Annotated in this window: 51 protein-coding genes and 2 pseudogenes (1 of these 53 running past the window's edge); 24 read left to right on the top strand and 29 right to left on the bottom strand. The window is 71.6% G+C overall.

Annotation, left to right across the window (positions count from 1 at the left end; translation table 11 throughout):
* Positions 1-415 precede the first annotated feature (415 nt).
* Positions 416-2,743, bottom strand: coding sequence for a DNA helicase PcrA (gene pcrA / locus ACFHWE_RS08465; RefSeq protein ID WP_416600082.1), 2,328 nt, complete (start codon positions 2,741-2,743; stop codon positions 416-418).
* A 158-nt stretch (positions 2,744-2,901) separates the two neighbouring features.
* Here pcrA and ACFHWE_RS08470 point away from each other — a divergent pair, with 158 nt between their 5' ends.
* Positions 2,902-3,837 carry a nucleoside hydrolase gene (locus ACFHWE_RS08470; RefSeq protein ID WP_416600084.1) on the top strand — a complete coding sequence of 312 codons (936 nt, stop codon included), beginning with the start codon at positions 2,902-2,904 and terminating at the stop codon, positions 3,835-3,837.
* Between the two features lie 14 nt (positions 3,838-3,851).
* Here the strand turns inward: ACFHWE_RS08470 and ACFHWE_RS08475 are convergent, their stop codons facing one another.
* Both ACFHWE_RS08475 and ACFHWE_RS08480 read right to left on the bottom strand, forming a co-directional pair.
* Positions 3,852-4,523 (bottom strand): response regulator, encoded by a 672-nt coding sequence (locus tag ACFHWE_RS08475; RefSeq protein WP_028648918.1) that lies wholly within the window; start codon positions 4,521-4,523, stop codon positions 3,852-3,854.
* A gap of 69 nt (positions 4,524-4,592) precedes the next feature.
* A complete protein-coding gene (locus ACFHWE_RS08480; protein ID WP_416600087.1) occupies positions 4,593-5,795 on the bottom strand; it encodes a PspC domain-containing protein in 1,203 nt (400 codons plus the stop codon).
* 222 nt (positions 5,796-6,017) lie between these two features.
* Between ACFHWE_RS08480 and ACFHWE_RS08485 the strand changes: the two genes are divergently transcribed.
* Both ACFHWE_RS08485 and ACFHWE_RS08490 read left to right on the top strand, forming a co-directional pair.
* A complete protein-coding gene (locus ACFHWE_RS08485; RefSeq protein WP_416600089.1) occupies positions 6,018-7,358 on the top strand; it encodes a PspC domain-containing protein in 1,341 nt (446 codons plus the stop codon).
* A complete protein-coding gene (locus ACFHWE_RS08490) occupies positions 7,345-7,557 on the top strand; it encodes a hypothetical protein (protein ID WP_416600091.1) in 213 nt (70 codons plus the stop codon). Before ACFHWE_RS08485 ends, ACFHWE_RS08490 begins: the two co-directional genes overlap by 14 nt.
* Here the strand turns inward: ACFHWE_RS08490 and rsmA are convergent.
* On the bottom strand, positions 7,511-8,437 hold the full coding sequence (gene rsmA, locus ACFHWE_RS08495) for a 16S rRNA (adenine(1518)-N(6)/adenine(1519)-N(6))-dimethyltransferase RsmA (RefSeq protein WP_416600093.1): 927 nt from the start codon (positions 8,435-8,437) through the stop codon (positions 7,511-7,513). The two genes, ACFHWE_RS08490 and rsmA, sit on opposite strands and share 47 nt — an antisense overlap.
* Before the next feature lie 241 nt (positions 8,438-8,678).
* On the opposite strand from rsmA, the gene ACFHWE_RS08500 reads away from it, so the two are divergent.
* The 3 genes from ACFHWE_RS08500 (at position 8,679) to ACFHWE_RS08510 (ending at position 13,018) form a co-directional block, all read left to right on the top strand.
* Positions 8,679-9,773 (top strand): CaiB/BaiF CoA transferase family protein, encoded by a 1,095-nt coding sequence (locus ACFHWE_RS08500; protein ID WP_416600094.1) that lies wholly within the window; start codon positions 8,679-8,681, stop codon positions 9,771-9,773.
* Positions 9,774-9,864: 91 nt separating this feature from the next.
* A complete protein-coding gene (locus tag ACFHWE_RS08505; protein ID WP_416600096.1) occupies positions 9,865-12,192 on the top strand; it encodes a hypothetical protein in 2,328 nt (775 codons plus the stop codon).
* 472 nt (positions 12,193-12,664) lie between these two features.
* Complete coding sequence (locus ACFHWE_RS08510; protein ID WP_416600250.1) at positions 12,665-13,018, top strand: STAS domain-containing protein; 354 nt, start codon at positions 12,665-12,667, stop codon at positions 13,016-13,018.
* A gap of 183 nt (positions 13,019-13,201) precedes the next feature.
* Here the strand turns inward: ACFHWE_RS08510 and ACFHWE_RS08515 are convergent, their stop codons facing one another.
* Positions 13,202-13,909 (bottom strand): M50 family metallopeptidase, encoded by a 708-nt coding sequence (locus ACFHWE_RS08515; protein ID WP_416600098.1) that lies wholly within the window; start codon positions 13,907-13,909, stop codon positions 13,202-13,204.
* A gap of 288 nt (positions 13,910-14,197) precedes the next feature.
* Here ACFHWE_RS08515 and ACFHWE_RS08520 point away from each other — a divergent pair, with 288 nt between their 5' ends.
* Complete coding sequence (locus tag ACFHWE_RS08520; protein ID WP_416600100.1) at positions 14,198-14,452, top strand: hypothetical protein; 255 nt, start codon at positions 14,198-14,200, stop codon at positions 14,450-14,452.
* Positions 14,453-14,496: 44 nt separating this feature from the next.
* On the opposite strand, the gene ACFHWE_RS08525 is transcribed toward ACFHWE_RS08520, so the two are convergent.
* From ACFHWE_RS08525 to ectA, 11 genes are all read right to left on the bottom strand, one after another.
* The gene (locus ACFHWE_RS08525) at positions 14,497-14,934 is read right to left on the bottom strand and encodes an SRPBCC family protein (RefSeq protein ID WP_416600102.1); all 438 of its coding nucleotides are present in this window, start codon (positions 14,932-14,934) and stop codon (positions 14,497-14,499) included.
* A gap of 12 nt (positions 14,935-14,946) precedes the next feature.
* Entirely contained in the window at positions 14,947-15,903 is a 957-nt protein-coding gene (locus ACFHWE_RS08530) for an NUDIX hydrolase (RefSeq protein ID WP_416600104.1), read from the bottom strand.
* A gap of 65 nt (positions 15,904-15,968) precedes the next feature.
* Positions 15,969-18,044 (bottom strand): RNA degradosome polyphosphate kinase, encoded by a 2,076-nt coding sequence (locus ACFHWE_RS08535; protein ID WP_416600252.1) that lies wholly within the window; start codon positions 18,042-18,044, stop codon positions 15,969-15,971.
* Positions 18,045-18,253: 209 nt separating this feature from the next.
* A complete protein-coding gene (locus ACFHWE_RS08540) occupies positions 18,254-19,189 on the bottom strand; it encodes a type II CAAX prenyl endopeptidase Rce1 family protein (protein WP_416600106.1) in 936 nt (311 codons plus the stop codon).
* 158 nt (positions 19,190-19,347) lie between these two features.
* Entirely contained in the window at positions 19,348-20,172 is an 825-nt protein-coding gene (gene ehuA, locus ACFHWE_RS08545) for an ectoine/hydroxyectoine ABC transporter ATP-binding protein EhuA (protein ID WP_416600108.1), read from the bottom strand.
* Complete coding sequence (ehuD, locus tag ACFHWE_RS08550; RefSeq protein ID WP_416600110.1) at positions 20,159-20,797, bottom strand: ectoine/hydroxyectoine ABC transporter permease subunit EhuD; 639 nt, start codon at positions 20,795-20,797, stop codon at positions 20,159-20,161. The genes ehuA and ehuD overlap by 14 nt, the downstream gene beginning before the upstream one ends.
* On the bottom strand, positions 20,794-21,534 hold the full coding sequence (ehuC, locus tag ACFHWE_RS08555; RefSeq protein WP_416600112.1) for an ectoine/hydroxyectoine ABC transporter permease subunit EhuC: 741 nt from the start codon (positions 21,532-21,534) through the stop codon (positions 20,794-20,796). The genes ehuD and ehuC overlap by 4 nt, the downstream gene beginning before the upstream one ends.
* 6 nt (positions 21,535-21,540) lie before the next feature.
* Complete coding sequence (ehuB, locus tag ACFHWE_RS08560; RefSeq protein WP_416600253.1) at positions 21,541-22,437, bottom strand: ectoine/hydroxyectoine ABC transporter substrate-binding protein EhuB; 897 nt, start codon at positions 22,435-22,437, stop codon at positions 21,541-21,543.
* A 425-nt stretch (positions 22,438-22,862) separates the two neighbouring features.
* Positions 22,863-23,279 carry an ectoine synthase gene (locus ACFHWE_RS08565; protein ID WP_416600114.1) on the bottom strand — a complete coding sequence of 139 codons (417 nt, stop codon included), beginning with the start codon at positions 23,277-23,279 and terminating at the stop codon, positions 22,863-22,865.
* Between the two features lie 162 nt (positions 23,280-23,441).
* Positions 23,442-24,707, bottom strand: coding sequence for a diaminobutyrate--2-oxoglutarate transaminase (ectB, locus tag ACFHWE_RS08570; RefSeq protein WP_028648901.1), 1,266 nt, complete (start codon positions 24,705-24,707; stop codon positions 23,442-23,444).
* Positions 24,708-24,796: 89 nt separating this feature from the next.
* Complete coding sequence (ectA, locus tag ACFHWE_RS08575; RefSeq protein WP_416600254.1) at positions 24,797-25,306, bottom strand: diaminobutyrate acetyltransferase; 510 nt, start codon at positions 25,304-25,306, stop codon at positions 24,797-24,799.
* Positions 25,307-26,089: 783 nt separating this feature from the next.
* Here ectA and ACFHWE_RS08580 point away from each other — a divergent pair.
* From ACFHWE_RS08580 to ACFHWE_RS08590, 3 genes are all read left to right on the top strand, one after another.
* Positions 26,090-26,356, top strand: coding sequence for a WhiB family transcriptional regulator (locus tag ACFHWE_RS08580; protein ID WP_416600115.1), 267 nt, complete (start codon positions 26,090-26,092; stop codon positions 26,354-26,356).
* Positions 26,357-26,492: 136 nt separating this feature from the next.
* Positions 26,493-27,071, top strand: coding sequence for a copper resistance protein (locus ACFHWE_RS08585; protein WP_416600117.1), 579 nt, complete (start codon positions 26,493-26,495; stop codon positions 27,069-27,071).
* A 28-nt stretch (positions 27,072-27,099) separates the two neighbouring features.
* Positions 27,100-27,762 carry a copper resistance CopC family protein gene (locus tag ACFHWE_RS08590; protein ID WP_416600119.1) on the top strand — a complete coding sequence of 221 codons (663 nt, stop codon included), beginning with the start codon at positions 27,100-27,102 and terminating at the stop codon, positions 27,760-27,762.
* 41 nt (positions 27,763-27,803) lie between these two features.
* Here the strand turns inward: ACFHWE_RS08590 and ACFHWE_RS08595 are convergent, their stop codons facing one another.
* Entirely contained in the window at positions 27,804-28,565 is a 762-nt protein-coding gene (locus ACFHWE_RS08595) for a PP2C family protein-serine/threonine phosphatase (protein ID WP_416600121.1), read from the bottom strand.
* A gap of 707 nt (positions 28,566-29,272) precedes the next feature.
* Here ACFHWE_RS08595 and ACFHWE_RS08600 point away from each other — a divergent pair.
* Both ACFHWE_RS08600 and ACFHWE_RS08605 read left to right on the top strand, forming a co-directional pair.
* Entirely contained in the window at positions 29,273-30,559 is a 1,287-nt protein-coding gene (locus ACFHWE_RS08600) for a glycosyltransferase (RefSeq protein ID WP_416600255.1), read from the top strand.
* Positions 30,556-31,527 (top strand): anti-sigma factor RsbA family regulatory protein, encoded by a 972-nt coding sequence (locus tag ACFHWE_RS08605; protein ID WP_416600123.1) that lies wholly within the window; start codon positions 30,556-30,558, stop codon positions 31,525-31,527. The genes ACFHWE_RS08600 and ACFHWE_RS08605 overlap by 4 nt, the downstream gene beginning before the upstream one ends.
* On the opposite strand, the gene ACFHWE_RS08610 is transcribed toward ACFHWE_RS08605, so the two are convergent.
* Positions 31,475-31,822 carry an STAS domain-containing protein gene (locus ACFHWE_RS08610; protein WP_416600125.1) on the bottom strand — a complete coding sequence of 116 codons (348 nt, stop codon included), beginning with the start codon at positions 31,820-31,822 and terminating at the stop codon, positions 31,475-31,477. The two genes, ACFHWE_RS08605 and ACFHWE_RS08610, sit on opposite strands and share 53 nt — an antisense overlap.
* Before the next feature lie 132 nt (positions 31,823-31,954).
* Entirely contained in the window at positions 31,955-32,782 is an 828-nt protein-coding gene (locus tag ACFHWE_RS08615; protein ID WP_416600127.1) for an ANTAR domain-containing response regulator, read from the bottom strand.
* A 149-nt stretch (positions 32,783-32,931) separates the two neighbouring features.
* Here ACFHWE_RS08615 and ACFHWE_RS08620 point away from each other — a divergent pair, with 149 nt between their 5' ends.
* Positions 32,932-34,095, top strand: coding sequence for a PAS domain-containing protein (locus ACFHWE_RS08620; protein ID WP_416600129.1), 1,164 nt, complete (start codon positions 32,932-32,934; stop codon positions 34,093-34,095).
* On the opposite strand, the gene ACFHWE_RS08625 is transcribed toward ACFHWE_RS08620, so the two are convergent.
* The gene (locus ACFHWE_RS08625; RefSeq protein WP_416600131.1) at positions 34,092-34,730 is read right to left on the bottom strand and encodes a response regulator; all 639 of its coding nucleotides are present in this window, start codon (positions 34,728-34,730) and stop codon (positions 34,092-34,094) included. The genes ACFHWE_RS08620 and ACFHWE_RS08625 overlap by 4 nt on opposite strands.
* 6 nt (positions 34,731-34,736) lie before the next feature.
* Positions 34,737-39,092, bottom strand: coding sequence for a HAMP domain-containing protein (locus ACFHWE_RS08630; protein WP_416600134.1), 4,356 nt, complete (start codon positions 39,090-39,092; stop codon positions 34,737-34,739).
* A gap of 240 nt (positions 39,093-39,332) precedes the next feature.
* Here ACFHWE_RS08630 and ACFHWE_RS08635 point away from each other — a divergent pair, with 240 nt between their 5' ends.
* A complete protein-coding gene (locus ACFHWE_RS08635; protein ID WP_416600136.1) occupies positions 39,333-41,531 on the top strand; it encodes a SpoIIE family protein phosphatase in 2,199 nt (732 codons plus the stop codon).
* 19 nt (positions 41,532-41,550) lie between these two features.
* On the opposite strand, the gene ACFHWE_RS08640 is transcribed toward ACFHWE_RS08635, so the two are convergent.
* The gene (locus ACFHWE_RS08640) at positions 41,551-42,156 is read right to left on the bottom strand and encodes a response regulator (protein WP_416600137.1); all 606 of its coding nucleotides are present in this window, start codon (positions 42,154-42,156) and stop codon (positions 41,551-41,553) included.
* 220 nt (positions 42,157-42,376) lie between these two features.
* On the opposite strand from ACFHWE_RS08640, the gene ACFHWE_RS08645 reads away from it, so the two are divergent.
* Positions 42,377-44,038 (top strand): trypsin-like peptidase domain-containing protein, encoded by a 1,662-nt coding sequence (locus ACFHWE_RS08645; RefSeq protein ID WP_416600139.1) that lies wholly within the window; start codon positions 42,377-42,379, stop codon positions 44,036-44,038.
* Between the two features lie 88 nt (positions 44,039-44,126).
* On the opposite strand, the gene ACFHWE_RS08650 is transcribed toward ACFHWE_RS08645, so the two are convergent.
* The 3 genes from ACFHWE_RS08650 to ACFHWE_RS08660 all read right to left on the bottom strand — a co-directional run bounded on the left by ACFHWE_RS08650 (position 44,127) and on the right by ACFHWE_RS08660 (position 47,243).
* Positions 44,127-45,569, bottom strand: a complete 1,443-nt coding sequence (locus ACFHWE_RS08650) for a sensor histidine kinase (protein WP_416600141.1) — start codon at positions 45,567-45,569, stop codon at positions 44,127-44,129.
* Entirely contained in the window at positions 45,566-46,252 is a 687-nt protein-coding gene (locus ACFHWE_RS08655; protein WP_416600143.1) for a response regulator transcription factor, read from the bottom strand. Before ACFHWE_RS08655 ends, ACFHWE_RS08650 begins: the two co-directional genes overlap by 4 nt.
* Positions 46,253-46,313: 61 nt before the next feature.
* Positions 46,314-47,243: an HpcH/HpaI aldolase/citrate lyase family protein gene (locus tag ACFHWE_RS08660; protein ID WP_416600256.1), complete on the bottom strand. Its 930-nt coding sequence runs from the start codon at positions 47,241-47,243 to the stop codon at positions 46,314-46,316.
* A gap of 127 nt (positions 47,244-47,370) precedes the next feature.
* On the opposite strand from ACFHWE_RS08660, the gene ACFHWE_RS08665 reads away from it, so the two are divergent.
* The 3 genes from ACFHWE_RS08665 to ACFHWE_RS08675 all read left to right on the top strand — a co-directional run bounded on the left by ACFHWE_RS08665 (position 47,371) and on the right by ACFHWE_RS08675 (position 50,430).
* On the top strand, positions 47,371-49,695 hold the full coding sequence (locus tag ACFHWE_RS08665; RefSeq protein ID WP_416600145.1) for a molybdopterin-dependent oxidoreductase: 2,325 nt from the start codon (positions 47,371-47,373) through the stop codon (positions 49,693-49,695).
* A gap of 196 nt (positions 49,696-49,891) precedes the next feature.
* Entirely contained in the window at positions 49,892-50,173 is a 282-nt protein-coding gene (locus tag ACFHWE_RS08670; RefSeq protein ID WP_416600146.1) for a type II toxin-antitoxin system Phd/YefM family antitoxin, read from the top strand.
* A 32-nt stretch (positions 50,174-50,205) separates the two neighbouring features.
* A complete protein-coding gene (locus ACFHWE_RS08675) occupies positions 50,206-50,430 on the top strand; it encodes a type II toxin-antitoxin system RelE family toxin (protein WP_416600147.1) in 225 nt (74 codons plus the stop codon).
* A gap of 4 nt (positions 50,431-50,434) precedes the next feature.
* On the opposite strand, the gene ACFHWE_RS08680 is transcribed toward ACFHWE_RS08675, so the two are convergent.
* The 3 genes and pseudogenes from ACFHWE_RS08680 to ACFHWE_RS08690 form a co-directional block, all read right to left on the bottom strand.
* Positions 50,435-52,636 carry a PrsW family intramembrane metalloprotease gene (locus ACFHWE_RS08680; protein ID WP_416600148.1) on the bottom strand — a complete coding sequence of 734 codons (2,202 nt, stop codon included), beginning with the start codon at positions 52,634-52,636 and terminating at the stop codon, positions 50,435-50,437.
* A 119-nt stretch (positions 52,637-52,755) separates the two neighbouring features.
* Positions 52,756-52,899, bottom strand: coding sequence for a hypothetical protein (locus ACFHWE_RS08685; protein ID WP_416600150.1), 144 nt, complete (start codon positions 52,897-52,899; stop codon positions 52,756-52,758).
* 188 nt (positions 52,900-53,087) lie between these two features.
* Positions 53,088-53,364 (bottom strand): annotated as a pseudogene (locus tag ACFHWE_RS08690) (hypothetical protein); the annotation flags it as partial.
* Here ACFHWE_RS08690 and ACFHWE_RS08695 point away from each other — a divergent pair.
* Positions 53,357-53,638 (top strand): annotated as a pseudogene (locus ACFHWE_RS08695) (TetR/AcrR family transcriptional regulator); the annotation flags it as partial. The pseudogenes ACFHWE_RS08690 and ACFHWE_RS08695 sit on opposite strands and share 8 nt — an antisense overlap.
* Positions 53,635-54,120: an NUDIX domain-containing protein gene (locus tag ACFHWE_RS08700; RefSeq protein ID WP_416600151.1), complete on the top strand. Its 486-nt coding sequence runs from the start codon at positions 53,635-53,637 to the stop codon at positions 54,118-54,120. The pseudogene ACFHWE_RS08695 and the gene ACFHWE_RS08700, both read left to right, overlap by 4 nt.
* A 12-nt stretch (positions 54,121-54,132) precedes the next feature.
* Here the strand turns inward: ACFHWE_RS08700 and ACFHWE_RS08705 are convergent, their stop codons facing one another.
* The gene (locus ACFHWE_RS08705) at positions 54,133-55,629 is read right to left on the bottom strand and encodes an NAD(P)H-hydrate dehydratase (protein ID WP_416600152.1); all 1,497 of its coding nucleotides are present in this window, start codon (positions 55,627-55,629) and stop codon (positions 54,133-54,135) included.
* Positions 55,630-55,789: 160 nt separating this feature from the next.
* Between ACFHWE_RS08705 and ACFHWE_RS08710 the strand changes: the two genes are divergently transcribed.
* The 4 genes from ACFHWE_RS08710 to ACFHWE_RS08725 all read left to right on the top strand — a co-directional run.
* Positions 55,790-56,569 (top strand): N-acetylmuramoyl-L-alanine amidase, encoded by a 780-nt coding sequence (locus tag ACFHWE_RS08710; protein ID WP_416600153.1) that lies wholly within the window; start codon positions 55,790-55,792, stop codon positions 56,567-56,569.
* Between the two features lie 106 nt (positions 56,570-56,675).
* A complete protein-coding gene (locus tag ACFHWE_RS08715; RefSeq protein ID WP_416600154.1) occupies positions 56,676-57,038 on the top strand; it encodes a hypothetical protein in 363 nt (120 codons plus the stop codon).
* Positions 57,031-57,459: a hypothetical protein gene (locus ACFHWE_RS08720; RefSeq protein ID WP_416600155.1), complete on the top strand. Its 429-nt coding sequence runs from the start codon at positions 57,031-57,033 to the stop codon at positions 57,457-57,459. The genes ACFHWE_RS08715 and ACFHWE_RS08720 overlap by 8 nt, the downstream gene beginning before the upstream one ends.
* A gap of 97 nt (positions 57,460-57,556) precedes the next feature.
* A protein-coding gene (locus ACFHWE_RS08725) for a sulfurtransferase (RefSeq protein WP_416600156.1) crosses the window boundary here: on the top strand, positions 57,557-57,671 show its start. It continues 737 nt past the right edge of the window; the window shows 115 of its 852 coding nt (coding positions 1-115); it begins with the start codon at positions 57,557-57,559; the stop codon falls past the right edge of the window.

Genomic DNA, 57,671 nt, shown 5'->3' on the forward strand with positions numbered 1-57,671 from the left:
ACTTTATCAGCTGTTCCGTGTTCCCGCCAAACCCGGCGGTTCGTACGCAACACCCGAACGGAGTGGAGACTCCCGTAAGCCTTTGTGCTTTCAACGGATCGGAATCCCAGTCCGTATTCGGCGACCCCCCGACTCTACATAATCCGAAGTACTGCTCGAACCATGTGGGAACGAAGAAGCGATGTCCTTCGATAACCGGGGAACGACCGGCACGCCCGTGGAGGAAACCACGTACGTCTCGCTCGGTCTCCCCCAACTGTACCCCGGCGAGGGAGTGCTCGTGACACGTTTCCCGCGCATCCAGGGTGTCGTGTCCTACAGCGACAGGGGCACTCCAGGCACAGGGCCACGGAACCAACACCGCACACGACCATATCCGCTGGTCATGCCCCTCACCCGAGTCTTGGGGCGAACCCTAGAGCTTCTCGATCGGGGCGTACTTCACCACGAGGTCCTTCTCCCCGATGTCCGCGCCGAAGTCGATCCTCGCCTTGGTCCTGTCACCGCCGCCCTCGACCAGACACACCCGCCCCATACCGAACGAGTCGTGGTTGACCAGGTCCCCCACGCTCAGGGTCGGCACCTGCTTCTGCTTCGCCGCGCCGGCCCGGCCACGGGAGCCTCCCCCGGAGCCGAACGCCGACCGGCCGCCGATGGTCCGGCTCGGCGGCGCGGCCAGGACCGATTCGGACCGGCGCCACTCCACCAGGGACGAGGGGACCTCGTCGAGGAACCGGGACGCCGGGTTGTACGACGGAGAGCCCCAGGCGCTGCGGACGGCCGCACGGCTCACGTACAGCAGCCGCCGCGCCCGTGTCAGGCCCACATACGCCAGCCGCCGCTCCTCCTCCAGCTCCGACTTGTCGCCGAGCGTACGCATGTGCGGGAAGACCCCGTCCTCCATACCCGTCAGGAACACCACAGGGAACTCCAGCCCCTTGGCCGAGTGCAGCGTCATCAGCGTGACCACACCGCCCTCGTCGTCCTCGTCGGGGATCTGGTCGGTGTCGGCCACCAGGGAGACACGCTCCAGGAAGTCCACCAGCGTCGGCTCGCCCGGACCGGCCGACTCCGCCCCGTCCTCGTCCTCCTCGTCCACCGGTTCCCGCGCCACCAGTTCGGCGAAGGTGTACTCGAACTCCCTGGCGAGGTCGACGAACTCCTTCAGGTTCTCCACCCGGCTCTCGTCCTGGATGTCCTTGGACCCGGCCAGCTCGGACAGATACCCCGTCCTGTCCAGTACCGCCTCGACGATCTCCGCCGGCGTCCCCGTCGGCACGACCTCCGCGAGCTCGTCCAGCAGGGCGGTGAAGTTCCCGACCGCCTTCGCCGAGCGCGCCGCCAGCCCGGGGATCTCGTCGACGCGCCGCAGCGCCCGGGCGAACGACGTCCGCTCCCTGGCGGCGAAGAGCTCCACCGCCTCCTCCGCGCGCGCGCCGATCCCGCGTTTGGGCACGTTGATGATGCGCCGGAGGCTGACGGTGTCCTCCGGGTTGGCCAGGACCCTCAGGTAGGCGAGGACGTCCCGGATCTCCTTGCGCTCGTAGAAGCGCAGCCCGCCCACGATCTTGTATGGAAGGCCGGTGCGGACGAACACCTCCTCCAGCACGCGGGACTGGGCGTTGGTGCGGTAGAACACCGCCACCTCACCGGGGCGGACCGTACCGCCGTCGGTGAGCTCGTCGATCTCCCCGACGACGAACGCCGCCTCGTCGTGCTCGTTGTCGGCGACGTATCCCGTGATGGCGGCGCCCTCGCCGTTGTCCGACCACAGGTTCTTCTCCGGGCGCCCCTCGTTGCGGTCGATCACCGCGTTGGCCGCCGACAGGATGGTCTGCGTGGACCGGTAGTTCTGCTCCAGGAGGATGGTCCGCGCGTCCGGGAAGTCCCGCTCGAACTCCAGGATGTTGCGGATGGTCGCACCGCGGAAGGCGTAGATCGACTGGTCCGCGTCACCCACCACGCACAGCTCCGACGGCGGAACCGCCGGGGTGCCGCCCCCGGTGCCCTCCGCGTCGGTGCCCACCAGTTCGCGGATGAACACGTACTGCGCGTGGTTGGTGTCCTGGTACTCGTCGACCAGCACGTGCCGGAACCGGCGCCGGTAGTACTCGGCCACGTCCGGGAACATCTGGAGCAGGTTGACGGTGACCATGATCAGGTCGTCGAAGTCCATGGCGCCCGCCTCGTGCAGGCGCTGCTGGTACAGCTTGTACGCCTCGGCGAGCGTCTTCTCCTGCTCGGTCTGCGCCTGCCCCGCGAAGGTGTCGTAGTCGACGAGTTCGTTCTTGAGGTTGGACACCTGCGAGGAGAACGACTTGGGCGGGAACCGCTTGGGCTCCAGGTCCAGCTCCTTGCAGACCAACTGCATCAGGCGAGCGGAGTCGGCGGCGTCGTAGATGGTGAAGCCGCTCGGATAGCCGAGGCGGTGCCCCTCCCTCCTCAGGATGCGCACACACGCCGCGTGGAACGTCATCGTCCACAGCGTCCGGGCGGCCCGCGGACCCAGCAGTGCCTCGATGCGCTCCCTCATCTCGGCTGCGGCCTTGTTGGTGAAGGTGATCGCGAGGATCTCACCGGGGCGCGCCCCGCGCTCGGCCATGAGATGGGCGATGCGGTGGGTGAGGACACGGGTCTTGCCCGAACCGGCGCCCGCCACGATCAGGAGCGGTCCACCGCTGTGGGTGACCGCTTCGCGCTGGGGACCGTTCAGACCTTCGAGAAGCTGCTCTTGGGAGGACACGTCCCCAGGTTACGGCTCCCCCACGACAGGGGGTCCTTCCTCGCTGTGCCCGCACCCCCCACCGAAACGGCAACGAAGGACACCAGAGGACGTTCTACGCTGGACGCAGCGCCGTTCGGCCAAGGGGCCGGCACCACCACCGAAGGGGTTCCTCCGCCATGGGCACACGTGTGTTCGTCGACTGCGATCCCGGGATCGACGACGCCGTCGCCCTCGCCTACCTCGCGGCACGGTCCGACGTGGAGATCGCCGGTATCGGCGCGGTGTTCGGCAACAACGGCGTGGAGCGCACCTCGGACAACGCCTTGCGACTGCTGGAACTGTACGGCCGTGCCGACACACCCGTCGCGGTCGGCGCCGCCCGGCCACTCGTCCAGCGGCCGCGGTCGGCCCGAGGCGTCCACGGCGGCAACGGTCTGGGCGATGTGGAACTGCCCGCCCCCGTCGGCGCGCCCGTCGCGGAGTCCGCGGCCGAACTGCTGGTCCGCCTGGCACGCGAGACACCCGGCGCGCTCGACGTACTGGCGGTCGGGCCGCTGACCAACCTGGGCATCGCCCTGCGGCTGGAACCGGACCTGCCGACGCTGGTGCGCCGCCTGGTCGTGATGGGCGGTGCGGTCCGCGCCCCCGGCAACACCGGAACGCACGCCGAGGCCAACGTCGCCAACGACCCGGAGGCCGCCGAGGCGGTCTTCGCCGCCGGGTTCGACCTGGACCTGGTGGCGCTGGACGTCACCATGCGTACGGTCGCCACCGCGGCGTGGCTGGACGAGCTCAAGGGCATCCCCGGCGAGCGCGCCGAGCGCACGTCGGCCTTCCTGGACTTCTACGCCGACTTCTACTCCGGGATCTTCGGCGTGCGCCAGTGCGCGATGCACGACCCGCTGGCCGCAGCTGTCCTGCTCGACCCCCACCTGGTGACCGAGTCACTCCACACCCCGATCCGGGTGGAGCTCTCCGGGACGCTGACCCGCGGCATGACCGTGGCCGACCTGCGCCCACGCCCCCGGAGGGACGACCGCCGCCCCGCGCGCGTCGTCACCGGGGTCTCCGGGACCGAGTTCCTGTCCCGGATGCTCGACGCGCTGCGCTGACCGAGCGCCCCGGCTCAGACCAGGCGGCGCGCCGTCGCCCACCTGCTCAGCTCGTGCCGGTTGGAGAGCTGGAGCTTGCGCAGGACCGAGGACACGTGCGTCTCGACCGTCTTGACCGAGATGAACAGCTCCTTGGCGACCTCCTTGTAGGCGTAGCCGCGGGCGATGAGCCGCAGGACCTCGCGCTCTCGCTGGGTCAGCCGGTCCAGTTCGGGGTCGACCGGCGGGGCGTCGGTCGCGGAGAAGGCGTCGAGGACGAACCCGGCCAGCCTCGGCGAGAACACGGCGTCGCCGTCGGCGACCCGGACGATCGCCTGGGCCAGGTCCCCGCCGGAGATGGTCTTGGTGACATAGCCGCGGGCTCCGCCGCGGACCACCCCGATCACGTCCTCGGCCGCGTCGGAGACCGACAGGGCCAGGAAGCGGATCTGCGGGTGCTGGGCCAGGACCCGGCGCAGCACCTCGACGCCCCCGCCGCCCGGCAGGTGGACGTCGAGCAGCACCAGGTCGGGCCGGGTCTCGCCGATGACCTGGACGGCGCTGTCGACGTCCCCGGCCTCGCCGACGCACTCGACCGCGTCGCCGAGCTCCCCGCGCACACCGCTGCGGAAGAGACGGTGGTCGTCCACGATCACGACGCGCGGAACCGCGTCCCCGTCACTGAAACTCACGCTCTCCTCTGTCACACTCCGGAGCCTATCCAGGAAGCGGCGCGCCCGGCGGCCGCTGGCCGCATGAGGCCACCCCCCGAACCGTCACAGCCGCGGGATCCTCGGCATCCGAAGCTGCACCTCGGTGCCCTCCCCCGGTGCAGTGCGGATACGCGCCGCACCGCCGTGGCGCTCCATCCGGCCGATGATGGACCCGCGCACCCCCATGCGGTCGTCGGGCACCGTGTCCAGGTCGAACCCGGTGCCCCGGTCGCGGACGAACACGAGCACCTCCTCCGCCTCGACCTCGCCGAACACCGAGATGTGGTCGCTCCCGGCGTACTTGGCGGCGTTGACCATCGCCTCCCGGGCGGCGCGCAGCATCGCGGCCAGCCCGTCGTCGATGTCGCAGTCGCCCACGCACACCACCTCGATCGGGACGCCGTGTTCCTCCTCGACTTCGGCCGCGACGCGCTCCAGCCCCGGCGACACCGTCGTCTCCGCGTCCGCGGGGCGCTGGTAGAGCCAACTGCGCAGCGCCCGCTCCTGGACGCGCGCCAGCCGCTGGACCTCCCTCGGGTCCTCGGCCCTGCGCTGGATGAGGGTCAGGGTGTGCAGGACGGAGTCGTGGATGTGCGCGGCGAGTTCGGCGCGTTCGGCGTTGCGGATGCGCTCGCGGCGCTCCTGGTCGCGTTCGCGGATGAGTCCGACGATCCACGGAGCCACCACCAGCGAGATGCCCGCGATCAGGGTGAAGGCGAACGTGAGCCCGGCGCGCGCCTCCTGGAGCTGCTGCTGGAACAGGAGGAAGCCGATCACGCCGACGACGATGAGGAGCACCCCCGCGCCGGTGCGTGTGAGCCCCCTGCGTCCGGCCCGGTGGACGGTGGAGGACATCCACTCGTCGCGCTGGGCCGGGTTGGCCTGGCGCCACAGGATGGCGCCGCCGAGGGCGCCGAACACCAGGAACCACAGGAACGGGTCGAACACGCCGCCGAAGAGCAGGAAGAGGACACCGATCCCTGCCGCGAGCCCCACGTAGGCGATGAGCTGGGACACGTCGCGCCCGCGGCGCCGGGAGCGCTCGCCGTCCTCCTCGTCGGAAGCGGTCTCCTCCAGCGGGGTGAAGAAGTACAGGGCCACGTACACCGCGACCCCGATGCCGCCGACGGACAGGGCCATGAAGGCCAGGCGGACCACGACGGGGTCGACGCCCAGGTGCCGGGCGAGCCCGGCGGCGACCCCGCCGAGGAGTCTGCCGTCCACCGCGCGGGTGAGCCGCGGGGGCCCCGCGGCCGTAGGTTCCACCGCCCGATCACCGCTTTCGTCCGTGGCCGCACGGGGGCGCGTGCCGCCGTCGAGTTCCGAGGTCCTCGACCAGGATGCACCCGGGTCCGGGGTCGGCACCATCGGGTCCCTCCCCTGGCCTGCGCTCCGGCGCCGGTCAGGGTGGGCTCAGGGTCGTCCCGGATTCCTCCGGGCCCCGGAGGGGGACACGATGGAGGGGTGAGGGGAGCACGGTGATCGACGATGACTGACGACCCGCCCGGTGACGGCCCGGGACCGGTGCAGGGCGGCAGTGCCGGAGCACCCGCGCGCGAACTCCGCAAGAGCGATGAGGAGCGGGTGCTCGCGGGGGTCTGCTCGGGTCTGGGCCGCTACACGGACACGGATCCGTCGGTGTGGCGCTCCGCCTTCGTCCTCACATCGTTCGCCGGCGGCACCGGGATCATCCTCTACGTCGCCGCGTGGATGCTGATGCGCGACTCCGAGGGCGGGCCCGCGACGTTCGAGCAGATGCTGGACCGGAGCATCCCGTCCCGGTCCGTACCGGCGCTGCTCACCGCGGGACTCGCCGCTGCGACGGCCCTGAGCCTGATCGGCGGGTTCGACTGGTCGACGCTGGTCCTGGCCACCCCGCTCATCCTCGGTCTGCTGTCGGCGCGCAACCGGGGGGTGGACCTCAAGGGCCTGTTCACGGGGCTGCGCGCGGATCTGCGCCGACGGGAGCCGCCGCCGGCCACACCTGCGCCCGAGCCCGCGCCCGCCTACTACAACCCGGCGCAGCCCTGGGCCTCCGCTCCGAAGGGTCCGGTGGACCTGGCCGTGGTGGCGCGGCGTGGGGCCGTCGGGGACGAGGAGGAGGACGGCGGCGACGGGTCGGCCGACCGCACCGGGTGCGTGAAGGGCCCCTCCCTGGCCTCGCTCGCCCTGTGGACGATCGGCGCCCTCGCCGTCGTGGCGCCGATCGCGGTCTTCGGGTGGGGTTCCGACCTGTGGAGCCGGGCGACCGCGGAACTGCTGCTGGGCCCGGAGACCGGGGTGTTCTTCCTCTCCGCCGGGCTCGGCGCGGTGGGGCTGTACGCCCTGCTGGGCGCCTGGTGGGGCGACCCGCGCGGTCTGGTGCCACTGGGCCTGGTCCTCGCGCTCGCGGCAACGGCGTCCCTGTCGACCGACCTGACGCGTGTCCGGGTCGGCGGTGTCGACTGGCGTCCGACGACGGTGGCCGAGGCGGAGGCCGACGAGTACCGGCTGACCCTGGGAAACGCCGAAATGGACCTCACCGGGCTGACGGACCTGGAGCCCGGGGACACGGTGGAGGTGTCCACCCGGGTGAACGGGAAGACGACGCTGGTCCTGCCCGAGGACGCCCGCGTGGAGATCGTGTCCCAGGTGGGGCTCGGGGCGGTGCGGATCGCCCAGGAGGACGACGGACAGGTGGTGGAGTCGGGGTTCTTCGTCGACCACCGGAGGGTGTTCGGACCGACGGAGGACACGGACGCCGCGCAGGACGGCGGTGCCCCACCGACGATCAACGTGCGCACCGACTCACTGGTCGGGCTTGTGGAGGTACGGCATGGCCAAGCGTAGGACCGACTGGGGTTCGCTCACGGCGGGGCTGCTGTTCCTGGGCCTGACGGTCGCACTCGTGGTGCGGGGTACGGGCGGGACGGATTTCGATCCCCTGTGGCTGCTGCCCGTGCTGGCCGCGGGGCTGGGCGTGGCCGCGGTGGCCCGCGGGCTCACGCGTCCGCGCGGCGACCGCGACGGGACCGGCTCCCGGGACTGAAAGTCTCGGGAGCGTGTTCGGCGATGGCCGCGAACCCCTCGATCCCCAGCGACTCGCCGCGCGTCCTCGGGTCGATCCCGGCCGCGCGCAGGGCGGTCTCCGCCGCGGCTGGGGAGCCCGCCCACCCCGAGAGCGCCGCGCGCAGGGTCTTGCGGCGCTGGGCGAAGGCGGCGTCGACGACACCGAACACGTCCTCACGTGCGGCCGTGGTCCCGGGTGCGGGGCGGCGGACCAGTTCGACCAGCCCGGAGTCGACGTTGGGTGCGGGCCAGAACACGTTGCGGCCGACGGCGCCGGCGCGCCTGGCACTGGCGTACCAGGCGATCTTGGCGGAGGGGACGCCGTAGACGCGGCCTCCCGGGGCGGCGGTGATCCGGTCGGCGACCTCGGACTGCACCATGACCAGCACCCGTTCGAGGGTGGGCAGCAGTTCGAGGAGGTGCAGCAGCACCGGTACGGACACGTTGTAGGGCAGGTTGGCCACGAGCGCGGTCGGCGCGGGCCCGGGGACCCCGGTGACCCTCATGGCGTCCCCGTGCACGACCGTCAGCCGGTCGGCGAGGTCGGGGGCGTGGTCGGCGACGGTCCCGGGCAGCGCCTCGGCCAGGACGGGGTCGATCTCGACCGCGGTGACCCGGCGCACGTGCGGCAGCAGGGCGAGGGTGAGCGATCCCAGCCCCGGTCCGACCTCGACGACGACGTCCTCGCCGGTGACGCCGGACGCCCGGACGATGCGGCGCACCGTCCCGTGGTCGATGACGAAGTTCTGCCCCAGGGTCTTCGTGGGCCGGATGCCGAACCGTTCGGCGAGCGCGCGTACGTCGGAGGGTGTGAGGAGCCGGGAACGGTCGGACGGGTCGGGGCCGGGTGTCTGTGTCACGCCCCCATTCTCCCACTCCGGCCACCCGGTCCTCCCCCGGCGACTCGGGTGCCGCGACTGCCGGTGGCGCGCGGGGCCCCGACCCGGCACAATGAGCCGAACGTTGTTCTAGAGAGTGTTCCCTCCGCCCGCCCCACACCATGCGGCACCCCTGGGGCACAGCGCCGTGTCCAGAGACGCTCTAGCCGACGTGACCCACCGCCCACCCCGATCGTCCGGTCAAGGTTCAGGAGGCAGAGCTATGGGACCCCTCAACGGAATCCGCGTCGTCGAGTTCACCGGGATCGGCCCCACGCCGATGGCCGGCATGCTCCTCGCCGATCTGGGGGCGAGCGTCCTGCGCCTGGACCGCCCGGGTGCGGCCCAGGCGATGGAGTCGGGGGCGGGCGGCCCCCACATGAGTGAGGGGCGCGCGGTCGTGGGGGCGGACCTGAAGTCCGACGAGGGGCGTGCGCTCGCGCTCGACCTGGTGGGGCGCGCGGACGTGCTGTTGGAGGGCTTCCGGCCCGGGGTCATGGAGCGCCTCGGCCTGGGCCCGGACACGTGTCTGGAACTCAACCCTCGCCTGGTCTACGCCCGTGTGACCGGCTGGGGGCAGGACGGCCCCCTGTCCCAGACCGCCGGGCACGACATGAACTACATCTCCGTCAACGGCGCACTGCACTCCATCGGCCGCGCGGACGGGCCGCCCGTGCCCCCGATCAACCTGCTCGGCGACTTCGCCGGCGGCACGATGTTCACGGTGACCGGGATCCTCAGCGCCCTGGTGGAGCGGCAGGGCTCCGGGCGCGGCCAGGTCGTGGACGCCGCCATGGTGGACGGCAGTTCCCTGCTCATGTCGATGCTGCACGAGGACCGGTCCAAGGGGGTCTGGACGGACGAGCGCGGTACCAACTACCTCGACACCGGCGCCCCCTGGTACGACGTGTACGAGTGCGCCGACGGCCGCCACGTGTCGGTGGCGTGCATCGAGCCCCAGTTCTACGCGGCGTTCCTGGAGGGCCTCGGACTGACCGAGGAGAACCTGCCCAACCAGTGGGACCGGCGTGGCTGGCCCCGGCTGCGCGAACGCTTCGCCGGGGTGCTGCGCACCCGTGGCCGGGACGAGTGGGGCGAGGTCTTCGAGGGTACCGACGCGTGTGTGATGCCGGTCCTGTCCCTGGAGGAGGCGCCGGACCACCCGCACGTGCGGGAGCGGGGGACGCTCACGCGCGAGGGCGACCGCGTCGTCTCCGGGCCCGCGCCCCGGTTCGACCGGACCCCGGGAGGGGTCACCCGCGGCCGGGCGCTGCCCGACGCGGCCGCCGTCCTGAAGGAGTGGGGCGTGGGGCCCTGATCCCCGAACCGCGCCGTCTGCGGCGGGTCCCACCACACGGCCCGGCCTCTCATTAGGGTGTTCGTCCGGTCACTGGGCGAAGGGGGAGGCCATGCCACCGACACGGGACCAAGCCGTCCGCTCGGCACCGGGCCGGTCGGCCCTGCTTCTCCTCCTGTCCTTGACCGCGGTGCTGGTCTGGGCGGCACCCGCCTGCGCGCACCCCCCCGCGCGCGCCGGGACCGCCGACGGACCTGTGGTGCTGGTGGGCGTGCCCGGCCTTCTGTGGGAGGACGTCACGGCGCGGGACACACCGACCCTGTGGCGGATGGCCGAGCGTGCCTCGATCGCCAACGTGTCCATCCGCACCGCCACCTCCCGGACGTGCCCCACCGACGGCTGGCTCTCGGTGTCGGCGGGGCAGCGTGCGTTCTCGCTGCGGGAACGGTTCACGGTGTGCGAACCCGCTCCGCGGCCCCAGCCGGTGGCCGCGCCGTCGGCCGTCGAGGGGCTCGACGGCGTCTTCGAGCACGACACCGCCGGGGGCGAGGTGTGGATCCCCGGCTACGGCTCCTTCGTGCAGCGCAACGACACGTCGGTGTTCGAAGCGCCGGTGGGCCTGCTCGGACAGGCCGTACGCGACTCGGGCGGGTCCACCCTCGCGGTCGGGCCCGGCGCCGCCCTGGGCGCCGCCGACGCCTCCGGGCGGGTCGACCGCTACCTCGACCGGCCCGAGGACCTCACCCCGGGGCTGCTGCGCGGGGCCGCGCTGACCGTGGTCGAACTGCCGGAGCTGACCCGCCTCTACCCCTCGCCTCCGGAGTCCGGTGAGGGCCCGGCCGACCCCGACGACGTCCCGGCCTGGGAACGCGATACGGCGCTCGCGACCGTCGACGCCCGGCTGCGCGCCCTGATCCGGATCCTGCCGGAGGGGGCCTCCCTCATGGTGGTCGGCGTGTCGATGGACACGGGGCCCTCCGAACTCACCGTCGCCCTGTCCGGAGAGGCCGTGCCGGGGGGTGTGGAGTCCGCGTCGGGCTTCCTCGCCTCCGACTCCACCCGGCGCGCGGGGCTGGTGGCGCTCACCGACACCACGCCGACCGTCCTGGCCGCGCTGGGCCTGGATTTGGCCCCGCCGACCTCGGGACGGGTCTGGCATACCGCCGAGCGGCCGCCGACCACCGAGGCGGCGGTGGCCCGGCTGGTGGAGTTCAACACGGCGGCCACGGTGGTGGGAGCGGCGATCCCCGGGTTCTTCAGCGGGCTCGTCGCCGTCCAACTGCTCATCTACGCGGCGGCGGCAGGAGCGCTGCACCGCTATTCGGACGGCCAGCGCGCCAAACGGGCCCTGGTGCTGTCGGTGACCCGGGTCGTGGCGCTGGCCGGGGCGTCGTTCCCCGTGGCCAGCTATCTCGCCAACCTCGTCCCGTGGTGGACGTCCCCGGTGCCGTTCCTGTCACTGCTGGGATGCGTGGTGGCGGCGGACGCACTGGTGGTGGCCCTCGCCGTGGCGGGGCCGTGGCGCCGCTCCATCCTCGGTCCGATGACGGTGGTGGCGGGTGCGACCACGGCCGTGCTCTTCCTCGACCTGTGCTTCGGCGCGAGCCTGCAGATGAACGCCACGACGGGGTACTCCCCGATCGTGGCGGGCCGGTTCTACGGGATCGGCAACATCGCGTTCGCCACGTTCGCGACCGGGATGCTCATGGCGGTGGCGGGGTGCGCGCACGTGCTCATCTCCAGGGGGTACCGGCACACGGCGGTGGCGGTCGCCCTCGCGGTCGGGAGCGCGACCGTGCTGATCGTGGGCTGGCCCGGACTCGGCACCGACTTCGGCGGGGTGATCGCCCTCGTTCCGGGGCTGGCGGTGACCACGATGATGATCGCGGGGGTGCGGATCACACCCGCACGGCTGGGGGCCGCGTGCGCGACCGGGGTCGTGGTGATCGGCTCGCTGGCCTGGTCCGACCTCCAGCGTCCGCCGACCGAGCGCAGCCACTTCGGAACGTTCGCCGCTCAGGTGGCCGACGGTGAGGCGGGGACGGTCCTGGTCCGCAAGCTGGCGGCGATGCTGGGCACCTTCGGCAACTGGCAACTGACCCTGCTCGCGGGGTGCGCCCTGCTGTTCCTGTTCGTGGTGCTCAACCGGCCGACGAACTGGCGGATGGGGGCGCTCCAGCGCGCCTACGAGCACGCCCCCACACTCCGGGCCGGGCTGACCGGCTCCCTCGTCACCGCCCTCGCGGGGTTCGCGGTCAACGACTCGGGGGTGGCGATCCCGGCGATCGCGTTGACGGTGGCGGTCCCGCTCACCCTGTCGGCGTGTGTGTGGGCGCTCCAGAGGGAGGATCCGGTCCCGCCCGGACCGCCGGATCCGGTGGAAGGACTCAGCACGCACGCTTCCGGTCACTGCGGCCACGCACGACAGAGACCGGTTTAACACGGAGATGCGTCACTCACGTCACGAATCGGCCACGGAGCTGTGGTAGAATCCAAGCTTGGGCGATCCTCACCAGCATGTCTGTCGGCCACCGAACCGGGCCGTTCACGCCCCGATCCGCCGCACATCACTCGTTCACGCGGCAGGAGCCCCGCACGTATCGCGTACACGGCGCGGTCTCGTGCTTCTCGTGCCGCATCCGGCGCACGGTACCGTCGTCCGTAGGTCACGGCCGCGTTCCGCGTAGCCGACACCGCACGCTTTCCCAACCGGCCCGTTCTCGAACGGGCCAGGCGGGAAAGGCGTTCCGCCCCCGGGTCCGGACCGGGGCACCAGGCAAGGAATGTGATTGAACCACCAGCTTCGCTACCGAGGTAAGGCAACGGACGCACCGAACGGCACCCGCGCCCCGGGGCGCGTGCGGCCCGCCTCGCCGATCCGTCTGGTTCGGCCCGAGTACGCCGGAGTGGCAATGCCCGACCTGACCATCTCCTCCACCCTGAACGACGCCGGGCGGGTCCTGGCGCTGAACGGGGAGATCGACATGGCCACCGAGCACCGTTTCCAGGAGGCGGTGATCGATGCCCTCAGCACGCAGCCGTCCGGCCGTGTCGTGCTGGACTGCACCGACCTGGCGTTCATCGATTCCAGCGGACTGCGCGTACTCATCCGCGCGCACAAGACCGCCCTGTCCCAGCAGGCCCTGCTCGCCGTCGCCGCCCCGGCCGACCGTGTGCGCCAGACGCTGCGCGTGACCTCGCTGGACACACGGGTCCCCGTCTTCGACTCGGTCGCGGAGGCCCTCGCCGCTCCCCGCGCCGCCTGAACGCCGGGGAGAGACCGCGCCACGAGCCCCCTTGGGGGTCAGTGCTCCAGCCGTCTGGCCTCAGGCGACGGGCAAGGCGGCAGTGACGACGAACGCCGGCCTTCTCGGCGCCCGGGCACCTCGGGAAGGGCCGCACCGCAGACGTCCTTTGAGGCGGTCGACAGGCGGGCTCGCGAGGGACCGTCAAAGCAGCAGCAGCCACACTCCGAGGCAGGTCACGGCGATGGTGACCGCTCCGAAGACCACCACCCACAGCGTTCCGGGGACACCCGTGAGCCTGGCGAGCTGGTCGGCGTCGGAGTGCGGTGAGGGCTGGCGCAGGCGCTGCGACTGGAGTTCGATGACCGGGCGGATGCCCGCGAAGAGCAGGAACCAGATGAACAGGTAGGCGAACGCGGCCTGGATGTCGGGCGGGGTGAACCAACTGACGCAGAACACCACGGCACCGGTGGCCACGATCGACAGGACTCCGTAGAGGTTGCGGATCATCAGGAGCATCAGTCCGAGGACGGCGATGCTCAGCCACAGGAGCGCGGTGATGCGGTCGGCCATGAGCATCAGGATGCCCAGGAGTCCGACCACGGACGGGGAGACGTAGCCCGCGAACACGGTGAGGACCATGCCGATGCCCGTGGGCTTGCCGCGGGAGACCGTCACCCCGGAGGTGTCCGAGTGCAGCCGGATCGCGGTGAGCTGGCGGCCGCTGAGCAGGGCGACCAGGGCGTGCCCGCCCTCGTGGGCGATGGTGACGACGTTGCGCGCCACGCGCCACGGGGGGCCGAGGAGGACGGCCGCGAGGGCGACGGCGGCCGCGGCGATGACGATCCACTGGTCGGGTGCGGGTTGTACGGACAGGACTTCCCGCCAGACATCGCCGAAGCTGTTCTCCACCGCTGCTCCTGATTCGTCGTCCCACCGCCCCGGGTCCGCGTTCCGGGCGCGCTCACGCTCAGCCGAACTCTAGGGCGTATTTCACGGAAAAACACCTTGGTGCACGTTGCACGGTATCCACCGAACACTCCCTCAAGGCTCCGTTATGGGATGCGCTGACCGCGCACCCACAGGGCTTGGTGGGCCGGATTCGCCTCCACGGCAGCGATGAACTGGCCAAACGGAAATCACTGGCCTACAGTCACGACTGTCAGTAGTCATTTAGATACGCACGGTAGGGATTTGCACGTGAAACGTCTCGCCGCACTCGCCCTCGTGACCATGGCGACCGGTGCCGCTGTCAGTATGGCCGCCGCCCCCGCCTCCGCCTACGACGGCTCGGACCACAAGCACTGGTGGTACCCGAAGGACCACGGGTACTACTACGAGGACTCCAGGCACGACGGCTGGTACCACCCGCAGGACCACGGCAAGGACAAGGGCAAGGACCACAAGGGCCACAAGGGCCACAAGGGCCACAGCCACGACGGCTACCACTGGTAGACGGAACGCGGGTCCGGTCGGCCCGGGCCGACCGGACCCGCGGCTCAGTCCCCCTCCACCACGGCCTTGAGCCGCACCAGCGTCGCCTCGATCCCCCGCGCGTTCCTCGCCGGCATCCCGGCCAGCACGTAGTAGGCGGCCAGCCCGTGTGCGTAGTCGAAGGTCTCGGTCACCCTGGTCCCGCCCTCGGACAGCTCCTCCAACTCGTAGCGCCAGCGGTGCCGTCCGACGTGCCGCCAGGCGATGAGGCGCCCCTCCTCGAACTCCACCACCCGGTTGGTCATCCTGTAGGGCACTCCGAACATCCGCATGTCCATACCGAACCGGGAGTCCTCCGAAAGCCGCTCCGGCCCGAAGACGACGGCGCCCACGGTGCCCGAACCGTCGAACTCCCCGTGCCGGGACGGCGTGGCCACGAGGTCGAAGACCCGCTCGGCCGGGGCGTTCACGGTGATACTGCGCGAAACTCTGTGCTTGGCCATAGGGGGATCATGTCACCCGCGCACAGCGTGCCGCTCCACCCCTGCCAGTCCGCCGCCGCGCGCGAGATGCACCACCCAGAACGCGCCCTTGCGCAGGCCGAGCTGCTGGGAGACCGGTGCGTCGAGCTGGGTGAGCGTCTCCCGCATCAGGTGGGGGATGATCTCGCCGTGGGTGCACACCACGGTCGGCCGCCCCTCGGCCAGGATCGCCGCGAAGGCCTCCCTCGCCGCCTCCACGTCGAAGTCCCCGGCCTCGCCCCGCCCGTTCACGGGCACCGTGAGGGCGCGCTCGGTGCGCATCGGCGCGTCGAACTCCACGCTGTAGGGCAGCAGGGACTCGGTGCACCGCGCCGCCGCGGAGGAGACCACCCGGGCGGGACCGTAGGCTGCCAGGACCGGTGGGAGGGCGAGTGCGTCGGCGCGCCCGGTCTCGTCCAGGGGGCGGAGCAGGTCGTTGCCGTCCCAGGAGCGCTTCTCCCCCGCCGACAGGTGGCGCAGGAGGATCACGGGGAAGGTGTCGGCGGGTCCGGCGCGAAAGTTGTCGAGCACCTTCACGTCGTGGTCGTAGGTGAGGCGGGACAGGGCCGCCTCGACCGGGACCCACTCCACCTCGTCGACCTCGTCGTTGGGCTCGTAGTCGATCGCGCCGCCGGCCTCGGCGGGGGTGGCCGCCCACCACTCGACCTGTTTGGGCCACCCGTCCTTCAGATAGTGCTGCGGCGGAAGCCTGCGGCCGAGGACGGGTGTGAGCCCCGTCTCCTCCCTGACCTCGCGCGCGGCGCCCGTGATGGGGTGCTCGCCGTTCTTGAGCTTGCCCTTGGGCAGGGTCCAGTCACCGCGGTCGGGCCGCCGGATGAGGACGACCTCCGGGCCGTCGGCTCCGGTGCGCCACAGGACGGTGCCGCCGGCTCGGATGGGCTCCAGATACCCGCCCACCGCGGTGTCACGCGGTGGAAAGGCACTGGTCACCTGTGCGGGGCCGGTCGCGTCGGGGGGCTGGGGGCTGTGCTGGTCGATGGTCTCGGACTCCTCCGTCAGTACTCCGTCGCCCGCGGGCGGCGGTCACCGCGCAGGGCCTCCTGGAGGTCCACGAGCGGTTGGCCGTCGTCATCGTACCTGGCCCGTGTCCAGGTGCCGTCGGGCTCCAGCCGCCAGGCCGAGGTGCTGTCGGCCATCGCCAGGTCCACGAGTCCGACCAGGCGTCGGCACTGGTCGGGGTCGGAGATCCGTACCAGTGCCTCCACGCGCCGGTCCAGGTTGCGCGGCATGAGGTCGGCGCTGCCGATCCAGACCTGGGGGCGCCACCCGTTGGCGAAGATGAAGATACGGGAGTGCTCCAGGAAGCGGCCCAGGACGCTGCGGACACGGATGTTCTCGGACAGCCCGGGGACGCCCGCGCGCAGGACGCAACTGCCGCGTACCCACAGGTCGACGCTCACCCCAGCCTGCGAGGCCCGGTACAGGGCGTCGATGATCTCCCGGTCGACCAGGGAGTTGACCTTGATGCGGATGCGGGCCGGGTCGCCCTTGAGGGCGTTCTCGATCTCCGTGGAGATCTGCTCCAGCAATCCGTCCCTCAGCGCCGAAGGGGCCACCAGAAGCCGTCTGTAACGGGATTTGTGGGAGAATCCGGTGAGGCTGTTGAAGAGGTCGCTGACGTCCTCCCCGACCTCGGAGGAGGCACTGAACAGGCCCAGGTCCTCATAGATCCGCGCGGTCGCCGGGTTGTAGTTTCCGGTGCCCACGTGGCAGTACCGCCGGAGCAGGCCGTCGTCGTCCTGCCGGATGACCATGGAGAGCTTACAGTGGGTCTTCAGCCCGACGACACCGTAGACGACGTGGCAGCCCGCGTCCTCCAGCTTGCGGGCCCACTGGATGTTGTTCTGCTCGTCGAAGCGGGCCTTGACCTCGACCAGGACGACGACCTCCTTGCCCGCTCTGGCCGCCTCGATGAGCGCGTCCACGATGGGCGAGTCACCGCTGGTGCGGTACAGAGTCTGCTTGATCGCCACGACCTTGGGGTCTCCCGCCGCCAGGGCCAGAAAGCGCTCGGTGGTGGTGGCGAACGACTCGTAGGGGTGGTGGACGAGAATCTCGTCCTTGCGGATGGCCGCGAACAGGTCGCCCGAGTTCAGGACCGGCGGCTCCACCGGGACCATCGGCGGGAAACTCAGTTCGGGGCGGTCCACATCGGCGATCTGGGACAGTCCGGCGAGGTTCAGCGGACCCGGGACCCGGTAGACCTCCTCGTCGGCGGCGCCGAGCTCCTCCATGAGGATGGCCAGGACCTCCTCGGAGATGGACTGCTCCACCTCCAGCCGCACCAGGGGTCCGAAGCGCCGGCGCAGGAGTTCCTGTTCGAGGGACTGGACCAGGTCGTCCGTCTCGTCCTCGTCCACCTCCAGGTCGGCGTTGCGGGTGACGCGGAAGGCGTGGTGCTCGACGACCTCCATCCCCTCGAAGAGCTGGGGAAGGTGGGCGGCGATGATGTCCTCCACGGGGACGAAGCGCCTGCCCTCGCCCGCGGCGAGCTCGATGAACCGCGCCAGGGACCCGGGGACCTTGACCCGGGCGAACATGCGCCGTTCGTCACGCGGGTCGCGGACCGTGACCGCGAGGTTGAGCGAGCGGCCGGAGATGTAGGGGAAGGGATGGGCCGAGTCGACGGCGAACGGTGTGACGAGCGGGTAGATGGAGCGGCGGAAGAGCCCGTGCAGGTACTCCCGCTCGGCCTCATCGAGGTCGTCCCAGCGCACGATGCGGATCCCGACCTCGCGCAGGGCCGGGGCGACGCTCTCGTGGTAGCAGGCGGCGTGGCGGAGCATGAGTTCGCGCGTGAACTCCGAGACCCGTTCCAGGGTGGCCCGCGGCTGGTGTCCGCTGGAGGAGGGCACGGCGAGGCCGGTGGCGATGCGGCGCTTGAGACCGGCGACCCTGACCATGAAGAACTCGTCGAGGTTGCTGGAGAAGATGGCCAGGAACCGCGCCCGCTCCAGGAGCGGGACCTCCTCGTCCTCGGCGAGTTCGAGGACCCGTTGGTTGAACCGCAGCCAGCCCTCCTCGCGGTCCATGAAGCGATCCGGCGGGAGTTCCTCGGCGGTGGGTTCCACAGGCGTGGACGCTGGTTCCGTACTCACAGTTGGCAGACTCCCCCCTCATGATGACCATCAAGTGACGCTCGGATGATGGGAAGATGACCCCCTTACAACCGCTATGCGGAGTGTGTACCCATCAGTCCCCATACACCCGATCATCCAGTAGGGATTTTCGTACCATGTTTCCTACGGGTTAGGGGAGGGTGCATGGAAGGCGACTTCTCTCAGAACAAGGGCGATGTGACCTCTGGCCGCAGGAGGATGAGCATGCCGCAGAGGTGGACGAACACGTTCAGCCAGATGTTGCGGTAGCACGTCCACAGGCAGCCGTGGAAGAGGGCGACCGACCCGTAGATGCACAGGGCGAGACCGACGTCGTACACCGGGTCCGTACGGCTGAACTGGCCCACGATGTCATACGGCTGGGTGAGGGCGTAGCTCAGGGAGTAGATGCCGGCGGTCGCGAAGATCCCGCCCCACCGCCCCATGACCAGTTCCAGCCGGGTCTGCACCATGCCCCGGAAGAAGATCTCCTCGCACACCGCGATGAGCGCGAAGGCCAGGACGAGGCCCAGCGCAGCGAGTGAGAGACCCATCAGGCCGTAGGTGGGCATGGCGGCGGCCCCGAGCACGCCGACGAAGAACACCACCGGGATGAGGCCGAGCCAGCGCCAGGGTTCGCGCACGGCCACCGCGAGCGAGGCCATGGCGAAGCCCGGACCGCTGACGGTGTACCCGGCGCGGTCCATGAAGAGCAGCGGCAGGGCGAACATGAACAGCAGCCGGGACACCATCGCCGCCGACATGCGCAGGTCCGCGCCGATCTCCCCCGACAGCAGCGAGAAGATCCCCGACAGCAGGACCATGAGCACGATGAACCCGCCCAGGAAGCCGAAGAGCAGGCCGAGCTCCCGGCCGACGGGGTGCTCCTCCATCGCCAGGCGGATCCTCAGGTCCAGCCCGTCCCGGTCGCCGAACCACCGGACGAGGGCGAAGGCCATGACCGCCCCGGCCACCTCGACACCCCACCCCGCCAGGAAGATGGGGAGGTCCGGGCCCAGGACCTCCGCGCGGAGGCTGGCACTGGCGAGCATCGCGAGTACGACCACTGCGAAGAACACACCCGCCGAGGTGAGCCCCCAACTTCGCGTCTCGGTCACAAGAGTCCCCCCTGCCTCAGGACACCCATTCTGCCCAAGGAGAGACTAAAAGCATTCTCATGACTACGGTATGTCGTGGTTAGGGTAAGCCGAAAAGCACCAAAAACGGCGGCCGAAGCGCGGTCCCCGCGCCCCGGCCGCCGCCCGGTCCGACCCTGTCAGTGGCCGTTGTCGAGCACCGAGCTGAGGAAGGCCTTGGTGCGCTCCTCCTGGGGGTCCTCGAAGATCTTCTCCGGGGACCCCTCCTCGGCGATCCGGCCCTTGTCGAACATCAGCACGCGGTGCGAGACGTCCCTGGCGAAGGCCATCTCGTGGGTGACGCACAGCATCGTGATGTCGGTGGTCTCGGCCACCTGGCGCAGCACGTCCAGGACACCGGCCACCAGCTCCGGGTCCAGCGCGGACGTCACCTCGTCCAGGAGCAGGATGTCCGGCCGCATGGCCAGCGCGCGGGCGATCGCCACACGCTGCTGCTGCCCGCCGGACAACTGGGTGGGGTGGGCGTCGATCTTCTCCCCCAGCCCGACCAGGTCCAGCAGCTCCTCGGCCCGCGCGTTGGCCTCGTCCTTGGGCAGGCCGAGGACGTGCACGGGCGCCTCGGTGACGTTCTTGCGCACCGACATGTTCGGGAACAGGTTGAACTGCTGGAACACCATGCCGATGCTCTTGCGCTTCTCACGCAGGTAGCCCTCGCTGGCGGGCACCAGCTTCGAGCCCCGGCGCATGTGGCTGAACGGCTCACCGGCCACGTGGATGTGGCCCTCGGTGATCTTCTCCAGGGTCATGAGCAGACGCAGGATGGTCGTCTTGCCCGAACCGCTGGGGCCGATGAGCGTGACGCGCTCACCGGGCTCGACCGAGAAGTCGAGGTGGTCCAGGACGGTGAGGTCACCGAAGCGCTTGACCACCTTGTCGAAGACGATCTGCGGCTGGCCCTCTCCCCCCTGGGGTTCTTCTGTGGCCGGGGCGTCAGACGGCGGCATAACGTCTCTCCAGTCGTCGGATGATGATCGCGGACGGGATGCTCACCAGGAGGAAGAGGAACCCGACCATGGTGTAGGCCTCCACCACGCGGAAGCTCGCGGAGCCGATCTGCTGGGCCCGGGTGAGCAGCTCGGCCACACCGATCGCGATGAGCAGCGGCGTGTCCTTGAACATGGAGATGAGGTAGTTGCCCAGGGCCGGGATGACCTTCCGGATGGCCTGGGGCAGCACGATCGCCCCCCAGGTCCGGGTGGCGGGCAGGCTGAGCGCCCGCGCGGCCTCCCACTGCCCCTTCGCCACGCCTTCGATGCCCGACCGGTACACCTCGGCGGTGTAGGCCGAGTAGTGCACCCCGATGACCACGACACCCACGGTCATCCCGGAGATGTTGGGCGGTGTCAGGAAGAAGACGAAGACCAACTGCACCACCAGGGGTGTGGTCCGGATGAACTCCATCACGACGTGCAGGACGGACCCTGCCACGGGCACGCGCCGGGCGATGGCGATCAGCAGCCCCAGGGAGAGCGCGATGAGGTAGCCCATCGCGGTCACCTGGACCGTCACCAGGAGCCCCTCCAGCAGAGTGGGCATGGATTCGAGGGTGAACTGGAGATCCCAGGTCATGTGCTCGCCCCCCCCGCTCCGCCGACGGCCGGGTTCCTGAGGCGGATGCTCAGACCCTTACCGTTGCCGTTGCCGTTCGAAGGTGTCCGGCCCAGCTTCCGGTTGGCCCGCCGTTCGAGGAGGCGCATACCGAAGATCAGCACCTGCGCGATGACGTAGTAGAGGATCAGGGCACCGGAGAAGGCCGCGATGGTCTCACCGGTGGCTTCACGCATCTGATCGGCGACCGCCGTCAGGTCCGTGACACCGATGAGGTAGGCCACCGCCGTGGCCTTCATGAGTTCGATGACCAGATTGCCGAACGTCGGCAGCATCTGTGCCCAGGCCTGCGGAACCACGACCAGCCGGGTGCGCTGGAACCAGGACATGTTGAGCGCGACCGTGCCCTCGATCTGGGCCTTGGGCACAGCGTTGATCGCGGCACGGACCACCTCGGCTCCGTAGGCGCCGACGTTCAGCCCGACCGCCAGGATCGCGGCGAACACATCGTTGAGCTGGAACCCGGTGGCCAGCGGAAGCGCGTAGGCCATCCAGAACATCAGCACCAAGGCGGCGATGCCCCGGAAGACCTCCACGTAGACCGTGGCCACGGCCCTGGGCAGCCAGTGCTTCATGCTGCCCAGGACGCCGAAGGCCATGGCCAGGACGAAGGCCAGGGCACAGCCGCCGATGGTGAGCTGGATGGTGACCCACGCGCCGTCGAGATAGAGCGGTAGCCGCTCGATCAAGAACTGCACGCGGTATCAGCCCTCGCAGAGTTCGGCGGTCGTGACGTCGTCGGGCAGGTCGGCCTCGGTGAAGCCCCACTCCTCGCCGATCTCCAGGAGGCGTCCGTTCTCCTTGAACTCGGCGATGACCCGGTTGACCTCCTCCACGAGCGAGGCCTCCTCCTGGCGGAAGGCCAGGCCGCCCCAGCCCTTCTCCTGCGTGCCGTCGATCTCGGGGAAGAAGGCCTCGGTGACCTCGAAGGGGCCGCCGCGGTCGAGCAGCAGGTAGGTGTGGGACACGCTCAGCATGGAGACGGCGTCCACACGGCCGGCGTCCAGCAGCTCGTAGCCGGTGGTCTGGTCCGGGATCAGTTCGAGCTGGTCCTCGGGGATACCGAAGTGCTCGGCGTAGTCCTGCTCCACGGAGCCGTTGAGGACCGCCAGCTTGAGATCGGAGTTGTCCACGAACGACGTGAAGTGGGTGATGTCGTCCGGGTTGCCCTCGTTGACGAGGAAGGCCTCCGGGGAGGTGGCGGTCGGCTCGCTGAAGGCGACCTGCTGGCAGCGGTCCGGGTTGATGAACATGCCGGCGGCGATGACGTCGAACCGGCTGGCCTGCAAGCCCGGGATCAAGCCGTCCCAGGCGACGGATTCGGCCTGGATCTCGGGAACGCCGAGCTCCTCGAAGACCGCCTGGGCCACGGCCGGGGACTGGCCCGCCGGGTTGCCGGCGTCGTCGATGAAGCCGAAGGGGATCTCGCTGGCGAGGCCCACGGTGACGAAGCCCTGCTCGCGCAGGCGGTCCAGAGTGGACTGGCCGCCACCCTCACCTCCGCCGTCACCGTCGCCGCCGTCCACCCGGCTGCAAGCGGCGAGACCGGCCACGGCGAGCCCCACACCGCCCAGTCGGAACGCGTCTCGGCGGCCCCACATCGCACCCTGGTTGACCGCTGGTACCTGCTTCTTCACGACTGCTCCTCGTAGAACTCGGGGGAGCGGCGCCTTCGCCTGTCAAGCGGACGGCGACGCCGCGCGTTCGGGGGACAGGAACTCCTGCCTCTGACGTCTCCGCGAGGGGGTGGCACACGGCACGGAGACCGGCCGCCGACAGGACTGGGCCGACGGCACTGGTACGGGATTCTCCCTACCCAGGCCGCTTATCAGTAACTAGGCACGATTAGTCCGTTATGCACTGGTTATGGGTCCTCCACCAGCCGGTGAACGCCTGGAGAACGCCGCTGTGTGCCGTCACCTGTACCGCGTGACCCTGGGTGGCTCAGGGGGTCACTGTGGGGCTTGGGAAACGGATACGGGCGGGACCCCCGGAGGGATCCCGCCCGCGCAGAGCCGCCCGGTCGTCAGGCGACCGGGGCGTCGCCCTCGGCCGGCTCTTCGACGATGAGCGGGTACACGCCGTTCTCGTCGTGCACCTCGCGCCCGGTCACCGGCGGGTTGAACACGCACAGCACGCGGAAGTCCGTCTTGGGACGGACCGTGTGCTTCTCGTGACCGTTGAGCAGGTAGAGGGTGCCCGGGGTGATGATGTGCTTCTCACCGGTCTCATCGTTGGTGAGTTCGGCCTCACCCTCGATGCAGTGCACCAGTTCGATGTGGTTGGCGTACCACATGCTGGTCTCGGTACCCGCGTACAGCACGGTCTCGTGGAAGGAGAAGCCCACCCCCTCCTTGGCCAGGATGACCCGGCGGCTGCGCCAGTTGCCGTGCTCGACGTCGCGGTCGGTGCCGTTGACCTCGTCCAGGCTGCGAACGATCACTGATGGTCTCCTTTAACGCGCTCGTGCGCCAATCGCTTCGGTCCATTCAACACGGACAGGGGCCGGTCGGCTTCCCTTCCGGGAGGGCGCCGATCGGCCCCGTGACCCTGCGTTTCAGTCGGGGGGAGCCCCGGGGTCCACGGGACCCCGGGAGGGCCTGTCTCAGGCCGGCTGCGCCACCTTCACCGCGGCGCGGACGGACTCGGCGATGATGTCGAGACCCTGGGTGAACTCGTCCTCGGTCGTGGTGAGGGGCGGCAGGAGCTTGGCCACCTCGTCCTCGGGGCCGGAGGTCTCCAGGAGCAGGCCGCGGTCGAAGGCCTCGGCGGTGACCCGCTTGGCGACGGCGGCCTCCTCGAAGGCGATGCCCCGGGCCAGGCCGCGGCCGCGCACGTGCGCACCGGTCTCGGGGACCTCGTCGGCGATCTCCTGGAGACGCGCGGCCACCATCTCGCCCTTGGCCTTGGTGGCCCGGGCGAAGGAGTCGTCGCTCCAGTAGCGGTGCATCGCCTCGACGCCGGTCACCATGGCCGGGTTGAAGCCGCGGAACGTGCCGTTGTGCTCACCCGGGCTCCACACGTCCAGCTCGCGCTTGAACAGCGTGAGGGCCATCGGCAGGCCGTAGCCGCTGATGGACTTGGACAGCGTGACGATGTCCGGGGTGATCCCGGCCTCCTCGAAGCTGAAGAAGTCGCCGGTGCGGCCGCAGCCCATCTGGATGTCGTCGACGATCATGAGGATGCCGTACTCGGTGCACAGCTCGGACAGCCCGCGCAGCCACTCGGCGCTGGCGGCGTTGATGCCGCCCTCGCCCTGGACCGTCTCGACGATGACCGCGGCCGGCTTGTCCAGACCGCTGCCGCTGTCCTCCAGCAGGGTGCGCAGCCAGAGGAAGTCCGGGGTCTTGCCGTCGAGGTAGTTGTCGAAGGGCATGGTGGCGACGTGGTCCAGCGGGACGCCGGCACCGCCGCGCTTCATGGAGTTGCCGGTCACGGCCAGCGCGCCCAGGGTCATGCCGTGGAAGCCGTTGGTGAAGTTGATGATGGTCTGGCGGCCGGTGTACTTGCGGGCCAGCTTCAGGGCGGCCTCGACGGCGTTGTTGCCCGCCGGGCCGGGGAACTGGATCTTGTAGTCCAGGCCCCTGGGTTTGAGGAGGACCTCCTCGAACGTTTTCAGGAACTCGCGTTTGGCGGTGCTGTAGGCGTCGAGGCTGTGGACGATCCGATCATCGGTGAGGTACTCGATGAGCGAGGCCTTCAACTCGGGGTTGTTGTGCCCGTAGTTGAGGGATCCGGCCCCGGCGAAGAAGTCCAGGTAGGGCTTGCCGCTCTCGTCGTAGACGTGGCTTCCGACGGCCTTGTCGAAGACGACAGGCCAGTTCCGGCAGTATCCGCGGACTTCGGACTCGAGGCGCTGGAAGGTCTCCATCGTGTGTTCCTTGGTTCCTTTCCCCAAGTTCGTGGGCTCGTGGCTTTGACGACGGGGTGGGTCAGGATCGGTCGATCCGTTGCGGATGGTCAGGCACGCTCTTGGCCCGCCCGCGGCCCGAAGGGGCCGATGCGGACGAGGTCCTCTGGTTCATGGGGGCTCCCGCCGTCCTGCGGGAAGTGCTCCTCGGTGAAGAGCGGGCTCCATGCGATCTCGGTGTCACGGTCCCGGGCGAACGAGGAGAACAGCGCGCGTGATGCGGCGTTGTCGGGTGTAACGGTCGCTTCGAGATAACGAATTCCCTGGTCGGCGATCCGGTCACCGATGAAGTCGAGCATCCGGCGGGCCAGCCGCTGTCCGCGGTACGCGGAGTCGACGGCGACCTGCCAGAGGAAGTACGTGTCCGGGCTGTCGGGGCGCACGTGTCCGGTGACGTAGGCGGCGAGACCGCCGTCGGGGTCGCGGGCGACGACGCTCGTCTTCGCGAAGTCCCTGCACCAGAGCGTGTAGGCGTACGGGGAGTTGACGTCCATCCCCGCCTGGCCCGCCAGCCGCCACATGCGCGGCCCGTCCTCCAGGGACGGCTGCGTCAGGCGCACGTCCCCACGGCCCGCGGCCCCTGTGGCCTCAGAGCCGGTGGCCCCGCCGTCGGTTCGGTCGCGTGCTTGGAGGTTCGTCTGTAGATGTGGCACGTCGAATGAACTTAGCAACCGAACACCAAGAATGATTCAGGCAGATCCCGCCCACATGTTTGACCAGATCGGCATCGGGTAGGACCCGTTTATTTAGCAGCGCAACAACGACCTGGTCAGAGCCCTCGCGGGGGGCCTCCGGGGGGCGGCTCCCGCCGTGAGTGCCCTGTCCATCAGGGGATTTCGCCTTTCGCGCGCGAGCCGACCACGGCGGGTCGCCACGCGGTTCGGCGCGTGTGGCGGATCGCACTCAGGGTCAAACATAGAGCCTTCGAGGGCATTATTAACAGTGTGTTAAGTCACATCAATTCGGTGGAAAGCTCGCGACATAAAGCTTCACGCGCGCGAGGCACGCCGCAAAGGCACCGCACCGAAGCGCGCGGAACCGCTGCTGGGCAGGCACTTCCGAACCGGAGCACGCACCCCTCGACACAGGCCCCGCACGGCGACGGCATCCGGGAAGACACCTGCCCACCCCGCCCACACCCCTCGGGGCCTTGATGGATCTGCGCTTTTCCAGCAGACTCCGTGTAGTACTACAAGAGGTCGTACTACACTTGGTCGCATCGCTTCGCCCCTGACCCGGGGGCGAGGCACCCGGAAACCGTGGTGAGGCCGAGGCCCCTCCCGCTGTGGGATCCACGGCGGGGGACACCGACCACGGATCTCAGCCACGGATCGGAGGCTCACGTGAACCGCCTGTACCACGAGAGCGAGGACTGGGTCGTTCAGGGACGCTGCCGCTCCTACGACCCGGAGCTCTTCTTCCCGGTCAGCAGCACCGGAATCGGGCGCGCCGACACCGAGCAGGCTCTCACCGTCTGCCGCAGTTGTACTGTTCGCCAAGAGTGCCTGCGGTGGGCGCTGCGAGCCGGCGAGGCCCACGGCGTCTGGGGCGGGACCACCCCGGAGGAGCGCCGCTACATGCGACGCGCCGTCCTGGCCCCCGCCTCGTGAGGCGTCGGCGCGGGCCGTCGGGCGCGAGGGGGATCGCGCCCGGCGGCCGTGTCCGGCGGCTCTCGCGCTTCTCCCCGTGAGCCGGGTGTGAGCCCCCTCCTTGCGGCCCCACCTGCCAGGTCCTAGGTTCGGTCACGTGCGCCCCGCCCACGGCACCCTCCGACTCACCCGCACCGCGCTCCTGGCCGGTGCGTGCACATGGCTGTCCTGGACCGGGCACAACCTGTCGTCCCCCGTCCCCGCCCCCGCGGCCGGCCTCGTCCTGGCCACCGTGCTCCTCGTCCCGGTGCTGTGGCACTTCACCAGGGTGATGCGCGGCTTCACCGACATCTTCGCGGTCCTGGCCTGCGCCCAGCTCGGCCTCCACACCGTCCTCCAGGGCTCCGGCGGGCCGTCTCCCTCCTTCGGGGCGGAGCACAGCGGGCACGGCCTCCTCGCGCACCTCGTCGAGCTGGGCCTGGCCCCGGGCATGCTCCTGGCCCACCTGTGGGCGGCGCTGCTCGCGGCCGCCCTGCTCGCCCACGGCGAGTCCGCCCTGTGGCGGCTCACGGCCCTGCTGTCCCGGGCCCTGCCTCCGCTGCTGCTCGTGCGCACGCCGCCCGGCCCCGCGACGACCGCGCCTCCGGAGCCCCTGGCCGCCGTTCCCACCGCGTCCGCCGCGCCGTCCGTGCACGGCCCGCGCGCACCCCCGGGCTCTCCGCACGTCCCAGCCTGAGAACACCCCGGAACGGAAAGAAGCCCGCATGTCATCCGAGACCACCCGCGCACCACTGCGCCGCCTCACCGCGACGGCCGCAGCGGCCGTCCTGGCGCTGGCCATGGCACCCTCCCCCGCCCTGGCCCACGACGCGCTCATCGACTCCTCGCCCGAGGACGGGGCGACCCTGGACGCGGTCCCCGAGGAGGTCGTCCTGACCTTCAACAACGAACCGCTGGCGAACGGTAGCGCGAGCACGGTCGTCGTCACCGGTCCGGACGAACGGACCTACACCGCTGAAGCCCCCCTCGACTTCGACGGCACCGACGTCACGGCGGAACTGCTTCCCCTGGACCAGGCGGGCGACTACACCGTCGCCTTCCGAATCGTCTCCTCGGACGGCCACCCCATCCAGGACACGCTGGAGTTCACACTGACCGAGGAGGCCGTCGCGTCCACCGCCGAGGAGGTACCGGCCGAGGCCGACGGGCGGGAGACGGCCGCCGCGGAGGAACCCGCCGAGGGGACGTCCGCGGCCGAGGCCGACGAGACGGCGACCACCGAGGAGGACGGCGGGGGCGTGTCGCCGCTGGTCGCCGGGCTGATCGTCTTCGGCGTCGTCCTGTGCTTCGGTGGAGTGATCAACCTTGTGCGGAGGCGCCTGAAGCGTGGCGCCGAGACGGGGGACGGAAACCCCGGCGGGAAGTAGCCCGCGGGCGGCGGGGGCGACAGGCCCCCGCCGCCGACCACTCACACCCGGCGTGCGAGCAGAATACTGATGTTGTCCTTGCCCCCGGCCTCCATCGCAGCCTGCCAGAGGGCGTGCACGGCGGCCTCGTCACTGCCGGCCTCGCCGATCATCCGCTCCATCTCCTCGGGCAGGACCAGGTCGGACAGGCCGTCGCTGCACATGAGCCAGGCGCTGGGGTCGGAGGCGTCGTCGCGTCCCACGTGGGGGACCATCGCACCGCCCGCGCTGCCGCCCAGGGACTGGGTGATGAAGTTCGTGGTGACCGGCCGTCCGTCCTCGGAGGGCGGCAGCGCCGGGGAGTCGTCCTCGGAGAGCTGGCGCAGGCGGCCCCGCTCCAGGCGGTAGGTCCGCGAGTCGCCGACGTTGAACCAGAAGTTACCGTCGCTGTTGAGCAGGACACCGGCGACCGTGGTCCCCATACCGGAGAACTCGCTGTGCTGGGTGGCGTGGTCCTTGATCTCCTCGTCGATGTTGCTGAGCAACTGGGCGATCTCCTCGGGCCCCTTCAGCCGGGGTCCCATCTCCGCCATTCGGTGCACCGCGTGCTCCGAGGCGATCTCCCCCGCGGCCTGGCCGCCGATACCGTCGGCGACCGCGAGGATGACCGGCTCGCTCACCGGGAGTACGCAGCGCACAGGCGAGGTCATGTTCGCGCTGGCCACGGTGAGCGCGCCCATGACGACCGAGTCCTCGTTGGCGGGACGAACAGCGCCCCGGTGTGTGAGAGCCGTGACGATGACTTCCCCACCAGCGACACCCATACGCCCTTCCTCCCGTTCCTTCGGCCGCGGCCGGTCGCCCGGCGTACGCCGCCGAACCTTACCCGAGTCCCGTGCAACGCGCGGATCCTGTAACCGTACCGCCGGAATAGCGGCGGGGGCGGTCAAAATCCGCGTACATCATTGCGGAAAACAACCGGATGCGCAGCGCCCACCCGGGGCACCACCGCCGAAAGTGTCGCAGTCGACGCACGGAACGGGTCCGGGGCGGTCCCGCTCTGACAGTAGCGGCGCTTCCGGGAGCACCCCAGCGGGGTCCCAACGACACGGGTCGCCACCAGGAACAGGAGACTTCCACCAGGTTACGGTCTATCCCGAAGCTCCCTTCCGCCCCGGCGAAGACCGGCTGACACGTTGTGGCTCCCTGCACCGTCTGGCAGAATGGGGCCCGTTGGGTGTCTAAGACGCAGACACACACGACCCGCGCCCCGAGCGCCGAACCAAACACGGGTTCGCCCGGAGGCACGCTTCCTTCCCTGACGGTCGTTTGGTGTGGTCATTGGTGCGTCTTCCCCCTCTTCCCCTCCCCTCTCCGCGACACGTGTCCCATGTGCGCGTCCGCACCGGGGCGCCCCCTCCAGCCGTGTTGACGGCCGCACCCCCTCCCCGGGGCTTCGACCTGCCGACGGAGCCCCTTCGTGCCCGCCCACGACGGACACGCCTCCTCCGTGTCCAAGGAGTCCAGCCCAGTGAAGATCGCCATGGTCGCCGAACACGCCAACCCCCTCCCCGCCCACCGCGGTGAGCCGTCCTGCCCCGCGAGCCTGCACGCCTGCGCCCTGTCCCGGCAGTTGGCCAAGCGCGGCCACAAGGTGACGGTCTACTCGCGCCGCAGCGACCCCGAGCAGCCCGAGGGCCGCACCCGGATGGCCCGCGGGGTGTCCGTGGTCTACCTCGACGCCGGCCCCTCACGCCCCCTCGGCCGCGACGAGCACACCGAGCACACCGGGGCCTTCGGAAGCGCCCTCGCCGACGCCCTCGACGAGGACTCCCCCGACCTGCTGCACGCCGTGGACTGGACCAGCGGTCTGGCCGCCCTGCACGCACGGGCCCACAGCGGCAAGGACCTGGACTCCGCCCCGGTCATCCAGACGTTCCACTCCGTCAACGCCAGCGAACAGCGCTCGGGGCTCCCGGAACGGCCCGAGCGCACCCGCATGGAGACGGTCCTCGCCGCGCGCGCCGACCACGTCCTGGTCAACTCCACCGACCAGAAGGGGGAACTGGCACGGCTCGGCGTGCCCCGCCACCAGGTGAGCGTGGTCCCCTTCGGGGTGGACACCGACCACTTCAGCGTCGAGGGCAGCGCCTCCACCGAGCACTGGCAGCGCCGACGCGAGGAGAGTCCCCGGCTGGTCTCGGTCACCTCCCTCACCGAACCCGGCGGTGCCGGGCGGCTGGTGGAGGCGATGACCCGCCTACCCGAGGCCGAACTGCTCATCGTGTCCACGTCCCAGAACCGCGACGTGGCCGTCGACGAGGACGCGCGCGAGATCGAACTCCTCGCCAAGGAGGCGGAGGTGGACGACCGCGTCCACCTGACCGGCCCCGTGGACCGCAAGGAACTGCCCCGTCTGCTGCGCTCGGCGGACGTGTACGTCTCCGCCGCCTCCTACGACCCCTTCGGCGGGGCCGTCGTCGAGGCGATGGCCTGCGGGCTTCCGGTGGTGGCCACCGCCACCGGTGCGGTCCCCGGCGCGGTGCTGCACCGCACCAGCGGCGTGCTGATGCGGTTCGGTAGGCCCGACGAGGTCGCCCGGGCCGTCCGCTCCGTGCTCAACACCCCGACGATGAGCTCGGCGTTCGGAATCGCCGCCGCGGACCGGGCCCGGTCGCGCTTCACCTGGCAGCGGATCGCGGTGGAGACGGAGCTGGCCTACCAGCGCTCCCTGCCCCAGCAGCCGGAGCAGGAGGACTCCGACGAGGACGACGTGGACCTCCCCTTCCTCTCCGCGGCCGCGCACCCGCAGCGGTGACCTTCGAGCACCAAGGCCTGCTCTTCCACCGCGAGGAGCGGCTGCACGAGGTGGTCGGGCCGTGGCTGCGCTCGGCCGTGGCCGGGGGCGCCCACACGGTGCTCGTCGTCGGCGGGCACCGCTCCGAGGCGCTGACCGCGGCCCTGAACGGCGCCGAGCGGTCCCGGGTGCACGTCACCGAGCGCTCCCGGGTCTTCTCCGCTCCGGGGCGGACCCTCGCCCTGCTGCACCGGCTCGCGCTGTCCCACGCCCCGGGTCCCGTGGCCGTGGTCGCCGAACCGCCGCTGGCCGAGGCTCCGGCGCTGGAGCGCCGCGAGTGGCACCGGCTGGAATCGGTGCTGGACACCGCACTGTCCTCACTGCCGGTGCGGATGCTGTGCGTGCACGAGGCCGCGGGGCTGCCCTCCGGGGTACGGGCCGCGGTACGTGCCACGCATCCCGTACTGGCGGCACCGGACGGTCCCCGGACCAACCCCGGATACCTGGGCAGGGCCGCGTTCGGGGCCCTGCCGGACGCCCCGGAGCCGCTACCCGTCACCGGCCCCGTCCACGTGCGGGAGATCGGCGGCCCGCTGCCGGTCCTGCGCCGGGAGCTCACCGGGCTCGGAAGGTCGCTGTCCTGGCCGGAGGAACGGGTCGACAACCTCGTGACGGGGGTCAACGAACTGGCCGCCAACGTCTTGGAGCACGGCGCGGGCAAGGGCACCGTGACCCTGTGGCGCGGGCCAGGGCGGTGGGTGTGCGACGTGTTCGACGAGGAGGGCGGCCTCGATGACCCGCTGGCGGGCTACCGTCCGGGCGACGGGGTGCGCTCTCGCGGGTACGGGCTCTGGATCGCCCGTCAGACCTGCGACTTCATGGAGATCTGCGGCGGCCGCACCGGATCCCTGGTGCGGCTGCACCTCCTCGACCGCCTCAGCGGCCCAGCGACCGCACGGCCGCGGCGGTGCTCTCGGCGATCGGGATGACCTGGTCGATCCCCGCGATCACGAACAGCCTGTGGACCTGCCGCTGCGGTTCGGCGACCACCAGGCCCACGCCCAGGTCGCGGGCCTGCCGGTAGGCGGCGACGAGAACACCGATGCACCGGGAGTCCAGGAAGCCGACCCCGGCCAGGTCGATCACCAGCCCTCGGGGCGGATCCTCCCCGAGGAGACGTTCGAGCGCGTCCGCCAGCGCCGGAGAGGTCGCCGCGTCCAGTTCCCCCTCAGGGGCGACCACGGCGACGCCGTCCTCGCGGCGTGTCGAGATGTCTGACGTCACTCCGGGTTCTCCTTGTCCTTTCCAGGCCCGGCGCTCGGCTCCGGCCCGCCCGCCGCTTTCGGACCGAGTCCCGGGGAGACCCGCTTCCGCGGAAGCGGTGCCCGGGCGCGCCGAGGCGCCCCCGAAGCCTCATCATGACGGCTTTCGGTCACGCCGGGGACTCATCCCGCGGCCGTTGCCGCCGTGTTCACCTCCCGCTTCCCGCGGGCGGTGCTCCTGTCCCCGGGAGGCGGAGTTCTCCCGAACGAGGTCTCCCGCCACGTCCACGACCTTCTTCCGGTTGCGCTGGGCCACCTCACGCAGAGCCACGAAGGCGGCATCGGCGTCACAGCCCCGCGCGTGCATGATGATGCCCTTGGCCTGGTCGATCACCGTACGCGCCGACATCGCCCTGCGCATGTGCGCGGTCTCCCGGGCGACGTCGGCGCGTCGGCCGACACTGTGCAGGGCGGCCGCCGCGTGCTCGGCGAGCAGGGCCGCGAGCGGGACGACCACCTCCTCGTCGAAGGCGTCGGCGCGGCCAGAGTGCACCCCGAAGGTGACGACCCGGTCGCCGTGCCCCTCGCCACCGCTGACGAGGCTGGGCTGGGTGACCGAGGAGCGGTCCCCGCACTGCACAGCCATGCTGGTGTACCGGGGCCAGCGGTGCTCCCGGAGGACGTCGCCGACCCGGACCTGGCGCATCTCGCGTACGGCCTCCACCGTGGGCCCCTGGTCGCTGGTGTACTGGTGCTCGAAGGCCTCGGCGAGGTCGGCGTGAGAGGCGCCGTAGTCGGTGACCACGTGCCGCGCCGAACCGTCGGGGCCCACGACCTCCCGCCAGACGACGACCAGGGCCGCCGAGCAACCGGGCACCCCCAGGGCGGCGGCCCGGCTCATCTGGTCCAGGGCCCGGTCGAGTGTGGCGTTCTCAGCCTGTCCCAGCGCCCCGATGTCACGGGCCAGGCGCTCGATCCACACCCTCCCACCTCACTTCCGCGGTTCGGAGGCCTCTCACCACCGTAACGCGGTCACCGCGCCGGATCCCACATCCGCTAGCGTCGACACGAGACCCGCGTCGGTGCCACGCCCCGACGCCCACCCGACGGACGACGACCGGAGACCTGAGCGTGTCGGACAACCTCGCCGGACTGCGGAGGGAGATCACCGCTCTGGGGGAGCGTGTGGAGGCCCTCGGCAGCACGCACTCCATGTACCCCGACGACGCCCGGAGCACTGCTGAGGCGGCACTGGCCGAACTGGAGTACGCCGAGCGGCTGCTGGGGCGGGCGGACGAACTGCTCGAACGGTCCCGGCCGGAGCGGCCCGGTCCCCGCCGCCCCGGGGACGACGGGGACCGGACGCTGCTGCGAGCGATGTTCGCGGAGCTGAGCGTCCCAGTGGTGCTGCTCGACCATGACGGCCACATACGGCGGATCAACAACGCGGGTGCCGCACGGCTGGGCAGCGCGCCCGGCTACCTCACGGGCAAGCCGTTCGCGCACTTCGTCGACCTGCGTAAACGGGCGGCGCTGCGGTCGTGGCTGGCGTCCGTGCTGCGCGGCGACGGCACCGCCTCGCTGGAGTCGCGGACGGCCCAGCGCGGCTGGGCGGAGGACGTGCACCTGACGCTGACCCGCCTGGAGCTGCCCACCGAGGCGCACCCCCTGGTGCTGGTGGCGATGTCACCGCCGGTCGGCGGGGCTGAGGAGGAGGGGCCCGCCCCGCTGGAGCCGGAGGTGGAGGACCAGGTGGTGGTCCTGGCCGCCCGGCGGCTGGACGTGCTGACCCGCATGACCCGTCTGCTGCTGCGCAGCGCCGGGCCGGGTGGGAGGGGGGAGCCGCTGCCGCTGGCCGACGTGGCCGAGCTGCTGGCGGACTCCTACGCCGACTGGGTGCTCGTGGACGTGTGCGACCTTCCCCAGGGGCCGCGGGCGGCGCGCAGGGCCGCCGTGGCGGGCCCGTCGGGCGAGCCGAGGCGGGAGATGGAGCAGGCCGACCCCGGCGCTTCGGCCATCCCCGGCGACGTGCTCAAGGGCGGGAAGTCGCTGCTGTTTCCGCTGATCGAGGACGCGGACGGGCTCGGCCGCACCGCGTCCGGCGCCCCGCTGCTGACCCTGCTGGGTGCGGGTTCGCTGCTGTCAGTGCCCCTGCGCGGTACCCGGGGGGTGCGCGGCGCGCTGACACTGATCCGGCGCAGCAACCGGAGCAGTTTCCGCCTAGCCGACCTCGGCCTCATCGAGGAGATCGGGGAGCACGTCGGTCTGGCGCTCCCCCCGCGCCCCTCCTCCTAGACGGGCCCGTGGATCGTGTCCACGAGCGCGGACAGGCGCCCCACGGAGCGGTCCATCCTGCGCACGCCCTCCACCAGTTCCTGGTCGACGTCCTGGTCGCGGTCGACGATGTGCGCGCGAAGCCGGGCGAGGTCGCTCTGCACCTGACCGGCGTGCCGTGCGATGCGCTCCACGAGGACCTTCCCGGGCTCCCCGGTCTGCTGTGCGAGGTCGCGCTGGAGGGTGCGGGCCTGCTCGCGCATCCGCTCCCGGAGCTGGTGGAGTTCGACGAACACCTCGACCTTGGAGCGCAGCACCCAGGGGTCGAACGGTTTGAGGAGGAAGTCGACCGCGCGGGAGGCGTAGCCGCGGAAGACCTGGTGCCGGTCGAACTCCTGGGCGGTCAGGAAGATGATCGGCACGTCCTTGGTCTTCTCGCGCTGCTTGATGTGCGCGGCCGTCTCGAACCCGTCCATACCCGGCATGACCACGTCGAGCAGGATCACCGCGAAGTCGGTCCCCAGGAGGTGTTTGAGCGCCTCCTCACCGGAACTGGCCCGGACCAGGTTCTGGTCGAGTGAGGTGAGGGCTGCCTCCAGCGCGATCAGGTTCTCTTCTCGGTCGTCCACGAGAAGGATGTTGGCCTTCTGGGTCACGGTGAACTACTCCACGTCCTCGTTCGGGCCGGACTGGACGGAGGCGTCGGCGTCCGTGCGGCCATGGTCCCCGGTCTCGCCCGCGTCCTGGGCGCTCGCCCCGGCGATGGTCTCCTCCCGGCCGGCGGTCAGCCAGCGGAGCATGACGTCGAGCAGGTGGTCCAGGTCCACCGGTTTGGTGACGTAGTCGGTGGCTCCGGAGGCCAGGCTGCGCTCCCTGTCCCCCTGCATCGCCTTGGCGGTGAGGGAGATGATCGGCAGGGCGGCGAACTGCGGCATGTCCCGGATCGCGCGCGTCGTCGCGTTGCCGTCCAGTTCGGGCATCATCACGTCCATCAGGACGAGCGCGATGTCCTCGTTGGCCTCCAGCATGGCGATGCCCGAGTGCCCGTTGTCCGCGTACAGCACCTCCAGCCCTTGGGCCTCCAGCGCGCTGGTGAGGGCGAAGACGTTGCGTACGTCGTCGTCGACGATGAGCACCCGCCGACCGTTGAGGACGGCGCTGCGCTCGGGATCGGTCCGGGCCTCGGCGGCCTCCTGGCCGGCGTCGGCCCCCTCCTCGTCCGCGGGTTCGACGGCTCTGAGCACCGGCACGCTCGGCAGCGGTTCGCCGCCGAGGTCGGTGAGCGCGGCGACGGCCGCGTCCAAGTCCTCGTCGGGGATGGCCCCGCGGCCGTCCTCGTCGAACGCGTCGCCGTAGGCGGCCTCCCGCCTCCTGGCGGCCTCCAGCATCGGCAGCGAGTCCACCCCGGTGATCTCCTCGGTACGGCTCGCGGCGTCCTCGGGCAGGCGCACGGGCAGCAGCAGGGTGAAGGTGGACCCCTGGTTGACCACGCTCCGCACCCGGATCTCACCGCCCAGGAGGCGGGCGAAGTTGCGGCTGATGGACAGTCCAAGGCCGGTGCCGCCGAACCGCCGCGACGTGCCTCCGTCGCCCTGGTGGAAGGCCTCGAAGATCACCTGGAGCTTGTCCTCGGCGATCCCGATGCCGGTGTCGGCGACGGTGAACGCGATGACCTCCTCGTTCTCGGAGAACATGTCGAGGTCGGCGTCGTCGAGGGCCCAGGCGGGCTCGATGAGCAGCCGCACCTCGCCCTGCGGCGTGAACTTCACCGCGTTGGAGAGCAGGTTGCGCAGGATCTGCTGGAGCCGCTGCTCGTCCGTCCACAGGGTGCCGGGGATGTCGGGGGAGACGTCGACCGCGAAGGCGAGCCCCTGTTCTCCGGTGACCGGGCGGAAGGTGGCCTCGACGTAGTCGACGAGCTGGGCGATGGAAACATCGCTGGGCTGCACCTCGGCGCGGCCGGCCTCCACCTTGGACAGGTCGAGGATCTCGTCGATGAGCAGGAGCAGGTCGCTGCCGGCCTTGTGGATGGTCTGGGCGAACTCGACCTGCTTGGGCGAGAGGTTCTCCTCGCCGTTGTCGGCCAGGAGCCGGGCCAGGATCAGCAGGCTGTTGAGCGGTGTGCGCAGCTCGTGCGACATGTTCGCCAGGAACTCCGACTTGTACTTGGAGGAGACCTGGAGCTGGTGGGCGCGCTCCTCCAGGGCGTCCCTGGAGCGCTGGATCTGCTGGTTCTGGAGTTCGATGGCGCGGTTCTGGTTGGCCAACTGGGTGGCCTTCTGCCGGAGCTCGGCGTTCTTGCCGCGCAGCTCCTCCTGCTGGCGCTGGAGCTCGTTGGACCGCTCCCGCAACTGGCCGGCGAGCTGCTCGGACTGTTCGAGCAGGTACTCCGTCTGGTTGTTGGCCAGGATGGTGTTGATCGTGGTCCCGATCAGGGAGCCGAGCTGGCGCAGGAAGTTCTTGTGGATCTCGCGGAACTCGGTGTAGGCGGCGAACTCCAGGACGCCCAGCGAGCGCTCCTCGGAGACGATCGGCAGGATGTACAGGTACCCGGGCTCGGCCTCACCCAGCCCCGACCGCACGTTGACGTAGCCCGAGGGCAGGTTGCCGACCTGCTGCTCGACCTGCTGCTCCAGGGCCTCCCCCGCCAGGCCGACCCCCTTGCGGACCCGGCGTCTGGGCTCGTCGGGTGTGCAGCCGAAGCCCGCGTAGAGCCGGAAGACGTCCTCGTCCCCCTGGTCCTCGGGCAGGTAGCAGGCGCCGTGCTGGGCCTTCACCAGCGGGGTCACCTCGGTCATGATCAGGCGTGCCAGCTCGTGCAGGTCCCGGTGGCCCTGGATGTGGCCGGAGATGCGGTTGAGGTTGGACTTGAGCCAGTCGGCGTCGCGCTGCGTCTCCGTGGTCTCGCGCAGGTTCGACACCATCAGGTTGATGTTGGCCTTGAGCTCCTCCATCTCGCCCCGGGTGTCGACCTGGATGTTGCGGGTCAGGTCGCCCTTGGCCACGGCGTTGGCGACCTCGGCGATCGCACGCACCTGGGTGGTGAGGTTCCCGGCCAGGCCGTTCACACTGTCGGTGAGCTGGCGCCATGTACCCGAGACGCCCTCGACCCGGGCCTGGCCGCCCAACTGGCCCCGGCTGCCCACCTCGTGGGCCACGCGCGTGACCTCGCTGGCGAAGGAGTCCAACTGGTCCACCATCGTGTTCACGGTGGTCTTGAGCTCCAGGATCTCGCCCTGGGCATTGACGTCGATCTTCTTCGTGAGGTCGCCGGCGGCCACCGCGGTCGTCACCTCGGAGATGTTGCGCACCTGCGTAGTGAGGTTGTGCGACATCGAGTTGACGTTCTCCGTCAGGTCCTTCCAGATGCCCGACACGCCCTTGACGTTGGCCCGGCCGCCGAGCTTGCCCTCCGTGCCCACCTCGCGCGCCACCCGGGTCACCTCGTCGGCGAAGGCGGAGAGCTGGTCGACCATCACGTTGATGGTCTCCTTCAGCTCCAGGATCTCGCCCTTGGCGTTGACCGTGACCTTCTTGGTCAGGTCGCCGGCGGCCACCGCGCGCGTGACCATGGAGATCTGCCGCACCTGATAGGTGAGGTTGTTGGCCATGGAGTTGACGTTGTCGGTCAGGTCCTTCCAGACCCCGGAGATGTCGCGCACGTGGGCCTGGCCGGCCAGCTTGCCCTCGGTGCCCACCTCGCGCGCCACCCGCGTGACCTCGCCGGCGAAGGAGTCCAACTGGTCCACCATCGTGTTGATGGTGTCCTTGAGGTCGAGCATCTCGCCCTGGGCGTCCACGGTGATCTTCTTGCTCAGGTCGCCCTCGGCGACGGCGGTGGTCACCTGCGAGATGTTGCGGACCTGGTAGGTGAGGCTGTTGGCCATGGAGTTGACGTTGTCGGTCAGGTCCTTCCAGATGCCCGACACGCCCTTGACGTTGGCCCGGCCGCCGAGCTTGCCCTCGGTGCCCACCTCGCGCGCCACCCGGGTCACCTCGTCGGCGAAGGAGTCCAACTGGTCGACCATCGTGTTCACGGTGTTCTTCAGGGCCAGCATCTCGCCCTGGACGTCCACCTCGACCTTGCGGGTGAGGTCGCCCCGGGCGACCGCCGTCGTCACCTGGGAGATGTCGCGCACCTGGTTGGTGAGGTTGTCCGCCATGGAGTTGACGTTCTCCGTCAGGTCCTTCCAGGTGCCCTGGACCCCGCGCACGTTGGCGCGGCCGCCGAGCTTGCCCTCCGTACCGACCTCGCGCGCCACCCGGGTCACCTCGTCGGCGAACGTGGACAACTGGTCCACCATCGTGTTCACGGTGTCCTTGAGATCGAGCATCTCGCCCTGGACGTCGATGGTGATCTTCTTGGTCAGGTCGCCCCGGGCGACCGCCGTCGTCACCTGGGAGATGTCGCGCACCTGGTTGGTGAGGCGGGAGGCCATCTGGTTGACCGACTCGGTCACCTCGCGCCAGGTGCCCGAGACCCCCTGGACCCGGGCCTGGCCGCCGAGCTTGCCCTCGGTGCCCACCTCGCGCGCCACCCGGGTCACCTGCTCGGTGAAGTCGCTCATCTGCCCGGCCATCCGGTTGACGGTGGTGGCCAGGCGCAGCAGGTCGCCCTTGAGCTCGCCGCTGCGGCCCTCGGTGGAGGCGCGGCGGCTGAGCTCGCCCTCGGCGACGGAGTCGAGGACCCCGGCGACGTCGGTCACCGGTTCGGCGACCTCGTCGAGCAGGTCGTTGAGCGCGCGGGCGCTCTCGCCCCAGGCGCCGCGGGAGGGGTTGACCGCGACGCGCTCGTGCAGCCGCCCCTCGTTGCGGACGACGTCACCGACGCGCTGCAACTCGCTGCTGAGCTGCTCGCTGTGGTCGACCACCTCGTTGAAGACCGAGACGATCTCCCGGATCCTGCCGTTGCCGCGTGCGCGCAGACGCACGCTGAAGTCGCCGTCCCGCATGCGGTACAGGGCACTGAGGATCTCGTCGAGTTGTTCCTCGGCCAGTTCCCTCGTCGCCTCCGGCATCGAACTCTCCAACCTGGGGTGGTCCACCTCGGCCCCGTGCGCGCGTCCACGAAACGGATGTGTCGGTCACTTACACTAACCGGCTCCGGCCCCCGCACAGTCGGGTTCGGCCCAAATTCGTTGGGGGCGGGCCGTCCGTGCCCTGCCGCGGGGACCCTCCGGGCTCCCCGACCCGCGTATCGTGGCACTGGCGGCCCTTTCCACCGCCGCCCACGCCCAGCGACGAAGGACACCCCGGTCTTGTCTGCACCAGACGACACGTCCAAGGCCACCCGACACGTGTTCCCGCCCGCCCCGGAAAGCGCGGCGGCGGCTCGGGAGTTCGTCCACGCGCGCCTGCTGGCCTGGGGGGTGCGGGAGCCGCTCGACGACGTGGTCCTGCTCGTCAGCGAACTGGTCACCAACGCCGTGGTCCACGCCCGTTCGCCGCTGGAGGTCGCCCTCCGCCGGGCGGACGGCCAGATCGAGGTGATGGTGACCGACGCGGTGCCCCGCGGCACCGTCCCACAGGCGGGACCCCTGCGGGTGGATGCCTCCGCTCCCCCGGACAACTCCCGCGGCGGCGGCCTCGGCCTGGCCCTGGCCTCGGCCATCGCCTCCAGTTGGGGCGTGAGCTACGGGCACGAGGACAAGGCGGTGTGGTTCCGCGTCCCGGACGGCCCCCGCGGCTCCGCGCCGGGCCGCGCCTCCCTGGAGTCCCCGCCGGTGCGCCGGGTCCCGGAGCGTCCCGCCCGCCCCAGCACGTGGTCGTCGCTGGACACCGCCCTGAAGTCGCGGCTGAGCCTGCCGCAACTGCTGGAGCGGACCGTGGAGACCGCGGCCGTCGCCCTGGGCGGGGACGCGGCCTACATCACCCTGGCCACCTCGGACGAGACCATGTGGGAGGTGCGCTGCGCGGTCGGCCTGACCCACGGCGAGCCCTGGCGCCCGCTGCGGGTGCGCACCGAGGAGACCTTCCCGTCCGCGGCGCCGGAGCCGGGCCCGGTGATCAACGACGATCTGATGATCGCGCGCGCCCACCGGGGCCGGCTCTCCCGTGCCGGAATGCGCTCCCTGGTGACCGCTCCGCTCATCGTGGACGGCCGGGTGACGGGGCTGCTGGGCGTGGCCTCCAAACGCACCCGGCACTTCGGCCCCACGTCTTCACAGCGCCTCCAGGACGGCGCGGACCGCATCGCGCTGCCCGTGGAGCGCGCCCGGCTGGCCGAGGTGGAGCGGGGCCGCAGGGCCTCGCTCAGCTTCCTCGCGGAGGCGAGCGACCTGCTGGCGGGAACCCTGGACGAGCGCATGACCGGTGCGCTGGCCGCACAGCTCATCACCTCGCGCCTGGGCCGGTGGTGCGCCATCCACACCACCAACGAACTGGGCGCTTTCCAGTTGTCGCACGTGGCGCACGGCGACGAGAAGCTCAACGACATCCTCCGCGGCCTGCTGTCCGACATGCACCCGCGCGAGCAGCTCGACCCGACCCCCCTGTGGACCCCGGCGGAGCTGTCCAAGGAGGGGCTGGGCGAGGAGCTCGTCCGCGAACTCGCCCACGGCCCCGCCATCAGCGTGCCGCTGGTGGCGCACGGCCGCGTTCTGGGGTGGATGACGGTCGGCAAGCACGAGTCGGAGGACTTCACCCGCGACGAGGTCGACGTGGCCGACGACCTGAGCAGCCGGGTGGCCTCGGCGATGGAGAGCGCCCGGCTGCACGAGCGGCAGGCCGCCATGAGCGACGCCCTCCAGCGCAGCCTCCTGCCCGCGAAGGAGAAGGAGCCGGTGATCCCCGGCGTGGACCACGCGGTGTTCTACCGGCCGGCGGACGAGAAGAACGTGGTCGGCGGCGACTTCTACGACGTGTTCGCCGCCAACGGCCGGTGGTGCTTCGCGGTCGGGGACGTGTGCGGGACGGGCCCCGAGGCGGCGGCGATCACCGGACTGGCGCGGCACACGCTGCGTGCGCTGGCCAAGGAGGGCTTCTCCCCCGCCTACATCATGCAGCGGCTGAACATGGCGATCCTGGAGGAGAACACCTCCACCCGCTTCCTGACGATGCTGTACGGGGAGCTGTCCCCCATCGCCGGCCCCGAGGGCGGTATCCGGCTGCGGATGGTGTCGGCCGGACACCCGCTGCCGATGCGGCTCAACCCGAGGGGTGAGGTGGCGGCGTTCGGTGCTTCCCAGCCGCTGCTGGGCGCCTTCGAGGACGTGGAGTTCTCGAACGAGAGCGTGGACCTGCGCCCCGGCGAGGTGGTCCTGGCGGTGACCGACGGTGTGACGGAGCGACGCAGCAACTCCGACATGCTCGGGGACGAGGGCCTGATGAAGATCTTCTCCGGCTGCTCCGGGCTGACCGCGCAGGCGGTGATCAGCAGGATCGACCGCGAGCTGGAGGAGTACGCCCCGGGCGGGCACACCGACGACACCGCGATGATGGTGCTGCGCCTGCTGTGAGCCGTCCCGGCCGGGGTCCTCACAGCCAGCCCATGTCCTGGGCGGTGCGGATGGCGGCCATCCGGTTCTCCGCGCCGGTCTTGCCGATGGCGTTGGACAGGTAGTTGCGCACGGTCCCCTCGGTCAGGTGCAGGGCTTGGGCGATCCGGGCGACGGTGGCGCCGTCGGAGGCCGCGCGCAGCACCTCGGCCTCGCGCTCGGTGAGGGGGCTCTCCCCGCCGGCCATCGCGGCGGCGGCGAGGTCGGTGTCGATGTAGCGCCCGCCCCCGTGCACGCGGCGGATGGCGCCGGCCAACTGGTCGACGGGGGCGTCCTTGGCCAGGAAGCCGCGGGCACCGGAGGCCAGGGCGCGGCGCAGGTAGCCCGGACGGGCGAAGCTGGTGAGGATGAGCACGCCGCAATCCGGGGCCCGCTCCTTCAGTGAGACCGCCGCCTCCAGCCCGGTGAGGCCCGGCATCTCGATGTCCAGGACCGCGATGTCGGCACCCTGTTCCAGGACGGCGTCGCCCACCAGGTCGCCCCGGCCGACCTCGGCGACGACGTCGAGGTCCTCCTCCAGGCCCAGCAGCGCGGCGATCGCCCCGCGGACCAGGTGCTCGTCATCGGCCAGAACGATCTTGATCAAGGTCTGCCCTTCCTGTGCGCCGCTTTTATACGGAGGAGGTATGTTTCCATCACAGATAGTGCATATGCGAGACACGGGGGTCGGTGGCCGCCCGGGCCCCACGCGCACCGGAACGACAGGGACTCGAAACCCTGGTATATCGGTCTCTCACCCTGTTCTCACCCGCGCGAACCATCATGGATCCCGTCAGTAGGCATCGTCCCGCAAGTCGGAGGCTGAGTTGAACCCCAACGAACCGAGTGCAGGCCAGGCGGACGGGGACGGCGCTCCCGACGAGCGCCCCGCCCAGACCCCGGATCAGCGCGAGGCCGCCGCCGGGGCGCAGGGGCACTCCCCCCGGTTCGAGGACACCGGGGCCGACCCCGAAACGCCGCGTGAGCAGCCCGCCGGGACCGGAACGACCGGGGAGGCGCCCTCGGGAGAGCCCTTCGCCGGGGCCGCTGACCAGGCGGAGAGCGGACCGCGGTTCGCCCCCACCGGCCGGGGACCGGAGCCCCGCGGCTGGGCGGCGGACCCCGAGGGGCCCGGACAGGCCCCCTACACCTACCCGCCGCCCGGGGCGGCGCACGCACCCGGCTGGAGCCAGGGCCACACCGGCCAGTACGGCCAGCCGGGCCAGCAGTACGGCTCGCACCAGAGCGGCCCCGGTGGACCGTACCCGCCGCACGGTGCCCCCGGGCAATACCCGCAGGGGGGAGAGACCGGAGCCTTCGCCGCGGGCGGCCACCCCGGGTTCGGCGGCGGTCAGCCGCCCTACGGCCCTCCGGCCCCGCCCGCCCCCCGCGGCGGGTCGAGCGGCCGCGGACGGGTTGTCGCCATCGCCGCGATCACCGCGCTGGCCACCAGCCTCGTCGTCGGCCCGATCGCGGCCGCGGGCACCGCCTACCTGCTGCCCGGCGGAGGGTCGATCAGCTCGCTCACCAGCGAGCAGGGCACCACGCCCACCGAGGGCGAGGTCGGAGCCGTCGCCGAGGCCGTCCTCCCCAGCGTGGTCTCCATCCAGACCGTCAACGGGAGCGGCAGCGGCGTGATCATCTCCTCCGACGGCGAGATCCTCACCAACGCGCACGTCGTGGAGGCCGCCACCCAGAGCGGCGGCCCCCTCCAGGTGCAGTTCAACGACGGCACGACGGCGACCGCGCGGGTCCTGGGTTCGGACACCGTCTCCGACATCGCGGTGATCCAGGCGGAGGGGCGCACCGGCCTCCAGGCCGCGACCCTCGGCGACTCCGACCAGGTGGGCGTGGGCGGCGACGTGGTCGCGATCGGTTCGCCGCTGGGCCTGTCCGGCACGGTGACCTCCGGCGTGGTCAGCGCGCTCGACCGGCCGGTCAACACGGGCGTGATCGAGAGCGCCGCCGGCCAGACCTCCACCGTGATCAACGCGATCCAGACCGACGCGGCGATCAACCCCGGCAACTCCGGCGGGCCGCTGGTGAACCTGAACGGCGAGGTGATCGGGATCAACACCGCGATCGCCGGGCTCTCGGAGGAGAGCGGTTCGGTCGGCCTGGGCTTCGCCATCCCCATCAACCACGTCCGCCCCATCGCCGAACAGCTCATCGAGGAGGGCAGCGCCACCTACTCCGCGATCGAGGCGACCATCACCGGAAGCAGCACCGGTGGGGCGACGGTCGTCGAGGTCAGCGAGGGCGGCGCCGCCGACCGGGCCGGGATCGAGGCCGGGGACGTCGTCGTGGGTGTGGACGGCGAGGTCGTGACCTCACCGGACCAACTGATCGCGCTGATCCGGTCGCACCGGCCCGGCGACGAGGTGACCTTCGAGGTGCTCAAGCAGGGTTCGGGAGAGGAGCAGGAGGTGATGGTGACGCTCGGGGAGCAGACCTCCTCCTCCGTCCGCTCGGGCGAGGACGGGAACTGATCCCGCGCCACCGACCCGCGAGCAAGGGGACGGCCGCGGCCACGGGGGCCGGCCGTCCCCTTTTCCGTCGCCGCGGCGCCGACTGCGGTCAGTCGTGCTGTTCCGATGGTGTGTGCAGCGGCAGTGCGAACCCGACGACCGCGCCACCGCCCTCCCGGTTGCGGGCGGACACCGTGCCCCCGTGGTCGAGCGCGATGTCGCGGACCATGGCCAGACCGAGCCCCGAACCGGGCAGGGCGCGCGCCTCCGTGGTCCGGTAGAACCGGTCGAAGACCCGGCCCAGCTCGTCCGGGCCGATCCCCGGCCCCCGGTCGAGGACCTCCACCGCCCCGCACCGGACCCTGATCTCGATGGGGGCCGTGCCCTCGGCGTCGAACTTGGCGGCGTTCTCCACCGGGTTGGCGACCGCGCGCTCCAGGGCCCCCGGACGCCCCCAGACCACGCTGTCGTCCGCGTCCACGACGATCTCGCGTCCGGTGCGCCTGCGGGTCCTGGCCGCGACGCGCTCGGCGACCCCGCGCAGCTCCACCGCGCTCCGGGGCTCGTCCTCCCGCTCGCCGGTGGCCAGCCCCACGAGTTCGTTGACCAGGGAGGTGAGCTCACGCGTCTCACCGCGCAGGTCGTCGATGAGCCGTCCGCGCGCCTCGGGGCTGAGCCGGTCCACCCGGTCCAGAATCTGGACGTTCGTGTACAGGCTGGTCAAAGGGGTGCGCAGTTCGTGGGCGGCGTCCTGCACCAGCCTGCGCTGCTCCTCCTTGGACCGGGCGAGGCGGGCGAGCATGGCGTCGAAGGCGCTGCCGAGACGGCCCACCTCGTCGCGGTCGGCCCCGCCCCGCTCCGGTGTGACCGTGTCGAGCCGACCCGTGGAGCTGACGTACTCGGCGGCGTCGGTGAGGCGGACCAGGCGGCGCGTGGTGCGGCGGCCCATGAGCCAGCCGGTGCCCGCGGCGGCCAGGGCCACCAGCGCCCCGGCCCACAGGATCTGGGTGGCGAGCCGGTCGATGATCTGCTCGCTCGGGGACAGCGGCTGGAGCAACTGGACCGCGCCGCCGCCACCGCCGATGGAGACCGTCGCCAGTCGGAAGGTGCGGCCGTCCACGGTCACCTCGCGCGTCTCGTGCACACCGGGCTCCCCGGATCCGGCGACCGCCAGATCCCGGTCGGTGAGGGGGGCGACGACCACGTGGTCGAGGTCGGCGGGCGGGACCCGGCGTTCGCCGTCGGGGCTCAGGTACTGGGCCTGGAAGCGTTCGCTGGAGGTGATGAGGAGCCTGGAGCCGACCGCCTCGGCCGCACCGGACTCGTATCCGGCCACGAGTTCGTCGGACAACTGCCGTACCGTGCCGTCGAACTCCCCCTGGGCGTCGGCCCGGATGAGGGAGGCCGCGGTCGAGTAGGCGAGGGCGCCCACGAGGACGACGGTCGCGGCGGCCACGAGCGCGAACAGGACGGCGAAGCGGGTGCCCAGCCGCCAGTCCCGGGGGCGCCTCAGGGGTCCGCGCGGGATCGGGCACCGGCGCGCGGCACTCACCGGCGGAGCGTGTAGCCGACGCCGCGCACGGTCTGGATGAGCCCGTCGTCACCCAGTTTCCGGCGCAGGTAGCTGATGTACACGGCCAGGTTCTTGGACTCGGGGCCGAAGTCGTAGCCCCAGATGCGGTCGTAGATGGTGACGTGGTCGAGGACGATCCCGGCGTTGCGGACCAGCAGTTCGAGGAGGTCGAACTCGGTCTTGGACAGGTCGATCTCGCGTTCGGCGTACCAGACCCGGCGGGCGAGCGGGTCCAGGCGCAGCCCGCCGACCCGGAGCGGCCCCTCCTGCGCCCCCTCCTCCGTGACGGGGGCGGCCCTGCGCAGAAGGGCCCGCAGCCGTGCCAGGAGTTCGTCGAGTTCGAAGGGTTTGGCGAGGTAGTCGTCGGCGCCCGCGTCGAGGCCGGCCACCCGGTCGGGGGTCTCCACGCGCGCGGTGAGCATGAGGATCGGGGTGCGGTCGCCCTCGGCGCGCAGGACGCGTGCCACGCCCAGGCCGTCGACGCCGGGCATCATGACGTCGAGGATGAGCAGGTCGACCGGGCCCGCGTGTACGGAGGCGAGCGCCTGGACCCCGTCCTCCACCGTGCGCACCTCGTACCCCTCCAGTTGGAGGGCGCGTTCCAGTGAGTCCCTGATCGCCCGGTCGTCGTCGGCGACCAGGACCGTGGCTACGGCTTCCATGGCGCCATGGTCCACCATCGGGGTGAGAGGCCGGTAAGAGGCGCGCGTGCCGGGGGCCGGGTCAGGGTGTGCGCTTCATCCCGGCCGCACGGCCCTTGCCGGCCACCACGAGGGCCATCTTGCGCGAGGCCTCGTCGAGCATCTCGTCACCGAGCATGACGGCGCCACGGCGGTCGACGGTGGTGGCGTGCTCGTAGGCGTCCAGGATGCGTTCGGCGTGGTCGTAGTCCTCCTGGGAGGGGGTGTAGGCCTCGTTGGCAGCCGCCACCTGGAGGGGGTGCAGCACCCATTTGCCGTCGAACCCCAGGGCGGCGGTGCGCCCGGCGGAGCGACGGAAGGCGTCCACGTCCCTGATCTGGAGGTAGGGGCCGTCGACGGCCTGGAGACCGTGCGCCCGCGCGGCGGTGAGGATGCGCATGAGCACGTAGTGGTAGGCGTCGCCGGTGTCGTAGCCGGGCGGCTGCTCCCCCACGACCAGGGTCCGCATGTTGAGCGAGGCCATGAAGTCGGCGGGCCCGTAGACGAGGGACTCCAGCCGGGGCGAGGCGGCGGCGATCGCGTCGATCTCCGTCAGGCCGCGCGCGTCCTCGATCTGCGCCTCGATCCCGATCCGGCCGACCGGGAGCCCGGCGGCGCGTTCGATCTGGGTGAGGAGCGTGTCGAGCCAGTGCACGTCGCGCGCGGAGGTGGTCTTGGGCAGGACGAGGCAGTCCAGGTTCGCTCCGGCGCCCTCCACGACGGAGATCACGTCCCGGTAGGCCCAGGGGGTGGAGGCGTCGTTGACGCGCACGGAGCGCACCTTGCCGCCCCAGCCGCCCTCGTTGAGCGCGGTGACGGCGGTCTCCCGCGCCGCCTCCTTCTCCAAAGGGGCGACCGCGTCCTCCAGGTCGAGGAAGAACGCGTCGGCGTCCAGGCCCCGCGCCTTCGCCACGAACCGGGGGTTGGATGCCGGGACGGCGAGTACCGACCTGCGCGACCTGAGTTCACCCATCGACTCCTCTTCCTCCCGGGTGCCGTGCGCCACGTCCGCACGGCCCATCATGGCACCGCACCGTGCGTAGGGTGTGCTCCGGGGCGGCGTGACACGCCCCGGTTGCCGCCACGACCAGGAGATGCGCATGTCCGCCACGTCCCACCCGACCAGCGCCCACTGGGGCAGTTACCGGGTGCTCGTCGACGACGGCCGCGTGGTGGGGGTGCGCCCGGACCCCGAGGACCCGGCGCCCTCCCCAGTGATGGCCAACACTCCGGGGGCGCAGCACCACGCCTCGCGGGTGGCGCGCCCCGCGGTGCGCCGCCGGTGGCTGGAGCACGGCCCGGGGCCGGACCCCCGCCGGGGCGATCCCGGCGACGCCTACGTCGAGGTGGAGTGGGCGACCGTCCTGGACGTGCTCGCGCGCGAACTGGACCGGGTGCGCACCGAGCACGGCAGCGCCGCGATCTACGGGGGCTCCTACGGCTGGGGCAGCGCGGGCCGGGTGCACCACGCCCAGAGCCTGCTGCACCGGTTCCTCAACACGATCGGCGGGTACACGCGCTCGCGGACGACCTACAGCCACGGGGCCGTGGAGGTGCTCATGCCGCACCTGCTGGGCACCCCCGCCGCCAACCGGCTGCTGCACCGTGCCCCGTCGTGGACGGCGATCGCCGAGCACACGGACCTGCTGGTGAGTTTCGGCGGGCTGCGGGTGTCCAACACGTGGACGTCCTCGGGCGGGCGCGGCGCGCAGACTGCCGCGCCCGCGATGCGCGCCGCCGCGGAGGCGGGGGTGGAGCTGGTGTCGGTGTCGCCCCTGGCCGACGACACCGCCGAGGACTCGGGGGCCGAGCACCTCTCCCTGGTCCCGGGAACCGACACCGCGGTGATGCTGGCCCTCATGCACGTGCTGTTCGCCGAGTCCCTGGCCGACACCGCGTTCCTGGACCGGTACACGGTGGGCGCCGACCGGATCCGCGCGTACGTGGCGGGCGAGCGCGACGAGCACGGCCGCCCCGGCGGCGTGGAGCGCTCACCGGAGTGGGCGGCGGGCGTCAGCGGGGTACCCGCCGGGGAGATCCGGGCGCTGGCGCGGCGCATGGCGGGGCGGCGCACCCTGGTGAACGTGGGCTGGTCGGTCCAGCGCGCCCGGTTCGGCGAGCAGCCGCTGTGGGCGGGGCTGGCGCTGGCGTGCTGCCTGGGTCAGGTGGGCCTGCCGGGCGGCGGGTTCGCCTCGGGCTACGGGTCCATGGGCAACTACGGGGGCGGGTCGACCCCGCTGGGGCTGCCGCGGATGCCGCAGGGAAACAACCCGGTGGACTCCTTCATCCCGGTGGCGCGTGTGGCGGACATGCTGCTGCACCCGGGCGAGGCGTACCGGTTCGACGGCCGGGACCTGCGCTACCCGGACGTGCGGCTGGTGTACTGGGCGGGCGGGAACCCGTTCCACCACCACCAGGACCTGGCGCGGCTGAGCCGGGCGTTCGGCCGGGCGGAGACCGTGGTGGTGCACGAGACGCACTGGACGGCCACGGCGCGGCACGCCGACATCGTGGTCCCGGCGACGACGGTGCTGGAGCGCGACGACCTGGCCGCGAGCCAGGGGGACCTGTCGGTACGGGCGATGCCGCGCGCGGTGGCCCCGCACGGGCAGGCACGCGACGAGTACGACACCTACGCCGACCTGGCCAAACGGCTGGGGGTGCGCGAGGCGTTCACCGAGGGCCGCACGAGCGGGGAGTGGCTGCGGCTGGTGTACGGGCGCTGGCGGTCGATGCTGGCCCGGCACGGGCTGGAGGTTCCCGGGTTCGAGGAGTTCTGGGAGCGCGGCCGGGTGGAGATGCCCGGCCGGGTGGAGGACGAGGCGCTGCTGGGTGGGTTCCGCGCCGACCCGGAGGGGAGTCCGCTGCGCACGCCGAGCGGGCGGATCGAGCTGTTCTCGGAGGCCATCGCCTCCTTCGGGTACGAGGACTGCCCCGGCCACCCGGTGTGGCTGCCCTCCCCCGCGGTCGCCGAGGACGACGCGTGGCCGCTGGTGCTGCTCGCCAACCAGCCGAGCGGGCGTCTGCACAGCCAGCAGGACATGGGCGCGCACAGCGCCGCGCAGAAGGTCCGCGGGCGGGCGCCGCTGCGGATGCACCCCGACGACGCGCGGGCGGCCGGGGTGGCCGACGGCGACGCGGTGCGGGTGAGCGGCCCGCGGGGCTCGTGCCTGGCGGGGCTGGTGGTCAGCGACGCGCTGCGGCCGGGGGTGGTGCAGCTGTCGACGGGCGCCTGGTACGACCCCTCGGCGGAGGGGGTGACGTGCGCGCACGGCAACCCGAACGCGCTGGCCGAGGACGTGGGGACCTCGTCGCTGGCCCAGGGGTGCACGGGCCAGCTGGTGCGGGTGCGCGTGGAGCCCTGGAGGGGTCCGCTGCCGCCGGTGCGTGCGTTCGAGCCGCCGAGGGGTGTCGCCTCGGTGTGACACGTCCGTGATGTGATCCGCCCTGCCGTCGAGGTTCGCCCCAGGGAGAACCCGGGGCCCGAGGTTCGCCTTGAGGCGAACCTCGGGCCACCGCCGCGCACGCCCGGTCCTATACGGTGCTGGAGCCGGTCGGCACACCGCCCCTTACCACCCATAATCATGGACGGAATAGCGACCGGTCGTTATCATGGCCTCCATGGAAACCATTCCCATCACCGAAGCCAAGACCAGAATCGCCGAACTGGCCGACCGCGCCCAGCGTGAACACGCCGACTACACGTTCACCAAGAACGGCCGACCGGCCGTCGTGATGATGTCAGTGGCCCAGTACGAGTCCATGATGGAGACGCTGAGCATCCTCGCCGACCCGGAGACCCGCGCAGACCTGGCCGAGTCCGCGGACACCGAGGAGTTCACCAGCGAGGAGGAGATGGCCGACCTGATGGACGCACGGCTCGGTAAGGATTCCGCCGCGTGAGGATCGCCTACACACGGACTGCCAGGTGCGCCTTGACCGAGGATCTTCCCGAAGCAGTGGCCTCCGCCGCCTACGAGTTCATCAGCGGCCCGTTGCGCGAGAGCCCGTGGCGCGTAGGCAAACCCCTCGAAGAACCCTTCCGCGGACTGCACACAGCAAGGCGCGGAACCTACCGCATCATCTACAGGATCCGACCGGACAAGGAGGTGATCGAGATCCACTCGATCCGTCACCGACGGGACGCCTACCGCTCCTGACCCGTCAGCGGACGAGCAGGCGGTCCACCCGCCTGGGCAGCACCAACCCGGCCAGGCCCAGGACCGCGTACCCCGCCTGGCCGGGGGCGAGCATCCCCAGAACCACACCGGTGTTGGCGCCGGGCGAGCGCAGGAACTCGCCCATGCGGGGGTGGGTGTAGGGCACGCCGTTGCCGGACACCAGCAGCGTGAGCGCGGCGGCGAGCGCCAGGGCGGCCCACACGGTGTCGCCCGGGTCCAGGCCGACCGCCCAGGTCTGGATCCGGTCGAGGGCCAGCAGCGCGTAGGCGGGATCGCCCGCGGGCACGGCGCCCGTGGCCGCCACTACCGTGAACGCCACCGCGGCGAGGGAGGCGACCACCGCCATCCCTCCCGTCACACCGCCGGTGGCGGCGAGGCCGAGCCGGATGGCCAGGCTGTGGGCGCTCCTGGTGAGGTCCTCGCGGGCGGGGTAGCCGCGCCAGGGCCGTCCCTGCGAACGCGCCTCGCCCATCGCGTTGGCGCGCCGCCACCGCACGAACCGCCAGGTGTCGCACAGGGCGGCAGGGCCCCTGCGCGCGGCGATGACCATCACGGCCATCTCGTGCGCGATCATCGACACCGTCGTGGCGAGCGTGACCGGCAGGTCCGCCCAGAACAGCGCGGCCCGGCGGAACACCGGCGCGATGTCGCCCGGCACCCGGACCCGGGCGGAGATGGAGCGCCCCCACGCACGGCGCCGCAGCCGTGCGAGGGGCGGCTGGCCGGGCAGCGGCGGGGTGCTCTCCGCGGCCGTGGCGATCAGCCGGTAGTCCAGGGCCACCGCGCACAGCAGCGCCGCCGCCAGCAGCCACGGGGTGAGCACGCCTCCCCCGAAAAGGCCGTGGAGGAGGTCCGTGGCCGGGTGCAGCGCGGCCCCCGCCAGCACGGCGTTGAGGTTCAGGTGGTCGAGGAAGGCCGTGATCAGGGCGGCGGCGGGCAGCAGCCACAGCCATCCGCCGTAGCGGCGGCCGACGACCGCCAGCCCCAGGGCGGCGCCCACCAGGCCGCTGGTCACGGCGTGCCCGGCGAACACGGCGAGGACGGCCCCGTCGGGGGCGGAGAGGGTGCTGCCGCCGAGCACGCCCGTACCGGAGGGGGCGCCCGCGCCGAGGGAGACCTCGGTGAGCAGGCGCTCGGCGAGCTGGAACCCGGTTCCGGAGGCCGCGGCCAGGAGCAGGAAGTCGACGGCGGCCAGGCGCCGCGCCCGGCGCCGCGCCCGGCGGCGCGCCACCAGCGCCAGCACCGCCAGCGGCAGGAGTTTGCCCAGCTCCTCGATCGGCACGGCGACGTAGGTGTGCCCGGCCACGCCGTAGGGTTCGGCACCCAGCGCCGCGATCAGCGCGGACTCGGCCGCCGCGATCGGCCACAGCAGCAGGGCCCCGAGCGCGACGCCCCTGAGCAGGGTCGCGAAGGAGAGCGTCCGGGAGCGGGCAAAGAGCGCCAGGAGAAGCAGCGGGACGAACGCGGCCAGCAGCGCGGGAAGGACGGCGTCCAGCCCGGGGACGGCCAGGGGCGCGGCCAGTAGGACGACGAGCGCGATCCACCCCCACGCCCCCCGCAGGGCGCGCAGGGCGCGCAGGGCGCGGACGGTGCGCGGCGAACCGGTACGGGCGCGCTCGGGGACGCAGGCGAGGCGTTCGGCGAGGTCCGGGCCGGGGACGCGTGCGGCCTTGGCGTGGCGGGCCCCGGGTTCGACGCACTGGTAGAGCTGCGCTGCGCGGACGAGGTTGGATCCGCCGTCGTTGCGGGCCCGCGCGGCGAAGGTCGCACGCATGTGGGGGATGTCGGCGCCCACGAGGGCGCGGACGAAGTCGGCGGGCCCGGCCGCGACGGTGAGTTCGTCGGCGGCCACCAGGACGGCGGCGGAGAAGTCCTCGACGCAGACGAGGAAGTCCGTGGGCTCGGTGCCCCACCCCCGGACGAGGTCGAGGAGGGTGTCGGTGTCGGGCGGGATCTCCGTGACCGGCTCGTAGGAGAACTCGGCGCGCGTGCGGCAGACCAGGAGTCGCTCGACGCCCAGGGCGCGCCCGGCCTCGACGATCCCGCGGATGAGGTTGCGGTCGCGCGGGACGACGAAGGGGGTCGTGACCTTGCCGCCGGCCCTGACCCAGTGGGGGTCGAACTCGGTGGCGCCGGCGCAGACGCGCAGGACGAGGTCCCGCGCGAGCATGGCCTGTTCTTCCATGGGGGTCCTCGTACGTGCTGGGGGGCGGGTCCGCCGTGTCTCCCGGGGCGTCCCGGACCGAGCATAACGGCGTGCGGCACCCGGCGAACAGCCGGTGTCCCCGGCCGGGAAGCGCCGGTTCACGCCTCCGCCCTGTCGGACGGGCGTCGCGCGGGCCGGGGGCCGGGGCCGAAGGCGTCGGAGCACAGTTGGACGAAGTGCCGCGGGCCGGGCAGGTCGAGGGCCCAGCCGGTGAGCGCCCAGCCGAGGCTGAGGTGCTCCATCGCACGGGCCAGGGCGGCGGTGCCGCTCCAGCGCGGCCCCCGGGGAGTTCGTAGGTGAGCCGGTGCAGCAGCTCGGGGTGCTCGGCGGCGGGGCGAATGTCGAGTGCGACCGGCGCGCGGAGGGTGATCCACACGGCCAGGGAGCGGCACGGGGAGCACCCGGTGTCGACGAACAGGACGCCCCGGGCACGGCCGGGGGTGAACTCCACGGTGCGGCGGTCACCGACCGCCAGGCCCTCACCGCGGGCGCCGACCGGTTCGGGGAAGGGGACGGCGCGCAGGAAGAGCGCCTCGAACCCGGGGTACTCCGGCGGGTGCGGCCAGGGCTGCGGCGACCGCGCCGGGGTCCGCGTCGACGAACACACCGCCCTCTCCGGTGCCCGCCGTGGGCAGGAGGGTGGAGCCGCCCACGCCCTCCAGGGCCAGCGCGAACAGCAGCGGGACGGAGAGCAGGGCATGGCGCGAACCCTGGATCGCCCTCGTCGAACGGGAGTGGGAGCGGGTACTGGGCGGCTCCGCCCTCGGCAGGCTGCTGCCCGCCAAGGAGGTGGCCTACGGCGCGATCACCTACTACCTGGGCGTCAACCTGTTCTCGGTGCTGGACGAGGACCACACGCGCACCGAGGCGGTCCTCGGCCTGGCGTCGGAGCTGTCCCCGCGCGCGAGGCTGCTCACCCTGCGCATGCCCCGCAGGGGAAAGCCCGGGGGCGTAGGGTCTCCTGAGGAGGAGGACGCATGAACATCGAGGTGGCACCGGGGATCGAGTTCCCGGACACGGCCGACGGACGGACCTGGGTGGCGGGCGCCGTGATCGCCGACCCCCGGGGCAGGGTGTTCGCCCAGCGCCGCTCCCCCACACGCAAGGTGTTCCCGCACTGCTGGGACATCGTCGGCGGCCACGTCGAACCGGGCGAGACGATGCTGCAAGGGCTGGCGCGCGAGATCGGGGAGGAGACCGGCTGGCGCCTGACCGCGGTGCTCACGGAGCTGTTCTCCCTGGACTGGGACCCGGGCGACGGTGTGACGCGCAGCGAGGTCGACTACCTGGTGCGGGTCGAGGGCGACCTGTCGGCGCCCCGGCTGGAGCCGGACAAGCACACGGACTTCCTGTGGGTGGACGACGACAGCGTGGGCGTGCTGCGCGACGACCGCGACCCCGGCGACTACTTCATCACCGACGTCGTCCAGAAGGGCCTCGACGCCGCCCGCCGCCTGGCGTAGGCACGGCGGCGCTCATTCCACCCGATAGACCTCGTCGAGGGCCAGGGACAGCCCGTCCCACAGGTCCGTCGCACTGACCGGAGCACCTCCCCGGGCCAGCGCCGCCGCGCGCCCGTGCAGGTAGGCACCGCACGCCGCCGCCTCGTACGGCGGCAGCCCGCCCGCCATCAGCGCGCCGACCGCCCCCGCCAGCACGTCGCCCGAACCCGCCGCGGCCAGCAACGGCGTCCCCGTCGGGTTGGCGATCACGGGCAGGCCCGGCTGGGCGATGACGGTGGTCGAGCCCTTGAGCAGCACCGTGCACCCGAACCTCTCCGCCGCCCGCCGCACGTGCTCCAGCCGCCGCGCCTCGATCTCCTCGCGCTCGCAGCCCGGCAGCAGGCGGGCGAGTTCCCCGGCGTGCGGGGTCAGCAGCGTGTGCGCGGTCCGCTCGCGCAGGGTGTCGGCGAGCGGGACGTGCCCGTTGCCGCCGAGCAGGGTCAGCGCGTCCGCGTCGATGAGCAGCGGGCAGTCGCTGTCCAGGACGGCGTGGAGTTCGTCGATGTTGGCCGGCTGCGTCCCCCGGCCCGGCCCGATCACGAGCGCCGCCGCGCGGCCGGGGTCGAGCCTGGTGCTGCTCCTGGGGTCGAGCTCCTCGGCCACCGTCTCCGGCCAGCGGGCCAGGACCTCGTCGACGGCCGCGGCGGCACCGCCGTAGCGGACCATCCCCACACCGGTGCGCAGCGCTCCCCCGACGGTGAGCACCGCCGCGCCCCGGTAGCGGTCCGATCCGGCCCGCACCGCCAGCAGCCCTCTGCGGTACTTGTCGCTCTCCGCGCCCGGCCGGGGCAGGAGCGCCGCCACGTCCTCGGCCCGGGGGACGAGCAGCGCGGGGCCGCCGAGCTCCGGTGCCAGGCCGATGTCCACGAAGCGCACCCGCCCCGCCCGCGCGGCGCCGGGGTCGACGAACAGTCCGGGCTTGCGCGCGCCGAAGGTGACGGTGGTGTCGGCGCGCACGGCGTGCCCGGGCACCTCGCCGGTGTCGGCGTCCACGCCACTGGGCAGGTCGACGGCGACGACGGGCGCCCGCGTGTTCGCCGTGAGCACCGCCAGGGTGGCGTAGGGCTCGCGCAGCCCGCCGCGCCCGCCGATGCCCAGCATGCCGTCGACGACGAGGTGGGCGCCGAAGAGCTCCGCAGCGCCGTCCGGTTCGCCCTCGAACGGGCGTGCGCGCCCGCCCGCCGCGCGCAGCGCCGCCAGGCCGCCCTCGTGGGCGCGCGCACCGGCGAGCAGGGCGCGCACGGACGCCCCGCGCGCCGCCAGGGCCGCGCCCGCGTAGAGGGCGTCCCCGCCGTTGTCGCCGCTTCCGACCAGCAGCACCACGCGCGCCCCGTACACGCGGGGCAGCAGGCGAGCGCACTCCAGCGCCAGGCCGGTGGCGGCCCGGCGCATGAGCGTCCCCTCGGGCACGCGGGCCATGAGCGCGTGTTCGGCCTCGCGGACGGCGTCGACGGTGTGCGCGGACAGCACAGGGCCACCTCCCGGAACGGTTGGTCCCATCGTGCCGTACGAGGGCCGCCGCGCACGTGCGCCGCCACGCCCGAAGGTCTCGGTGACCCCGCAGGCCACATCAGTACCCAAAGTAGGGAAACGGCTACTCTTGGGCGTGTCCCCTTGTCACAATGGCCCTATGCCTCGACCGCGCCTGTACGTCTCCCGTTCGGACCTGGGCTGGGGTCCCACCCCGGCGTCGTACGCCGATCCCAAGTCCGGCCTGGTCATCCACTACGACAGCGTCGACCAGGGGCTCGCCGCCGCCCCCCACGCGGCGTGCCTCGACTACTGGCGGCGCACCCGCGCCTTCCACACCGGCCCGCGGCGCCGCTGGGCCGACCTGGCCTACTCGTTCCTGTGCTGTGCGCACGGCTACGTGGTCGAGGGGCGCGGCCTGTACCGGCAGCAGGCCGCCCAGCCGGGCGGCAACTCCACCCACTACTCGGCGACCCTGGCCACCGGCCCGGGGGACCCCGTTACCCCGGAGCAGATCGACGCCGTGCGCCTGCTGCGGGCGTGGCTGATGGAGCCCGACACCTCCGTCGCGGGCACGGTGCTGGGGCACCGCGACTTCGTGTCCACGTCCTGCCCCGGCGACACGGCCTACGCACTGGTGCGCGACGGCACGTTCACCCGGCCTCCCGGGGCCGGAACGGAAGGAGACGACATGCTCGGACTCAAGAGGGGCGACCGGGGGCAGCGCGTCACCCTGCTCCAGCAGATGCTCCTGTACGCGGGAGGCCGCCTGCCCGTCCACGGCGTGGACGGCGACTACGGGTCGGAGACCGCCGACGCGGTGCTGTCCGTGCGCAGGAGCATGGGCTCCTCGGTCACGAGCGGCGACGAGATCACCGGCTACGCGCTCGCGCAGATCCACGCCGCGGTGGCCCGCCGCCAGGCCGGGGCGGTGAGCTGACCCCTCCCCTGGGGTCCGCCGGGGCCGCCCCGGGTACTACGCTGTGTCGTAGACGAAGCGGGGCCGCTGACATGGGCGGACACCGGGGAGCACGAGTGGAGGCGGCGTGGTCGACTGGCTGACCATGACAATCCAGATGGCATCGCTGGCCATGGCCGGATGGTGCCTCGTCTCGACCTTCCGCGACCAGCCGATGCTGGTACCGCACCTGGTCGGCATGGGCCTGCTCTGGCTGCTGGTGATCGGCCAGGGCGTGGTCTCCACCGTGGCGCTCATCGGCGGTGAGGGGCCTGAGGAGACGGTGATGTACGTGTCCTACCTGGCCACCGTCGTCCTGCTGCCCCCGGCCTGCGCCGTGTGGGGGTTCATGGAGCGCAGCAAGTGGGGCTCCGCCGTCATCGCCTTCGCCTGCCTGGTCCTGCCGGTGCTCATGGTCCGCCTCGAACAGCTCTGGAACCCCGTTGTCTGACCCCACGGCACCCGACAAGGCCCTGCGTGCCGGGCCCGGACGGCTCCTGGTGGCCGTCTACTCGGTGTTCGCGCTGGCCGCGACCGCGCGCGGTACCTACCAGCTCGCCACGAGGTTCGACGAGGCCCCGGCCGCCTACCTGCTGTCCGTGTTCGCCGGAGCGGTCTACCTCGTGGCGGCCGTCGGCCTGGCCCGCGCGGGGCGGACCTCGCGCCGGGTCGCACTCGTCTCGTGCGCGGTCGAGGCCGTCGGCGTCGTCGCGGTCGGGGCCGTCGGCCTCCTGGCGCCCTCGCTCTTCCCCGACGACACGGTGTGGTCGGGCTTCGGCGCGGGCTACGGCTACGTCCCCCTGGTGCTGCCCTTCCTGGGGCTGTGGTGGATCCTCACGGTGCACCGAAAGGACCGCGTGCGAGCCGTGTGACCTGCGCCCTTCTCCGAGGGGCGGTTCCACAGCCGGAGGAACCAGCGGACTCGCGGACTTTCCGGTGCCGACCGGGCCACTCCTCTAGTCTGGCGGCATGTCAGACCATCGTGACCTTCCCGTGGCCGTTTCCGCCGACTGGCTCCGCGACAACCGCGACGGCGTGGTCGTCGTCGACTCCCGCTGGTACCTCGACGGCCGTTCGGGCCGTG

This window comes from Nocardiopsis sp. LOL_012, assembly GCF_048060475.1.
GTDB lineage: Bacteria > Actinomycetota > Actinomycetes > Streptosporangiales > Streptosporangiaceae > Nocardiopsis.

Coding starts and splice junctions, on each gene's coding strand:
- ACFHWE_RS08470 (WP_416600084.1), top strand. CDS start 2,902: ATGGGCACACGTGTGTTCGTCGACTGCGATCCCGGGATCGACGACGCC.
- ACFHWE_RS08485 (WP_416600089.1), top strand. CDS start 6,018: ATGACTGACGACCCGCCCGGTGACGGCCCGGGACCGGTGCAGGGCGGC.
- ACFHWE_RS08500 (WP_416600094.1), top strand. CDS start 8,679: ATGGGACCCCTCAACGGAATCCGCGTCGTCGAGTTCACCGGGATCGGC.
- ACFHWE_RS08670 (WP_416600146.1), top strand. CDS start 49,892: ATGGAAACCATTCCCATCACCGAAGCCAAGACCAGAATCGCCGAACTG.
- ACFHWE_RS08630 (WP_416600134.1), bottom strand. CDS start 39,092: ATGCCGGAGGCGACGAGGGAACTGGCCGAGGAACAACTCGACGAGATC.
- ACFHWE_RS08655 (WP_416600143.1), bottom strand. CDS start 46,252: ATGGAAGCCGTAGCCACGGTCCTGGTCGCCGACGACGACCGGGCGATC.
- ectB (WP_028648901.1), bottom strand. CDS start 24,707: ATGGAGACCTTCCAGCGCCTCGAGTCCGAAGTCCGCGGATACTGCCGG.
- ACFHWE_RS08700 (WP_416600151.1), top strand. CDS start 53,635: ATGAACATCGAGGTGGCACCGGGGATCGAGTTCCCGGACACGGCCGAC.
- ACFHWE_RS08665 (WP_416600145.1), top strand. CDS start 47,371: ATGTCCGCCACGTCCCACCCGACCAGCGCCCACTGGGGCAGTTACCGG.
- ACFHWE_RS08590 (WP_416600119.1), top strand. CDS start 27,100: ATGTCATCCGAGACCACCCGCGCACCACTGCGCCGCCTCACCGCGACG.
- ehuD (WP_416600110.1), bottom strand. CDS start 20,797: ATGACCTGGGATCTCCAGTTCACCCTCGAATCCATGCCCACTCTGCTG.
- ACFHWE_RS08660 (WP_416600256.1), bottom strand. CDS start 47,243: ATGGGTGAACTCAGGTCGCGCAGGTCGGTACTCGCCGTCCCGGCATCC.
- ehuB (WP_416600253.1), bottom strand. CDS start 22,437: ATGTGGGGCCGCCGAGACGCGTTCCGACTGGGCGGTGTGGGGCTCGCC.
- ACFHWE_RS08505 (WP_416600096.1), top strand. CDS start 9,865: ATGCCACCGACACGGGACCAAGCCGTCCGCTCGGCACCGGGCCGGTCG.
- ACFHWE_RS08710 (WP_416600153.1), top strand. CDS start 55,790: ATGCCTCGACCGCGCCTGTACGTCTCCCGTTCGGACCTGGGCTGGGGT.
- ACFHWE_RS08490 (WP_416600091.1), top strand. CDS start 7,345: ATGGCCAAGCGTAGGACCGACTGGGGTTCGCTCACGGCGGGGCTGCTG.
- ACFHWE_RS08510 (WP_416600250.1), top strand. CDS start 12,665: ATGCCCGACCTGACCATCTCCTCCACCCTGAACGACGCCGGGCGGGTC.
- ACFHWE_RS08525 (WP_416600102.1), bottom strand. CDS start 14,934: ATGGCCAAGCACAGAGTTTCGCGCAGTATCACCGTGAACGCCCCGGCC.
- ACFHWE_RS08595 (WP_416600121.1), bottom strand. CDS start 28,565: ATGGGTGTCGCTGGTGGGGAAGTCATCGTCACGGCTCTCACACACCGG.
- ACFHWE_RS08680 (WP_416600148.1), bottom strand. CDS start 52,636: ATGGAAGAACAGGCCATGCTCGCGCGGGACCTCGTCCTGCGCGTCTGC.
- ehuA (WP_416600108.1), bottom strand. CDS start 20,172: ATGCCGCCGTCTGACGCCCCGGCCACAGAAGAACCCCAGGGGGGAGAG.
- ACFHWE_RS08685 (WP_416600150.1), bottom strand. CDS start 52,899: ATGGAGCACCTCAGCCTCGGCTGGGCGCTCACCGGCTGGGCCCTCGAC.